The 56209-nt window shown below is 67.8% G+C and carries 58 protein-coding genes and 1 pseudogene (1 of these 59 cut by a window edge); 24 read left to right on the forward strand and 35 right to left on the reverse strand.

What is annotated here, in order from left to right; all coding sequences use genetic code 11:
- The 7 genes and pseudogenes from N536_RS42655 to N536_RS42320 all read left to right on the forward strand — a co-directional run.
- Nucleotides 1–240: pseudogene (locus N536_RS42655) on the forward strand (IS481 family transposase); the annotation flags it as partial.
- A gap of 25 nt (nucleotides 241–265) precedes the next feature.
- On the forward strand, nucleotides 266–598 hold the full coding sequence (locus N536_RS0124945) for a hypothetical protein (protein ID WP_051574772.1): 333 nt from the start codon (nucleotides 266–268) through the stop codon (nucleotides 596–598).
- A 21-nt stretch (nucleotides 599–619) separates the two neighbouring features.
- On the forward strand, nucleotides 620–1075 hold the full coding sequence (locus N536_RS0124950; protein ID WP_029116115.1) for a PPOX class F420-dependent oxidoreductase: 456 nt from the start codon (nucleotides 620–622) through the stop codon (nucleotides 1073–1075).
- Between the two features lie 140 nt (nucleotides 1076–1215).
- Nucleotides 1216–2451, forward strand: coding sequence for a glycosyltransferase family 4 protein (locus tag N536_RS0124955; protein WP_029116116.1), 1236 nt, complete (start codon nucleotides 1216–1218; stop codon nucleotides 2449–2451).
- The gene (locus tag N536_RS0124960) at nucleotides 2445–3173 is read left to right on the forward strand and encodes a class I SAM-dependent methyltransferase (RefSeq protein ID WP_029116117.1); all 729 of its coding nucleotides are present in this window, start codon (nucleotides 2445–2447) and stop codon (nucleotides 3171–3173) included. Before N536_RS0124955 ends, N536_RS0124960 begins: the two co-directional genes overlap by 7 nt.
- Before the next feature lie 2 nt (nucleotides 3174–3175).
- A complete protein-coding gene (locus N536_RS0124965) occupies nucleotides 3176–4246 on the forward strand; it encodes a prenyltransferase (RefSeq protein WP_029116118.1) in 1071 nt (356 codons plus the stop codon).
- A gap of 96 nt (nucleotides 4247–4342) precedes the next feature.
- Nucleotides 4343–5989 (forward strand): hypothetical protein, encoded by a 1647-nt coding sequence (locus N536_RS42320; RefSeq protein WP_155948712.1) that lies wholly within the window; start codon nucleotides 4343–4345, stop codon nucleotides 5987–5989.
- Nucleotides 5990–6077: 88 nt separating this feature from the next.
- Here the strand turns inward: N536_RS42320 and N536_RS0124975 are convergent, their stop codons facing one another.
- Nucleotides 6078–6734: a class I SAM-dependent methyltransferase gene (locus N536_RS0124975; protein WP_029116120.1), complete on the reverse strand. Its 657-nt coding sequence runs from the start codon at nucleotides 6732–6734 to the stop codon at nucleotides 6078–6080.
- A 53-nt stretch (nucleotides 6735–6787) separates the two neighbouring features.
- Here N536_RS0124975 and N536_RS0124980 point away from each other — a divergent pair, with 53 nt between their 5' ends.
- On the forward strand, nucleotides 6788–7357 hold the full coding sequence (locus N536_RS0124980; RefSeq protein WP_029116121.1) for a TetR/AcrR family transcriptional regulator: 570 nt from the start codon (nucleotides 6788–6790) through the stop codon (nucleotides 7355–7357).
- On the opposite strand, the gene N536_RS0124985 is transcribed toward N536_RS0124980, so the two are convergent.
- Nucleotides 7344–7955 carry a TetR/AcrR family transcriptional regulator gene (locus N536_RS0124985; RefSeq protein ID WP_231514631.1) on the reverse strand — a complete coding sequence of 204 codons (612 nt, stop codon included), beginning with the start codon at nucleotides 7953–7955 and terminating at the stop codon, nucleotides 7344–7346. The genes N536_RS0124980 and N536_RS0124985 overlap by 14 nt on opposite strands.
- Nucleotides 7956–8170: 215 nt before the next feature.
- Here N536_RS0124985 and N536_RS0124990 point away from each other — a divergent pair, with 215 nt between their 5' ends.
- Nucleotides 8171–9424, forward strand: coding sequence for a cytochrome P450 (locus tag N536_RS0124990; RefSeq protein WP_155948721.1), 1254 nt, complete (start codon nucleotides 8171–8173; stop codon nucleotides 9422–9424).
- Here the strand turns inward: N536_RS0124990 and msrA are convergent.
- Together msrA and msrB are read right to left on the reverse strand one after the other, a co-directional pair.
- Nucleotides 9414–9929 (reverse strand): peptide-methionine (S)-S-oxide reductase MsrA, encoded by a 516-nt coding sequence (gene msrA, locus N536_RS0124995; protein WP_029116124.1) that lies wholly within the window; start codon nucleotides 9927–9929, stop codon nucleotides 9414–9416. The genes N536_RS0124990 and msrA overlap by 11 nt on opposite strands.
- On the reverse strand, nucleotides 9926–10390 hold the full coding sequence (gene msrB, locus N536_RS0125000; RefSeq protein WP_029116125.1) for a peptide-methionine (R)-S-oxide reductase MsrB: 465 nt from the start codon (nucleotides 10388–10390) through the stop codon (nucleotides 9926–9928). Before msrB ends, msrA begins: the two co-directional genes overlap by 4 nt.
- Before the next feature lie 126 nt (nucleotides 10391–10516).
- Between msrB and N536_RS0125005 the strand changes: the two genes are divergently transcribed.
- The 4 genes from N536_RS0125005 (at nucleotide 10517) to N536_RS0125020 (ending at nucleotide 13298) form a co-directional block, all read left to right on the forward strand.
- Nucleotides 10517–11023 carry a nuclear transport factor 2 family protein gene (locus tag N536_RS0125005; RefSeq protein ID WP_029116126.1) on the forward strand — a complete coding sequence of 169 codons (507 nt, stop codon included), beginning with the start codon at nucleotides 10517–10519 and terminating at the stop codon, nucleotides 11021–11023.
- Nucleotides 11020–12027, forward strand: coding sequence for an NAD-dependent epimerase/dehydratase family protein (locus N536_RS0125010; RefSeq protein WP_029116127.1), 1008 nt, complete (start codon nucleotides 11020–11022; stop codon nucleotides 12025–12027). Before N536_RS0125005 ends, N536_RS0125010 begins: the two co-directional genes overlap by 4 nt.
- A gap of 63 nt (nucleotides 12028–12090) precedes the next feature.
- Complete coding sequence (locus N536_RS0125015; RefSeq protein ID WP_029116128.1) at nucleotides 12091–12933, forward strand: class I SAM-dependent methyltransferase; 843 nt, start codon at nucleotides 12091–12093, stop codon at nucleotides 12931–12933.
- A 119-nt stretch (nucleotides 12934–13052) separates the two neighbouring features.
- On the forward strand, nucleotides 13053–13298 hold the full coding sequence (locus N536_RS0125020; RefSeq protein ID WP_029116129.1) for a hypothetical protein: 246 nt from the start codon (nucleotides 13053–13055) through the stop codon (nucleotides 13296–13298).
- 96 nt (nucleotides 13299–13394) lie between these two features.
- On the opposite strand, the gene N536_RS0125025 is transcribed toward N536_RS0125020, so the two are convergent.
- Nucleotides 13395–13856, reverse strand: coding sequence for an SRPBCC family protein (locus tag N536_RS0125025; RefSeq protein ID WP_029116130.1), 462 nt, complete (start codon nucleotides 13854–13856; stop codon nucleotides 13395–13397).
- An 89-nt stretch (nucleotides 13857–13945) separates the two neighbouring features.
- On the opposite strand from N536_RS0125025, the gene N536_RS0125030 reads away from it, so the two are divergent.
- Together N536_RS0125030 and N536_RS0125035 are read left to right on the forward strand one after the other, a co-directional pair.
- Nucleotides 13946–14317, forward strand: a complete 372-nt coding sequence (locus N536_RS0125030) for a DUF427 domain-containing protein (RefSeq protein ID WP_029116131.1) — start codon at nucleotides 13946–13948, stop codon at nucleotides 14315–14317.
- A gap of 70 nt (nucleotides 14318–14387) precedes the next feature.
- Nucleotides 14388–15248, forward strand: coding sequence for a DNA-3-methyladenine glycosylase 2 family protein (locus N536_RS0125035; protein WP_051574752.1), 861 nt, complete (start codon nucleotides 14388–14390; stop codon nucleotides 15246–15248).
- On the opposite strand, the gene N536_RS0125040 is transcribed toward N536_RS0125035, so the two are convergent.
- On the reverse strand, nucleotides 15245–15892 hold the full coding sequence (locus N536_RS0125040) for a DUF2461 domain-containing protein (protein ID WP_029116133.1): 648 nt from the start codon (nucleotides 15890–15892) through the stop codon (nucleotides 15245–15247). The genes N536_RS0125035 and N536_RS0125040 overlap by 4 nt on opposite strands.
- Before the next feature lie 83 nt (nucleotides 15893–15975).
- Here N536_RS0125040 and N536_RS0125045 point away from each other — a divergent pair, with 83 nt between their 5' ends.
- The gene (locus N536_RS0125045) at nucleotides 15976–16533 is read left to right on the forward strand and encodes a Dps family protein (RefSeq protein ID WP_029116134.1); all 558 of its coding nucleotides are present in this window, start codon (nucleotides 15976–15978) and stop codon (nucleotides 16531–16533) included.
- Here N536_RS0125045 and aqpZ read toward each other — a convergent pair.
- Together aqpZ and N536_RS0125055 are read right to left on the reverse strand one after the other, a co-directional pair.
- Nucleotides 16526–17308, reverse strand: a complete 783-nt coding sequence (gene aqpZ / locus N536_RS0125050) for an aquaporin Z (RefSeq protein ID WP_029116135.1) — start codon at nucleotides 17306–17308, stop codon at nucleotides 16526–16528. The genes N536_RS0125045 and aqpZ overlap by 8 nt on opposite strands.
- 130 nt (nucleotides 17309–17438) lie before the next feature.
- Nucleotides 17439–18845, reverse strand: coding sequence for a chloride channel protein (locus N536_RS0125055; protein WP_029116136.1), 1407 nt, complete (start codon nucleotides 18843–18845; stop codon nucleotides 17439–17441).
- 93 nt (nucleotides 18846–18938) lie between these two features.
- Between N536_RS0125055 and N536_RS0125060 the strand changes: the two genes are divergently transcribed.
- From N536_RS0125060 to N536_RS0125070, 3 genes are all read left to right on the forward strand, one after another.
- Complete coding sequence (locus N536_RS0125060; RefSeq protein ID WP_036437606.1) at nucleotides 18939–21014, forward strand: heavy metal translocating P-type ATPase; 2076 nt, start codon at nucleotides 18939–18941, stop codon at nucleotides 21012–21014.
- 408 nt (nucleotides 21015–21422) lie between these two features.
- Nucleotides 21423–26015, forward strand: a complete 4593-nt coding sequence (gltB, locus tag N536_RS0125065) for a glutamate synthase large subunit (protein WP_155948713.1) — start codon at nucleotides 21423–21425, stop codon at nucleotides 26013–26015.
- Nucleotides 26008–27474: a glutamate synthase subunit beta gene (locus N536_RS0125070; RefSeq protein WP_029116139.1), complete on the forward strand. Its 1467-nt coding sequence runs from the start codon at nucleotides 26008–26010 to the stop codon at nucleotides 27472–27474. Before gltB ends, N536_RS0125070 begins: the two co-directional genes overlap by 8 nt.
- Nucleotides 27475–27887: 413 nt before the next feature.
- Here N536_RS0125070 and N536_RS0125080 read toward each other — a convergent pair whose 3' ends face one another.
- From N536_RS0125080 to N536_RS0125125, 10 genes are read right to left on the reverse strand one after another with little or no spacing between them, the layout of a single operon-like run.
- The gene (locus N536_RS0125080) at nucleotides 27888–28982 is read right to left on the reverse strand and encodes an ABC transporter ATP-binding protein (RefSeq protein ID WP_029116140.1); all 1095 of its coding nucleotides are present in this window, start codon (nucleotides 28980–28982) and stop codon (nucleotides 27888–27890) included.
- 26 nt (nucleotides 28983–29008) lie between these two features.
- Entirely contained in the window at nucleotides 29009–29917 is a 909-nt protein-coding gene (locus N536_RS0125085; RefSeq protein ID WP_051574753.1) for a carbohydrate ABC transporter permease, read from the reverse strand.
- Nucleotides 29914–30807, reverse strand: a complete 894-nt coding sequence (locus N536_RS39375) for a carbohydrate ABC transporter permease (RefSeq protein WP_036437580.1) — start codon at nucleotides 30805–30807, stop codon at nucleotides 29914–29916. The genes N536_RS0125085 and N536_RS39375 overlap by 4 nt, the downstream gene beginning before the upstream one ends.
- A 20-nt stretch (nucleotides 30808–30827) precedes the next feature.
- Nucleotides 30828–32120: an ABC transporter substrate-binding protein gene (locus tag N536_RS0125095; RefSeq protein WP_029116142.1), complete on the reverse strand. Its 1293-nt coding sequence runs from the start codon at nucleotides 32118–32120 to the stop codon at nucleotides 30828–30830.
- A 59-nt stretch (nucleotides 32121–32179) separates the two neighbouring features.
- Nucleotides 32180–33490 carry an alpha-galactosidase gene (gene melA, locus N536_RS0125100; protein ID WP_029116143.1) on the reverse strand — a complete coding sequence of 437 codons (1311 nt, stop codon included), beginning with the start codon at nucleotides 33488–33490 and terminating at the stop codon, nucleotides 32180–32182.
- A 1-nt stretch (nucleotide 33491) separates the two neighbouring features.
- Nucleotides 33492–34445 carry a DMT family transporter gene (locus tag N536_RS0125105; protein ID WP_029116144.1) on the reverse strand — a complete coding sequence of 318 codons (954 nt, stop codon included), beginning with the start codon at nucleotides 34443–34445 and terminating at the stop codon, nucleotides 33492–33494.
- A 20-nt stretch (nucleotides 34446–34465) separates the two neighbouring features.
- Nucleotides 34466–35437 (reverse strand): N-acetylglucosamine kinase, encoded by a 972-nt coding sequence (locus tag N536_RS0125110; protein ID WP_029116145.1) that lies wholly within the window; start codon nucleotides 35435–35437, stop codon nucleotides 34466–34468.
- Between the two features lie 6 nt (nucleotides 35438–35443).
- On the reverse strand, nucleotides 35444–36574 hold the full coding sequence (locus tag N536_RS0125115; RefSeq protein WP_036437582.1) for an SIS domain-containing protein: 1131 nt from the start codon (nucleotides 36572–36574) through the stop codon (nucleotides 35444–35446).
- Nucleotides 36564–37913 carry a D-tagatose-bisphosphate aldolase, class II, non-catalytic subunit gene (locus N536_RS0125120; RefSeq protein WP_051574755.1) on the reverse strand — a complete coding sequence of 450 codons (1350 nt, stop codon included), beginning with the start codon at nucleotides 37911–37913 and terminating at the stop codon, nucleotides 36564–36566. Before N536_RS0125120 ends, N536_RS0125115 begins: the two co-directional genes overlap by 11 nt.
- Nucleotides 37910–38773: a class II fructose-bisphosphate aldolase gene (locus tag N536_RS0125125; protein ID WP_029116148.1), complete on the reverse strand. Its 864-nt coding sequence runs from the start codon at nucleotides 38771–38773 to the stop codon at nucleotides 37910–37912. Before N536_RS0125125 ends, N536_RS0125120 begins: the two co-directional genes overlap by 4 nt.
- Nucleotides 38774–38911: 138 nt before the next feature.
- Between N536_RS0125125 and N536_RS0125130 the strand changes: the two genes are divergently transcribed.
- The gene (locus tag N536_RS0125130) at nucleotides 38912–39697 is read left to right on the forward strand and encodes a DeoR/GlpR family DNA-binding transcription regulator (protein WP_029116149.1); all 786 of its coding nucleotides are present in this window, start codon (nucleotides 38912–38914) and stop codon (nucleotides 39695–39697) included.
- Between the two features lies 1 nt (nucleotide 39698).
- Here the strand turns inward: N536_RS0125130 and N536_RS0125135 are convergent, their stop codons facing one another.
- Nucleotides 39699–40547 (reverse strand): LLM class F420-dependent oxidoreductase, encoded by an 849-nt coding sequence (locus N536_RS0125135; protein ID WP_029116150.1) that lies wholly within the window; start codon nucleotides 40545–40547, stop codon nucleotides 39699–39701.
- A gap of 71 nt (nucleotides 40548–40618) precedes the next feature.
- Between N536_RS0125135 and N536_RS0125140 the strand changes: the two genes are divergently transcribed.
- Nucleotides 40619–41191 (forward strand): TIGR03086 family metal-binding protein, encoded by a 573-nt coding sequence (locus tag N536_RS0125140; protein ID WP_029116151.1) that lies wholly within the window; start codon nucleotides 40619–40621, stop codon nucleotides 41189–41191.
- 21 nt (nucleotides 41192–41212) lie between these two features.
- Nucleotides 41213–42223: a PHP domain-containing protein gene (locus N536_RS0125145; protein WP_029116152.1), complete on the forward strand. Its 1011-nt coding sequence runs from the start codon at nucleotides 41213–41215 to the stop codon at nucleotides 42221–42223.
- A 3-nt stretch (nucleotides 42224–42226) separates the two neighbouring features.
- Here the strand turns inward: N536_RS0125145 and N536_RS0125150 are convergent, their stop codons facing one another.
- On the reverse strand, nucleotides 42227–42829 hold the full coding sequence (locus N536_RS0125150; protein ID WP_029116153.1) for a TetR/AcrR family transcriptional regulator: 603 nt from the start codon (nucleotides 42827–42829) through the stop codon (nucleotides 42227–42229).
- Between the two features lie 64 nt (nucleotides 42830–42893).
- On the opposite strand from N536_RS0125150, the gene N536_RS0125155 reads away from it, so the two are divergent.
- Nucleotides 42894–44018: an FAD-dependent oxidoreductase gene (locus N536_RS0125155; protein WP_029116154.1), complete on the forward strand. Its 1125-nt coding sequence runs from the start codon at nucleotides 42894–42896 to the stop codon at nucleotides 44016–44018.
- Here the strand turns inward: N536_RS0125155 and N536_RS0125160 are convergent.
- From N536_RS0125160 to N536_RS0125190, 7 genes are all read right to left on the reverse strand, one after another.
- Nucleotides 44015–44830 (reverse strand): TIGR03620 family F420-dependent LLM class oxidoreductase, encoded by an 816-nt coding sequence (locus N536_RS0125160; RefSeq protein WP_029116155.1) that lies wholly within the window; start codon nucleotides 44828–44830, stop codon nucleotides 44015–44017. The genes N536_RS0125155 and N536_RS0125160 overlap by 4 nt on opposite strands.
- Nucleotides 44831–44876: 46 nt before the next feature.
- Complete coding sequence (locus N536_RS0125165; RefSeq protein ID WP_051574756.1) at nucleotides 44877–46241, reverse strand: hypothetical protein; 1365 nt, start codon at nucleotides 46239–46241, stop codon at nucleotides 44877–44879.
- 5 nt (nucleotides 46242–46246) lie between these two features.
- The gene (locus N536_RS39380) at nucleotides 46247–46741 is read right to left on the reverse strand and encodes a hypothetical protein (RefSeq protein ID WP_051574757.1); all 495 of its coding nucleotides are present in this window, start codon (nucleotides 46739–46741) and stop codon (nucleotides 46247–46249) included.
- Nucleotides 46742–47065 carry an ESX-1 secretion-associated protein gene (locus N536_RS0125175; RefSeq protein WP_029116157.1) on the reverse strand — a complete coding sequence of 108 codons (324 nt, stop codon included), beginning with the start codon at nucleotides 47063–47065 and terminating at the stop codon, nucleotides 46742–46744.
- A gap of 16 nt (nucleotides 47066–47081) precedes the next feature.
- The gene (locus N536_RS39385) at nucleotides 47082–48104 is read right to left on the reverse strand and encodes an EspA/EspE family type VII secretion system effector (protein ID WP_036437613.1); all 1023 of its coding nucleotides are present in this window, start codon (nucleotides 48102–48104) and stop codon (nucleotides 47082–47084) included.
- 68 nt (nucleotides 48105–48172) lie between these two features.
- Entirely contained in the window at nucleotides 48173–49396 is a 1224-nt protein-coding gene (gene dinB, locus N536_RS0125185) for a DNA polymerase IV (RefSeq protein WP_029116158.1), read from the reverse strand.
- A 23-nt stretch (nucleotides 49397–49419) separates the two neighbouring features.
- Complete coding sequence (locus tag N536_RS0125190) at nucleotides 49420–50094, reverse strand: TetR/AcrR family transcriptional regulator (protein ID WP_155948715.1); 675 nt, start codon at nucleotides 50092–50094, stop codon at nucleotides 49420–49422.
- A 40-nt stretch (nucleotides 50095–50134) separates the two neighbouring features.
- Here N536_RS0125190 and N536_RS0125195 point away from each other — a divergent pair, with 40 nt between their 5' ends.
- Nucleotides 50135–51604, forward strand: coding sequence for an NAD(P)/FAD-dependent oxidoreductase (locus N536_RS0125195; protein ID WP_029116160.1), 1470 nt, complete (start codon nucleotides 50135–50137; stop codon nucleotides 51602–51604).
- On the opposite strand, the gene rraA is transcribed toward N536_RS0125195, so the two are convergent.
- The 8 genes from rraA to N536_RS0125235 all read right to left on the reverse strand — a co-directional run.
- The gene (gene rraA, locus N536_RS0125200; RefSeq protein ID WP_029116161.1) at nucleotides 51601–52074 is read right to left on the reverse strand and encodes a ribonuclease E activity regulator RraA; all 474 of its coding nucleotides are present in this window, start codon (nucleotides 52072–52074) and stop codon (nucleotides 51601–51603) included. The genes N536_RS0125195 and rraA overlap by 4 nt on opposite strands.
- Nucleotides 52071–52826: a MerR family transcriptional regulator gene (locus N536_RS0125205; RefSeq protein WP_029116162.1), complete on the reverse strand. Its 756-nt coding sequence runs from the start codon at nucleotides 52824–52826 to the stop codon at nucleotides 52071–52073. The genes rraA and N536_RS0125205 overlap by 4 nt, the downstream gene beginning before the upstream one ends.
- 48 nt (nucleotides 52827–52874) lie before the next feature.
- The gene (locus N536_RS43455; protein ID WP_029116163.1) at nucleotides 52875–53363 is read right to left on the reverse strand and encodes a hypothetical protein; all 489 of its coding nucleotides are present in this window, start codon (nucleotides 53361–53363) and stop codon (nucleotides 52875–52877) included.
- A 93-nt stretch (nucleotides 53364–53456) separates the two neighbouring features.
- Nucleotides 53457–54386 carry a CopD family protein gene (locus N536_RS0125215; protein ID WP_029116164.1) on the reverse strand — a complete coding sequence of 310 codons (930 nt, stop codon included), beginning with the start codon at nucleotides 54384–54386 and terminating at the stop codon, nucleotides 53457–53459.
- Nucleotides 54383–54886 carry a copper resistance CopC family protein gene (locus tag N536_RS0125220; protein WP_029116165.1) on the reverse strand — a complete coding sequence of 168 codons (504 nt, stop codon included), beginning with the start codon at nucleotides 54884–54886 and terminating at the stop codon, nucleotides 54383–54385. Before N536_RS0125220 ends, N536_RS0125215 begins: the two co-directional genes overlap by 4 nt.
- Nucleotides 54886–55578: a YcnI family protein gene (locus tag N536_RS0125225; RefSeq protein ID WP_029116166.1), complete on the reverse strand. Its 693-nt coding sequence runs from the start codon at nucleotides 55576–55578 to the stop codon at nucleotides 54886–54888. Before N536_RS0125225 ends, N536_RS0125220 begins: the two co-directional genes overlap by 1 nt.
- A 38-nt stretch (nucleotides 55579–55616) precedes the next feature.
- Nucleotides 55617–56150 carry a hypothetical protein gene (locus N536_RS0125230; RefSeq protein ID WP_029116167.1) on the reverse strand — a complete coding sequence of 178 codons (534 nt, stop codon included), beginning with the start codon at nucleotides 56148–56150 and terminating at the stop codon, nucleotides 55617–55619.
- 5 nt (nucleotides 56151–56155) lie between these two features.
- Nucleotides 56156–56209, reverse strand: the final stretch of a protein-coding gene (locus N536_RS0125235) for a DUF6474 family protein (RefSeq protein ID WP_029116168.1). The gene runs 603 nt beyond the window's last position; only the last 54 of its 657 coding nucleotides appear in the window; the start codon falls outside the window, past its right edge; the stop codon is at nucleotides 56156–56158.

A 56209-nucleotide genomic window follows, 5' to 3' on the forward strand; every position in this document is an offset into this window, starting at 1 on the left:
GCCCGAACGGTCAGCGCGGTGGGCAACATCGGACTGAACTCAGTCGCCTACAAGGTCGGTGCCCAATACGCCTTTCAACAGGTTCTCGTCGTCAGTGACGGCGACAACATCATCATCACCGATCTGGACGGCGAGGTCCTCGCCGAACGAACCCGACCCGCACCCGGCGTCAAATACGTCGGCAACGGCCGACCCCGCGGCCCACGCGCCAAAGACGACGAAGCGTCACCGAAGTCCTGACACACCTACTGTCACCAAAGTCCTGATACAGAACTGTCACCGATGTCCCGAGACATCACACCAGTCGATCGGCTACAACGGCCAGCCCGTGCAACGGGCCTTCCGCCGGGTCGACCCGCCGCTCGCCGTGCTCGTCGACCTGACCGCGGTGTTTCCCCGCGAACCGCACCGCGCCGGCGGATACAACCCCGAGGGGCTGCAGATGCACGCCGTCGTCGAGGGCCGGCTGACCTGCTGGGGGCTGTGTGAGCAGGGATTCTGGTGGGGATGGGTGACGTACGAGGTCGCGTACGGGGCGCAACGCCGGTCCGTCACGCACTGGATTCCGGCGTGGACGCTCAAGCGCAAGGCCGACTGAGCGCGTCACTACCGTGGAGCCATGGCCCGCAACTTCGCTACTGCCGACGCCGTTGGACTTCCCGAACTGCTGGACTTCGTCCGGCCACGCCACCACATGGTTCTGACCACCTACCGCGCCGACGGCTCACTGCAGAGTTCGCCGGTGACCGGCGGCGTCGACGATGCCGGCCGCATCGTGATCGCCAGCTATCCGCAGCGGGCGAAGTCGGCGAACCTGCGCCGTGATCCCCGCGCCAGCGTGACGGTGTTGTCCGACGAGTTCAACGGCGCCTATGTCCAGGTCGACGGCGACGCCGAGGTGGTGCTGTTGCCGGATGCCGTCGAACCGCTCGTGGACTACTTCCGTGCCGTTGCGGGCGAGCACTCCGACTGGGACGAGTACCGCCGCGCGATGGTGGACCAGGGAAAGTGCCTGATCAGGATCACTCCGACGCGATGGGGTCCGGTGGCCACCGGCGGATTCCCGCCGGCCTGACCCGGCGCGATATCGGGGACACGACGGTGCCGCTGTGGTAGTCACAGAGGGCGGCCGCGTTGCGGTGGCTAGACGGTCAAACTATAGTCTGGACACATGTCCAGAGCCCTGCCATCGCCTCTGGCCTCGGTGAGTTGACCATGCGGATCGCCCTGTTGTCGTACCGAAGCAAGACGCATTGCGGTGGGCAAGGCGTGTACGTCCGCCATCTCAGCCGCGGTCTGGTCGAGCTCGGTCACGACGTCGAGGTCTTCTCGGGTCAGCCCTATCCGGGCGGTCTGGACCCCCGGGTGCGGCTCACCAAGGTGCCCAGCCTCGACCTCTACCGCGAGCCCGATCCGTTCCGCATCCCGCGACCCAGCGAGATCCGCGACCGCATCGATCTGCTCGAACTGCTGACCACCTGGACGGCGGGCTTTCCCGAGCCGAAGACGTTCTGCATGCGGGTGGCCCGGATCCTCGCCGAACGCCGCGACGAGTTCGACGTCGTCCACGACAACCAGAGCCTGGGCACCGGGCTGCTGGACGTCGCCGCGCTGGGCCTGCCGGTGGTCGCCACCGTGCACCATCCCATCACCCGGGACCGCGTGCTCGACGTCGCGGCGGCCAAGTGGTGGCGAAAGCCGTTGGTGCGCAGGTGGTATGCCTTCGCCGAGATGCAGAAGCAAGTCGCCCGCCAGATCCCCGAACTGTTGACCGTGTCCACCACGTCGGGCATCGACATCGCCGACGACTTCGGGGTGTCGCCAAGCCAACTGCACGTGGTGCCGCTCGGCGTCGACACCGAACTGTTTCAGCCGTCCGAGAACCGGGTGCGCAACCGCATCATCGCCATCGCCAGCGCCGACGTGCCGTTGAAGGGCGTCAGCCACCTGCTGCACGCCGTCGCCCGGCTGCGCGTGGAGCGCGACCTCGACGTGCAGCTCGTTTCGAAGCTCGAACCCAACGGGCCCACCGAGAAGCTGATCGCCGAACTGGGCATCTCGGACATCGTGCACAGCTGCAGCGGCATCAGCGACGCCGAACTCGCCCGCCTGCTGGCGTCGGCCGAGGTCGCCTGCATCCCGTCGCTCTACGAGGGCTTCTCCCTGCCCGCCGTCGAGGCGATGGCCAGCGGCACACCCATCGTCGCCAGCCGCGCTGGTGCGCTGCCCGAGGTGGTCGGCACCGACGGCGAATGCGCCCGCCTCGTCCGCCCGGCCGACGTCGACGATCTGACCACAGTCCTGGGCGAGTTGCTCGACTCGCCGCTGGAGTTGCGCCGCCTCGGCGCGGCAGGCCGTCGCCGCGCACTCGAGGTGTTCAGCTGGGAATCCGTTGCGGCACAGACGGCCTCGGTGTACGAACTGGCGATGGAGCGGACCAAGACATGCTGACCGTTGACTTCGACCGGCTGGGTGTCGGCGTTGGCACTTCCGTGATCGACGTGGGATGCGGTGCGGGCAGGCACTCGTTCGAAGCGTTCCGGCGTGGCGCCGACGTGGTGGCGTTCGACCAGGACGGCGAGGAGCTCAACGACGTCGACGCGATCCTGCAGGCCATGCAGCAGCAGGGCGAGGCGCCGGCGTCGGCCAAGGCCGAGGCAGTCAAGGGTGACGCACTCGATTTGCCTTACGGCGACGCCAGTTTCGACTGCGTGATCGCGTCGGAGATCCTCGAACACGTTCCGCAGGACGACCGCGCGATCGACGAGCTGGTGCGGATCGTCAAGCCCGGCGGCTGGCTGGCCGTCACCGTGCCGCGGTGGCTGCCCGAGAAGATCTGCTGGGCGTTGTCCGACGAGTATCACGCCAACGAGGGCGGCCACATCCGGATCTACCGGGCCGACGAGTTGCACGCCAAGATCGCGGATCGTGGCATGCGCTTCGAACATCGCCACCACGCACACGCGCTGCACTCACCGTTCTGGTGGCTGAAATGCGCTGTAGGCGTTGACAAGCCGGACCATCCGCTGGTGGGTGCCTATCACAAGCTGTTGGTGTGGGACATGATGTCGCGGCCCTGGCTGACCCGCAACGCCGAGGCGGCGCTCAACCCGCTGATCGGTAAGAGCGTCGCCCTGTACTTCCAGAAGCCGGCGGATTTCGGGAGCCGGTGACGTTGCGGACGCATGAGATCCCCGGTGTCGCGGGCGTTCTGACGCCGCAGCAGTGCCTCCAGACCGCCAAGTCGATTGCCGCGACGCAGGAATCCAGCGGTGCGCTGCCCTGGTTCGACGGCGGCCACACGGATCCGTGGGATCACGTCGAGAACGCGATGGCCCTGACGGCTGCCGGGCTGTGGGAGCCCGCGCGCGCGGCGTTCGACTGGTGCCGGAACACGCAGCGCGCGGACGGCTCGTGGCCCATCCAGCTACGCAACGGCGTCGTCGAGGATGCGAACAGCGACAGCAACTTCTGTGCCTACGTCGCGACCGGCGTCTGGCACTACGTGCTCATCACCAAGGACCGCGCGTTCGCGGAGTTGATGTGGCCGGTGGTGAACCGTGCCATCGAATTCGTGCTGACCATGCAGCTCGACGGTGGCGAGATCGCTTGGGCCCGAAGCGATGCCGGAATCGTCGAGGAGGCGCTGCTGACCGGGTGTGCCAGCATCTATCACAGCATCCGGTGTGCGCTGGCGCTGGCGACCTACGTCGGCGAGTCGCAACCCGAGTGGGAAGTGGCCGTCGGCAGCCTCGGCCACGCCGTCGCGGAGCATCCGGAGTCGTTCCTGCTCAAGGACACTCACTCGATGGAGTGGTATTACCCGGTGCTCGGTGGCGCGGTTCGCGGCGACGCCGCCAGGGCACGCATCGACGCCCGCTGGGATGAGTTCGTGGTGCCGGGCCTCGGCATCCGGTGCATCGACCATCGGCCGTGGGTGACCGGCGCGGAGACGTGCGAACTGGTGATGGCGCTGGACGCCATCGGCGATGCGGCCCGCGCCCACGAGCAGTTCGCGAACATGCACCACCTACGCGAGACGGACGGCTCGTACTGGACCGGTCTGGTGTTCGCCGACGGCAAGCGGTGGCCGGTGGAGCGCACCACGTGGACCGGGGCGGCCATGATCCTGGCGGCCGACGCGCTGTCGCGCACCACGCGTGCGAGCGGCATCTTCCGCGGCCACGACCTGCCGCGCGGTCTCGAAGGCGAGTTCGACTGCGCCTGCGCGGCCAGCGAGCGCTAGCGGCGTCACGGATTGACGACGTTTTAGCGACGCCACCGTCCTTGGTGATGGATGATTTGGGCCTATTCGCATCGCCCCCCAAATGAAGGACCGCTGATGGCCGCTCTCGTCCGCCCATGTCTCGTCGCAGGGATTGCCGTTGCCGGTGCCAGTTTTTGGCTGGCGAGTGCTCCCGGCGAGCCTGCGCCCGAGGTGCGATTGGCGTCAGTGGAGTCGGTGCTGTCGACGGTACCGCTCTCGCCTGCGACGGGAACGTGTGGTGAGTTGTGGTGCAGCGAGCTGTTCGGGTCGGCCGTCTCGGCGCCCACTCCGCTGCGGCTGGCCGCGGCCCTCGATGTGCCTGCGGCTGCTCCGGGTACCGATCCGATCAGTGCGTTCATCCGGATCTTCGTCGGCAATGGGACCGCCGACAATCCGAATGCCGGGCTGCTGATCGGCAATGGCCTCGACGGGTTGCCGGGTCAGCACGGTGGCAACGGCGGGCTGCTGTTCGGCTTGGGTGGTGCAGGCGGCGTCGGGGTGGCCGGCGTCAATGGCGGGGCTGGCGGGAACGGCGGTAGCGCAGGACTGTTCGGCAACGGTGGCGCCGGCGGGGCGGGTGTGGCGGCGGACGCGAACAGTGGCGTCGCGGGCAACGGTGGTCGCGGCGGCAACGGTGGGTTGTTGATCGGCAACGGCGGCGCAGGCGGTCAGGGCGGGCAGGGCGCGACGGGCGCGGCCGGGGTCAATCCAGGCCCGAAACCGCCGACGACACCGGCTGGCGACGGGTCGCAAGGCACCCAGGCACCGTTCGGAGGTCAGGCTGGCGCCGGCACTCCGGGCCAGCCGGGCACCGCGGACGGGCAGGCCGGTGGCACGGGTGGCACCGGCGGCGACGCGGATGGCTCCGGGGGTGGCCCTCGTGACCCTCGCAGCGGCTTCGGCGGGGCGGGCGGCGCAGGTGGGGCCGGCGGGCCCGGCGCTCCCGGCGGCGCCGGCGGCAATGGCGGCGATGCCGCCGGTGATCCCGCCGACGGCGGTATCGGTGTCGGCGGTGTCGGTGGTGTGGGCGGCGATGGCGGATCCGGCGCTCCCGGCGGTAACGGTGGTAACGGTGGCGGGGGCGCAGGCGCACCCGGCACGGCGGCGGGTACGGGCGGTGCGGGCGGCACCGGAGGTACCGGCGCGGCAGGCGGCACCGGCGGTGACGGCGGCAGAATCAACGTTGGACCCAACCCGGCCGTTGCTGGCACCGGCGGGGCAGGAGGCACCGGCGGCACGGGGGCATCGGGCAGCGGCGGCGGAGCCGGCGGGGCGGGCGGCGCAGGTGGCTCGGGCGGCATCCTCGTCGGCACCGGCGGTGCAGGCGGCACGGGTGGTTCAGGCGGCACTGGAGGAACCGGCGCCACCGGTGGCCCTGGCGGTTTGGGTGGCAGCGGCGGCTTTGGTGGTAGCTCTGAGATCACGGGCGGAACCGGCGGTCAGGGCGGCGACGGCGGCACGGGCGGCACCGGTGGCGCTGGTGGCACCGGCGGCAACGGTGGTGCGGCAGGATCGGGCGGCTTCATCGGCGGCGGCGGCACCACGGGCTCTGGCGGCTCGGGCGGCACCGGGGGCCAAGGCGGCGCGGGAGGAGCGCTCGGATCCGGCAGGGCCGGCGGACAGGGTCAAGCGGGTTCGGGCAGCCCGGGCGCCGACGGCTCCACGGGCAGCACCGGATCGCAAGGCGCGACGGGCAGCGCCGGCGGTCCTGGCGACCGCTAACCGTCAGACGGGCTGCGCGCGCCCGCCGAGAGTGCAGAACATTGCGAAGAATCAGCGAAAGTTGGCCAACAACTTCACATTCGGCGAATCAGATCCGCTCAAGCAGCCGCAGCGAGCCGGTCGCGCCGACCTCGCGGAACTCGCCGCTGTCCAGTGCGCGCCGGTAGATGCGGTACGGCGCCTGCCCACCGTCGTCGGGGTTGGGAAACACATCGTGGATCACCAGTGCGCCACCGACGGCCACCCATTTGGCCCAGCCGTCGTAGTCCTTCTGCGCGGCCTCGTCGGTGTGGCCGCCGTCGATGAACAAGAACTGCAAGGGAGTTCGCCACGACCTGGCGACGAGCGCGGACTTGCCGACCACGGCGACCACCGTGTCGTCCAGTGCGGCGGCATCGAGCGTGTGCCGCAGGGTCGGTAACGTGTCGAACCGCCCGGTGACCGGGTCGACCATCGAGGTGTCGTGGTACTCCCAGCCGGGCTGGTGCTCCTCGGAGCCGTGGTGGTGGTCGATGGTGTACAGCACGCCGCCGGTCTGCTGGGCGGCGGCGCCGAGCAGCACCGTCGACTTGCCGCAGTAGGTGCCGATCTCGACGCCGACGCCGTCACCGAGGTAGCGCACCGCCGCGTCGTACAGCGCCCGGCCCTCGTCGGCCGGCATGAATCCGATGACCTCGTCGGCGAGTGCGAACAGGCGCGCCGCGGCGGGCGGCAGGGCGGTGTCGGTGGTGTCGGCAGAGCTCATGTGGGTCAACTTACCGTTGCCGGTACTACGCAGTTGTAGTAGCGTCCAGACACGTGTCCGATCCGACCCTAGAGTCGACTCGGCGCCGTCTGACCGCCAAGCAGGCCGACACCGTCGATCGCCTGGGCAAGGCCGCGGTCGAACTCCTGAATCGCGAGGGTTTCGCCGGTCTCACCGTGCGCCGCGTCGCCGCCGAAGCGGGGGTTGGCGCCGCCACCGCGTACACCTACTTCTCGTCCAAGGAGCACCTCGTCGCCGAGGTGTTCTGGCGCAGGCTCGCGGCCTCACCACCCGCCGGACACGACTCCGTCGATCCCGCCGCACGGGTCATCGACGTGCTGCACCACATCGCGCTGCTGGTCGCCGACGAGCCGGAATTCGCAGGGGCAGTGACCAGCGCGCTGTTGGGCCGCGACCCCGACGTCGAGGTGCTGCGCCAGCGCATCGGTCGCGACATCCGCGGCCGGCTGTCGGCGGCACTCGGCGCGGACGTCGACCCGGACGTGATCGACACGTTGGAGATGCTGTACTCCGGCGCCCTGGTCCGGGCCGGGATGGGGTACGCGTCCTACCCGGACATCGCCCGCCGACTGGAGAAGTCGGCGCGACTCATTCTGAGCTGACGCCGCGCGGACCAAGGATGGCGGTCGCCGCGATGATGGCGGGCTCCGTCATGTCGTGTGGGTCGGTTCCGCGTTCGACGATCTGCGCGGTCAGTTCGCGCAAGCCGCCAAGCAGGATCAGCGCCAGGGCTCGCGGGGCCGGTGGTAGCCCCGCGCGCCGGAATCCCGGGCTGTCGGTGAGGTCGACGAGCATGTCGGTGAGCTGCTCCATGGCCAGCCGGTGCAACGGCTGCGCCGCCAGGCCGAGCGCGGGCGCCTCGCGGATCCAGCTCAGCGTGATGGCCGGTCGCGCGGCGATGTGGTGGACGTAGGCGTCCGCCGCGGCGCGAATCTGGTCCTGCCACGGGGCTTCCCCGTCGACAGCCGCCTGGATCGTGGCGATCAGATGATCGTTGTTGGTGCGCAGTAGGTCGACGAAACACTCTTCCTTGCTTGGGAATTCGCCGTAGAAGGTCCGCTTGGAGGTCTTCGCGTTGCGCACGATGTCGGCGACCGTGGTCTCGCGGTAACCGCGTTCGGCGATGGAGTCGGCGAGTCCGTCGAGCAACCGCTGCCGAAAGGCGCCGGCTCCCGACGCGGTCGGGGCTGCGTCCGTCAAAGCGGCTTCCACGTCGTTGCCTCCGAACCCTTGCGCACGTGCGGTACTGAGATGTACCGTACAACACACACCGACGGTACACCGCAGTACCAGTACAGGGGTTGGAGAGTCTCGTGAGCCAAGCGATCATCGACGCCGCCGACACGGGCACCGCCCCGGCAATCAACCTTCCGCCCCGTCCGCGACTGCCCAGCTTCCTGCTGAGCGCCGCATTCATGTTGTCGCGCCCGCAGATGGTGGACCGCCTCGCCCGGCGCTACGGCGACGTGTTCACGCTGAACGTCCCGGTGTTCGGGCGCACCGTCATGGTGGCCGACCCGCAACTGGCCAAGCAACTGTTCGTCGCCAACACCGACGACGTCGGCAACATTCAGCCCAACCTCAGCAGAATCCTCGGTCCCGGTTCGGTTTTCGCGCTCGACGGTGCCGACCACCGACGCCGCCGCAAGCTGCTGACCCCGCCGTTTCACGGCAAGAGCATCAAGAACTACGAAAAGATCTTCGAAGAGGAGACGCTGCGCGAATCGGCCAACTGGCCACAGGGCAGTGAGTTCCAGACCCTCGAGCCGATGATGCGGATCACGCTGAACGCGATCCTGCGCGCGGTATTCGGCGCAGACGGTGAACAACTCGACGAACTGCGCCGGATCATCCCGCCGTGGGTCACCCTCGGCTCGAAGTTGGTCGTGGTGCCGACGCCGCCCCGGACCTACGGCCGGTTCAGCCCGTGGGGCAGGCTTGCCGCGTACCGACGCGAGTACGACCGCGTCATCGACCGGCTGATCGACCAGGTCACCGCCGACCCGAACTTCGAGACCCGCGACGACGTGCTGACGCTACTGCTGCGCAGCACCTACGAGGACGGCTCGGCGATGTCCCGGCGCGACATCGCCGATGAACTGCTGACCTTGCTGGCCGCCGGGCACGAGACGACGGCCTCGACGTTGGCCTGGGTATTCGAGCGGGTCGCCAGGCACCCGGACGTGCTGGCCAAACTCGAAGCCGAGGCTGCGACCGACGACAACGAATACCGCCAGGCCGCGATCCTCGAGGTGCAGCGCGTCCGCACGGTCATCGACTTCGCCGGACGCCACGTCTACGCCCCGACCTTCCAACTGGGTGACTGGGTAATACCGCGGGGCTACTCGGTCGTCGTCGCCATCGCGCACATCCACGAACACGAAAGCGACTACGCCGACCCAGAACGCTTCGATCCGCAGCGCTTCGTCGGCAACCGGCCGTCGACGTCGTCGTTCATCCCGTTCGGCGGCGGTACCCGGCGCTGCGTCGGCGCCGTGTTCGCCAACGTCGAGATGGACGTGGTGCTGCGAACGGTGTTGCGGCACTTCACGATCGAGACCACGACGGCGCCCGACGAGAAGGTGCACTCCCGAGGGGTTGCGTATACGCCGAAGGCCGGCGGACGCGTGGTGATGCGCCGCCGGCCGACGCCACTGATTACTGGCTAGCCGTTTGCCGCTTCGGCAGCTTCCATCCCGCGCGCGGGAAGTGGCAGGTGTACCCGTTCGGGTAGCGCTCCAGGTAGTCCTGGTGCTCCGGCTCGGCCTCCCAGAAATCGCTGGCCGGCGTCACCTCGGTGACCACCTTGCCTGGCCACAGGCCGGACGCCTCGACGTCGGCGATGGTGTCCAGCGCGACGCGCTTCTGCTCGTCGTCGAGGTAGAAGATCGCCGAGCGGTAGCTGCTCCCGACGTCGTTGCCCTGGCGGTCCTTCGTCGTCGGATCGTGGATCTGGAAGAAGAATTCGAGCAGCGCGCGGTAGTCGGTCTGCGCCGGGTCGTATTCGATCTCGATGGCCTCGGCGTGCCCCGGATGGTTGCGGTAGTTGGGGTGATCGTTCTTGCCGCCGGTGTAGCCGACGCGCGTCGACACCACGCCTGGCTGCTTGCGGATCAGATCCTGCATGCCCCAGAAGCAACCGCCCGCGAGGACCGCCCTCGAAGTGTTCGTCATGCCCGAGCCTCCTTGGTGCTCTCGAAAAGCGTCTTGAACTCCCCGTAGCCCTCGGTTTCGAGGTCATCGAGGTGGATGAATCTCAGCGAAGCGGAGTTGATGCAGTAGCGCAACCCTCCTGCCTCGCGGGGGCCGTCGTCGAAGACGTGACCGAGGTGGCTGTCACCGTTGGCCGACCGCACCTCGGTGCGCACCATGAACAGCGAGCGGTCGCGCTTCTCGACCACGTGGTCGGCATTGATCGGTTTGGTAAAGCTCGGCCAGCCGGATCCGCTCTCGAACTTGTCCGTCGAGGCGAACAGCGGTTCACCGGAGACCACGTCGACGTAAATGCCGGGTTCGTGGTTGTCCCAGTACTCACCGGTGAACGGCCGCTCGGTGCCGTTCTTCTGCGTGACCTGGTACTGCTCGGGAGACAAGGCCTCCACAGCTTCCGGGTTCTTGTTGTATTCCTTCGCCACTCGTCCTCCTAATGTTGGCACTCGTATAACCACGAGTGCGCTGGAGAAGTTCCTGCGTTACACCTGGCCGCCGACCGCCCCGGGCCCACTCGACAAAGCGCGGTAGAACGTGTTCTAGTTCTGGGTGTGACGAGCAAGACCTTCACCCGCGACGAGTTGACCGAGGCATTCGCCACCTTCGAGCAGACGGTGGCCCGCGCGGCCGAGACCCGCGACTGGGATCGCTGGGTCGAGCAGTACACACCCGACGTCACGTACGTCGAGCACGCGGCGGGAACCATGCGCGGCCGCGAGCAGGTCCGCGACTGGATCTGGAAGACCATGGAGAGCTTCCCGGGCAACTACATGACGTCGTTCCCGTCGCTGTGGACGGTCATCGACGAGCCGACCGGCCGGGTGCTGTGCGAGCTCGACAACCCACTGCGCGACCCCGGCGACGGCACCGTCATCAGTGCCACGAACATCTCGATCGTCACCTATGCCGGCGACGGGCAGTGGTCCCGCCAGGAGGACGTCTACAACCCGTTGCGGTTCGTATCGGCGGCGATGAAGTGGTGCAAGAAGGCCAAGGAACTCGGCACGCTGCCCGACGAAGCGGAGCGTTGGATGCGTCAGGTTGGGGGCGCGGCATGACGGCTCTGGTGATCGGCGCGAACGGATACCTGGGCTCGCACGTCACCCGCCAACTCGTCGCCGACGGGCAGGACGTGCGGGTCATGGTGCGGCCCGAGGCCAACACCATCGGCATCGACGATCTGAAGGTCACCCGGTTCCTCGGTGACATCTGGAACGACGACGTGCTGCGCGACGCGATGGCTGGCGTCGACGACGTCTACTACTGCGTCGTCGACACCCGTGGCTGGCTGCGCGACCCTGCCCCGCTGTTCCACACGAACGTCGAGGGCACCCGAAACGTGCTTGAGGTCGCCACTGCTGCCGACCTCAAGCGCTTCATCTTCACCAGCAGCTACGTGACGGTGGGTCGTCGGCGCGGCCGTCGCGCCACGGAGGACGACGCCATCGTCGATCGCGGACTGACGCCGTACGTGCGGTCGCGCGTGCAGGCCGAGAACCTGGTGCTGGAGTACGCCCGTGAGCGCGGGCTGCCCGCCGTGGCGATGTGCGTGTCGACGACGTACGGCGGCCGAGACTGGGGTCGCACCCCGCACGGCGCGATCATCGCGGGCGCTGCGTTCGGCAAGCTGCCCTTCACGATGAGCGGAATCTCCTTGGAGGCCGTCGGAATCGACGACGCCGCCAGGGCGATGATCCTGGCCGCGGAGAAGGGCCGCGTCGGTGAGCGCTACCTGATCTCGGAGAAGATGATCACCAACGCCGACGTCGCGCGCATCGCGGCCGAAGCGGCAGGGGTACCGCCGCCGTCGAAGTCGATTCCGCTGCCCGTGTCGTACGCGATGGCGGCGCTCGGCAGCGCCAAGGCCCGGCTGAAGGGCTCCGACGAACGGCTGTCGCTGGGTTCGCTGCGGCTGATGCGCGCCGAGGCGCCGGTGGACTGCAGCAAGGCCAAGCGCGAATTGGGTTGGCAGCCAGCGCCCGTCGAGGAGTCGATCCGCGAAGCCGCCAAGTTCTGGGTCGGCCTGCGCGAGGCCAAGCGCAAGAGCAAACAGGCGGGCTGAACACCACGCCGGACGCCGTTCAGTACGCTGCGGGACGTCACGTCACGGGGCTAGCGTCGAAGCATGACCGATACCGACAAGGTGCACGTCGACCTCAGCGGAGCGCCGCAGACCATGCTCGCGACGTTCTACGCCAAGGCGCTGGACGCCGGCCTCCCCGAGCCCATCCTCGGTGACCGACTGGCCAAGGAGATCGCCGACCGCATCGACTACGACTGGTCGAAAACCGCGATCACACCGGGCAATTCGCCGTCGGTGACCACCCGCAGCGCCCACTTCGACGACTGGGCCCGCCAGTTCCTCGCGGTCAACCCGGATGCCGTCGTCCTGCACCTCGGCTGCGGGCTCGACGGACGGTTCTTCCGGCTGGACCCGGGGCCCGGCGTCGAGTGGTACGACATCGACTATCCCGAAGTCGCGACGCTGCGCCAGCAGCTCTACCCGACGCACGACCGCTACCACGTCATCGCAGCCTCGGTCACCGACCCGGCGTGGTTCGCCGACATCCCGCGCGACCGCCCGACGCTGATGATCGGCGAGGGCCTGACGATGTACCTGACGCGTGAGGACGGCACCGCGCTGCTGCGCCGCGTCGTCGAACATGCGCCGTCGGGGGAGTTGCAGTTCGACGCCTTCAACCGACTGGGCATCAAGTCGCAATGGATGAACGCCGTGGTGCGACGGTCGGGCGCGACGCTCTACTGGGGGATCGACGGGCCCGACGACATCGTCGACGCCGTGCCTGGCGTGCGGCTGCTGGCCTGGGTCTCGGCCCTCGAGACGGACACCTTCAAGAGGCTGGCTTGGTACTACCGGGCGATGACCAAGGTGATGACGGCGGTGCCGGCGCTGCGCTACATGGCGCAGTACCACCGCTACGCGTTCGGTCCGGTCTCGCCGCGATGAGATCCCAGTCGAGCGCCGAAAACGAGTAGCGAACTACTCACTCTTTGCTGTAATGCCCCGGCGTAATGTCCCAAATTGGACGGCGCCAACGACGGCGCCACCGAACATGGGGGAAGAACATGCTCAAGAAGGTATTGGTCACCGTGATTGCCGCAGGCGCCCTGGCCGTTCCGTTCGCCGCAGTCGCAGGGGCGGACCCCACCTCCGAAAACCCCGGCCTGCCGGGGACTTTCGGAGGTCTGCCCCCAGGAGCCGGAGTTACGATCGTCGCGCATCAGGGGCCCGGCGCGGTCTCCGACGCGATCGGAGTGTACGGCACGCCGGGGAGCACGTTCAAGCAATTCACGCCTGGGCATACGAAGTAGCCGGCTGCGCCAACGGTTCACGCCGCCCGCATCCCGGTTGGGGTGCGGGCGGCGTCGTATGGTTGCCAGTACATAGGCGGGCGAAGCAGTTTGGCGCTAGCCGGCTTCGGCCCTGGCCTTGAGCCGCTGCAACGTCCGGTCGATGTTCTCGGCGTTCGCGGCGGTGCGGTCCTTCACGCCGGTCCCGATCCGCGCGGGTAGCAGGAACCATCCCGGTCGGCGGTCCCAGGTGCGCTCGGTGACGCGACAGCCACCGTCGACCGGTTCGATGTCGTAACGCCAGTGCGAGACGGGGACGACGACGCTCTTGACGTCGAAGCCGAACACCCGTCCCGGCTCGGCATCGGTAACGGTGCAGGTGGTGGACCAGGACTTCGAGCCACGACAATTCGCACCCTTGAACTTCGCCCCCCGCACCGCGGCGTCACCCGTCACCCACTGCATCGACGTGGTCTCCTCGGCGACTTCGGCCAGGGTGGCCAGATCGGTGATCATCCGGTACACGCTGTCGGCATCGGCGGCGATCTCCACGGTCGCCGCAACGTCGGCGTCAGGCAGGTCGGTCATGCGGCGAAGCGTAATCAGGGGACGCGGAATCCGGGGCGGGTCGCGCACGTTGCCCTAAGAACCGTCGTCAGGAGAGCGCCATGACCGAACGCCCCGTTCTGCAGCCCACCGCCGAACATCCCATCACCGTCACCCCGACCGGCCGGCACGTCACCGTCCGGGTCAACGGCGAAGTCGTCGCCGAGACCGACGCCGCGCTGACGCTGCAGGAGTCGACGTATCCGGCGGTCCAGTACGTGCCGCTGGCCGACGTCGTCGGCACCGCGTTGCGCCGCAGCGACACCACCACCTACTGCCCGTACAAGGGCAACGCGAACTACTACGACGTGACCGTCGGCGGCGCCACCGTCGGCGACGCCATCTGGACCTACGAGCAGCCGTACCCGGCCGTGGGCGCGATCGCCGGGCACGTGGCGTTCTACGCGGACAAGGCTGACGTCACCGTCGGGTAACCCGTGCGCCTAACCTGAGGCCGTGAGCAGTTCGGCCAGCGTGGTGTTCGACGGGCCCGCAAGCCCCGCGATGACGCTGTCGCCGCTGCGCCGCGGGCCCGGCGACCCGTGCTACCAAGTCGTCGACGGAGTCATCTGGAAGACCACGTCGATGCCGACCGGACCCGTGACCGCCCGGATCGAGAAGAGCGCGCCCAACGTCGTCGACTGCGAGGTATGGGGAAGCGGCGCAAGCGAATTCGTCGAGAAGCTGCCCGCCTGGCTCGGTGTCGAGGACGACAGGAGCGGCTTCGAACCCACTGAACCGACCATCGCCGCGGCGCACCGCAAGGTGCCGCACCTCCGGCTCGGGCGCACCGACCGTGTCATGGAGGCCCTCATCCCCGCCGTCCTCGAACAGCGGGTCTCGGGCAAGGACGCGTTCCGCGCGTGGCGCCTGCTCGTCACGAAGTTCGGCGCACCGGCACCCGGCCCGGCACCCGCCAGGATGCGGGTACCACCGTCGGCCGACGTCTGGCGGCGCATCCCGTCGTGGGAGTTCCACCTCGCCAACGTCGATCCCGGCCGGGCCCGCACGCTGGTCGGATGTGCGCAGCGGGCGGACGCCCTGGAGCGGCTGTCGAGCCGTCCGGCCGCCGAGGCACGCGCGGCGATGATGTCACTGCCCGGCGTCGGCGAGTGGACGGCGGCCGAGACCGCGCAGCGGGCGTTCGGCGACGCCGACGCACTCTCGGTCGGGGACTACCACCTCGCCAACGTGGTCGGGTGCACGCTGCTCGGCCATCGGATCGACGACCCGGAGATGCTCGAACTGCTGGAACCGCTTCGGCCGCACCGGCACCGCGCCGTGCGGCTACTGGAAGTCAGCGGGCTCGCCACCAATCCCCGGTTCGGGGCACGGCAGGCGATTCCGAACCTGCGCGCGCTCTAATGCCCGAGGCGGGTCGTCACCCAGTCGACCAGCGGCCGGGTGGCCTTCCAGTCCTTGCGCACCGCGGCGAGCAGATCGGAGGTGTGGATGACCGGTTCGAAGCCGTAGTCCTTCGTGACCGTGAGGGAACGGTGCCGCAGTAGATCGATGCGCGGATGGTCGGCGTCGTGTCCGCGCGGTGCGGTCTTGAGCCGGTCTCCGCCGACCTCGAAGCCGGCCCGTTCCAACTTGGCCAGGATCCGTTGCAGCTCTTTGCCTTTGGCGTCGTCGACGATCGCTGCCCTGATGGCGGCGAGGTCGGCGGCGCTGGCGTCGTAGAAACCGGCACCCGTACGGAAGCCGCGGGCGGCGATCTCGACGTACCACCCGCAGGCGGGACCGGCTCCGACGAAGGCGCCCTGGTGTGTCTTGTACGGCGTCTTGTCCTTCGCGAACCGGACGTCGCGGTACGGCCGGAAGACCTTGGCCGTGCCGAACTCCCGCTCCAGCGCAGTCACCAGCGCGATCGTCGGCGCCTTGACGGCCGCTTCGTAGACGTCCTTATGCGCGTCCCAGAACGACTTGGTGTTGTCGATCTCCAGGTCGTCGTAGAAGTCGAGCGCGGCCTCGGGAAAGCCGGTGAACGGGGGCGTCGACTCCGTCATGCCGCGAGCGTAGCGACCGGTGTGTAGCCCGCCGCGCAGCCGGGTAGGTCTCCTAGGAAGCCAAGCCACGAGGAGGCAAGACGATGCCAGAATTCACCATCCCGGGCATGTCCGCGAAGGACGGCCGCGAGGTCGCCGATCTGCTGCAGAAGCAGCTCAGCACCTACAACGACCTGCACCTGACGCTCAAGCACGTGCACTGGAACGTCGTCGGACCCAACTTCATCGGCGTCCACGAGATGATCGACCCCCAGGTCGAACTGGTCCGCGGCTACGCCGACGAGGTGGCCGAGCGGGCCGCGGCGTTGGGGGCATCACCGCAGGGCACTCCCGGCGCCATCATCAAGGACCGCACCTGGGACGACTACTCGGTGGGGCGCGACACCGTGCAGGCGCATCTCGCAGCCCTGGACCTGGTGTACACCGGCGTCATCGAGGACACCCGGAAGGCCATTGAGCGTATGGAGGACCTCGATCTGGTGTCGCAGGACATGCTGATCGACCACGCTGCCGAGCTGGAGAAGTTCCAGTGGTTCGTGCGCGCGCACCTCGAGAACGCAGGTGGTCAGTTGGCGACTCGAGGTGCCAGGACCGAGAAGCAGGCCGCGCAGAACGCCAAGAAGAAGGCGCCGGTCAAGTAGCGGCCGGTCCCGCGGCTTCTTCGAGGGCGTCGTCGTGTACCGGCCGGTCGGCGAGTTCCTCGTTGCGCCCGAACAGGAACGGGTAGGCAGCGCCTGCGATGGCCGCGCCGATCAGCGGTGCCAGCCAGAACACCCAGAGCTGCGCGGGCGCGTCATTGCCGTTGAAGAAGGCGACGGCGGTGGTGCGGGCCGGGTTGACCGACGTGTTGGAGATGGGGATCGAGATCAGGTGGATCAGCGTGAGCGTCAGCCCGATTGCCAAGCCCGCGAAGCCCTTCGGCGCGCGGTCGTCGGTGGCGCCCAGGATGACGAGTAGGAACACGCCGGTGAGGACGATCTCCGCGATCACCACCGCCACGAGCGAATAGCCGCCGGGGGAGTGGGCGCCGTAACCGTTGGCGGCCATGTTTCCGGTGGCGGTCCAGCCGTCCTGTCCCTTGGCGATCACGTAGATCACCAATCCGCCGATCAGGCCGCCTATGACTTGGACAATCCAGTAGGCGGGTAGCGCCTTCCACTCGACGCGGCGGGCGAGCGCGGCGCCAAGGGTGACTGCCGGGTTGAAGTGGCCGCCCGAGATGGTGCCGAAGGCGTACACGCCGGTAAGCACGGTCAGGCCGAATGCCAGTGACACGCCAAGGAATCCGATGCCGACGGACACGCCGTCGGAGATCGACTTCGCGGCGAACACGGCGCTGCCGCAGCCACCGAGAACCAGCCAGAACGTCCCGATGAACTCCGCCGCCAGGCGATGAAACATCGTCGGTGCAGTCATGACCCCAACCCTCCCTTGGCATCTCGACACTGGGACGCCAATGCGACGAGCGTGGCATGTGCTCGGCGTAGGCGGGGTGATCGTGGCCGAATCATTGTCCGATCGTGATACACCGCGATCGGCGCGTTACCTACGGCTCGGTGGCCTCGTCCCGGCGGCGCTCGGCTTCGGCGGTCTCCCGGTTGAGCCGCTGCGAGCGGTAGATCGACACGTCGGTGCGGGTGATGATCAGGTAGGCCAAACCGACGGCGACCATCGCGCACGGGATGACCGAGAACGACCCCGTCATCTCGGCCACCATGATCATCACTGCGAGCGGGGCGTGGGCGACGCTGCCGAAGCACGCCATCATGCCGACCACGACGAACACCGCCGGTCCATCGGGGAGGCCGGGCGCGCCCAATTCGTGGCCGACGCGCCACAATGCGGCACCAACGAATGCGCCGATCACGACGCCGGGCCCGAAGATGCCGCCCGAACCGCCGGTGCCAATCGACAGCGAGGTGGCCACGATCTTGGCGAGAGGCAGGATCAGCACGATCCACAGCGGCATCGCCAGCAAGGTGTCGGTGTCGGCGGCCTTCTGTGCCCAGCCGTAGCCGCTGGCCAGAATCTGCGGGATGAGCAACGCGAGCAGGCCCACCGCCAAGCCGCCCAACGCCGGCTTGATCACCTTGTTGCCTGGCAGCTTTGCGGTCAAGGCGACGGTGCCGTAGAAGATGCGCGCATAGAGATATCCGACGGCCGCCGCGAGGACTCCGAGCGGGACGTACCACGCCAGATCCAGCGGATGGTCGAAGCGGAAATCGGTGGCGAGGAAGCCGAAGAGGGGCTCGAAGCCGAGGATCGAGCCCAGCACCGCGTACGCCGTCGCCGAGGTGATGAAGCCGGGAATCAGCGCCCGGTAATCGAAGTCCTCGCGGTAGACGATGGACGCCGCGAGCACCGCACCACCCAGCGGGGCACCGAAGATGGCGCCGATGCCCGAGCCGATGCCCAGCGACACCGCGACGCGGCCGTCCTCGTCGGACAGATCGAGGCGGCGGGCGAGCAACGAGCCGAACCCCGCCGAGATCTGGGCGGCGGGACCCTCGCGTCCGCCCGACCCGCCCGATCCGATGGTCAGCGCGCTGGCGATCGTCTTCACCACGATGGCCCGGACCCGGATGGCGCGCGGATCGGTGTGCACCGCTTCGATGGCGCTGTCGGTGCCGTGACCCTCCGCCTCGGGGGCGAACTTGTTCACCAGGAACGCCGACATCAGCGCGCCGCCGAACACCACGAGCGGGATGGCCCACGGCCGCTCGAATCCGCTCGATCCCGCATCGCCGCCGTCGCCCAACGGTTTTGGGATGTGGTAGCCGGCGAGGTAGCCGAGGAAGAACTGCCCGGCGTAGTCCAGGGCGAGATAGAAGACCACCGCTCCGAGCCCGGCGATGACGCCGATGGTCACGCCGAGGATCAACCACTTGCGCAGATATCCGGAGCGCCGGATGAAGCCGCCGAGAGCCGCGCTGACGTCACGCGCCTGGGGCATGGCCGGATGCTAGCAGCGGTAGGCCGTCACCCGGGCTCGAGCTTGTCGACTGGAATCTGGCAGCATACCCCCAGGGGGTATATAGTGAACGCCATGACTCACGCTCATACCGTCGAAACCGAGGCGCACGCCGAGCACACCGACCACGGCCACTCCGGTCACTCCGGCCACGCTGACCACGTAGCCGCCTTCCGGCGGCTGTTCTGGATCATGTTGGCGTTGTCGATCCCGACGGTCGCGCTGTCGGGCATGTTCGCGATGATCCTGGGCTACGCCGTGCCGGACCTGCCGGGCGTCACGTGGGTCTCGCCCGTGCTCGGCACGGTGATGTACCTGTGGGGCGGCCGGCCGTTCCTCACCGGAGCGGTCAGCGAGGTCCGCTCCCGCGCGCCCGGAATGATGCTGCTCATCGGGTTGGCCATCACCGTGGCGTTCGTGTCGTCGTGGGGCGCCTCCCTCGGCGTGCTGCACCACGAGCTGGACTTCTGGTGGGAACTCGCGCTGCTCATCGTGATCATGCTGCTGGGCCACTGGATCGAGATGCGGTCCCTGGCACAGACCACGTCGGCTCTCGATTCGTTGGCCGCGCTGCTGCCCGACGAAGCCGAACGCGTCGAGTCCGGCCCCGACGGCGACGTGCTGACCACCGTCGCGCCAGCCGACCTGCGATTGGGTGACGTCGTGGTCGTACGACCCGGCGGCAGCATCCCCGCCGACGGGCGCATCACGCAGGGGAGCGCCGAGATCGACGAGTCCATGGTCACCGGCGAGTCCCGTCCCGTCCGGCGCGCCGTGGGCGACACCGTCGTTGCAGGCACGGTCGCGACCGATTCGGGCCTGCGCATCGAGGTGACCGCCGTCGGCACCGACACCGCACTGGCGGGCATCCAGCGCCTCGTCACCGAGGCGCAGAACTCGTCGTCGCGGGCCCAGCGCCTCGCCGACCGGGCGGCCGGTTGGCTGTTCTGGTTCGCGCTCGGATCGGCCGCCATCACCGCCGTGGTGTGGGGCTTCGCCGGACAACCCGAGGACGCCGTCATCCGCACCATCACCGTTTTGGTGATCGCCTGCCCGCACGCACTCGGTCTGGCCATTCCGCTGGTGGTGTCCATCGCCACCGAGCGCGCAGCGCGGGGCGGTGTGCTGGTCAAGGACCGGCTGGCCCTGGAGAGCATGCGCACGGTCGGGGCGGTGCTGTTCGACAAGACCGGCACCCTCACCAAGGGTGAACCCGCCGTCACCGCCGTGGTCGCAGTCGGCGGTCGCTCCGAGGACGAGGTGTTGGCGCTGGCCGCGGCCGCCGAATCCGATTCCGAGCACCCGCTGGCGCGGGCCATCGTCGCTGCCGCAGGCAGGCGGAACGTCCCGGTGCGCGGATCGGCCGACTTCACGTCGTCACCGGCCGTCGGGGTCACGGCCACCGTGGACGGCCAAGAGGTGCGGGTCGGTGGGCCGCGCCTGCTCGACGAGGCAGGGCAGCCCGCGTTGGAGGCGACGCTGGCCTGGCACGACGAGGGTGCCATCGTCCTGCATGTCCTGGTCGACGGCACGGCGGCCGGGGCGCTCGCCCTGGCGGACGAGATCCGCGAGGAATCCCGCCAGACGGTCGACGCGCTGCGGCGGATGGGCGTCGAAGTCGTCATGATCACCGGCGATGCGGAATCCGTAGCCAGGTCAGTCGCCGCGGAACTGGGGATCGGGCGGGTCTTCGCCGGGGTGCGACCGGAGGACAAGGCCGCCAAGGTGGCCGAGTTGCAGGCCGAGGGCCTCGTGGTGGCGATGGTCGGCGACGGCGTCAACGATGCGCCCGCGTTGGCCCGTGCCGACGTCGGCATCGCGATCGGCGCGGGCACCGACGTCGCCATCGGTTCGGCGGGCGTGATCCTCGCCAGCTCGGACCCGCGCTCGGTGCTCTCGACCATCCTGCTGTCCTGCGCCTCGTACCGGAAGATGAAGCAAAACCTTTGGTGGGCAGCGGGTTACAACCTGATCTCCGTTCCGCTGGCCGCCGGGGTGCTTGCGCCCGTCGGCTTCGTCATGCCGATGTCGGTGGGTGCACTGCTGATGTCGATGTCGACCGTCGTGGTCGCACTGAATGCCCAACTGTTGCGTCGACTGGACCTCAGTCCCGCCGCCAGCGTCCGTGCGCTCGATCGTCAGCGTCTCTAAGAATCCGGAAAGGCTTTTAAGCAAAGCGGGTTTGGCAAGTCGCTCCAGTACAGAGTCATGATCAAGTCAACCAGCAAACATAGCCCCGCGCAGGGACAGTGAGATGGGTCGCACCCGGAACCGGGGCCAGCGCTCGCGCGTCGGCGAAAGTTCCAGGGCGACAACGGCTTAACCGCGAAAACGCCCGGCTGCACCTGATGTTGAATCGGCCACCGAACGGCGATAGTTAGGCTTGACTAAGTTGGCATGTCAGGCGGTGTTTGTCATATCGTTTCAACACTTGTGGCGAGTGGGACAAAGCCCGCCGTTCAGTGCTGCACGCAGGCACCCCATCGCCAAGCCAGGCATACGCCGTCGTCGACGGCTGCCATACACACAGCTTTCGTGACGGTGAAGGGTTAGGTGGGAATGCCCAGTAAGGCCGGGCTGTACAACCCCGCATACGAGCACGACTCCTGCGGTGTCGCGATGATCGCCGACATGCACGGACGTCGCAGCCGCGACATCGTCGACAAGGCCATCACGGCCCTGCTGAACCTGGAACACCGCGGCGCGGCAGGCGCCGAGCAGCACAGCGGCGACGGCGCAGGCATCCTGCTGCAGGTGCCCGACGAGTTCCTCCGGGCGGTCGTCGCCGAACAGGGCGACTTCGAGCTCCCCGCGCCGGGCAGCTATGCCACGGGCATCGCCTTCCTCCCGCAGTCCGCCAAGGACGCCGCGGCTGCCTGCGAGGCCGTCGGCAAGATCGTCGAGGCCGAGGGCCTGACCCTGCTCGGCTGGCGCGACGTGCCGACCGACGATTCCTCGCTCGGCGCACTGGCCCGCGACGCGATGCCGACCTTCCGCCAGGTCTTCATCGGCGGAGCCGAGGGCATGGACCTGGAGCGACGCGCCTACGTGGTGCGCAAGCGTGCCGAGCACGAGCTCGGCACCAAGGGTCCCGGCCAGGACGGCCCCGGACGTGAAACCGTCTACTTCCCAAGCCTTTCCGGCCAGACCTTCGTCTACAAGGGCATGCTCACCACGCCCCAGCTGAAGGCGTTCTACCTGGACCTGCAGGACGAACGGCTGACCAGCGCGCTCGGCATCGTGCACTCGCGCTTCTCGACCAACACGTTCCCGTCGTGGCCGCTGGCGCACCCGTTCCGCCGGGTCGCCCACAACGGCGAGATCAACACCGTCACCGGCAACGAGAACTGGATGCGGGCCCGTGAGGCACTGATCCGCAGCGACGTCTTCGGCTCGTACGACGACATCGACAAGATCGTGCCGATCTGCACGCCGGGCGCCTCGGACACCGCGCGCTTCGACGAGGCGCTCGAACTGCTGCACCTCGGCGGACGCTCGCTGCCGCACGCCGTGCTGATGATGATCCCGGAGGCGTGGGAACGCCACGAGTCGATGGACCCGGCCCGGCGCGCGTTCTACGAGTACCACGCGTCGCTGATGGAGCCGTGGGACGGCCCGGCGTCGGTGTGCTTCACCGACGGCACCGTGGTCGGCGCGGTGCTCGACCGCAACGGCCTGCGTCCGTCCCGGATCTGGGTGACGAACGACGGCCTGGTGGTCATGGCGTCCGAGGCGGGCGTGCTGAACCTCGACCCGTCGACCGTGGTCAAGAAGCTGCGCCTGCAGCCCGGCCGCATGTTCCTGGTCGACACGTCGAAGGGCCGCATCGTCGACGACGAGGAGATCAAGGCCGAACTGGCCGCCGAGCTCCCGTACCAGGAATGGCTCGACGCCGGCCTGTTCCACGTCGACGACCTTCCCCCCGGCGACTACGTCCGCATGCCGCACCACCGCGTCGTCCTGCGGCAGCAGATCTTCGGTTTCACCTACGAGGAGCTGAACCTCCTGGTGGGACCGATGGCGCGCACCGGCGTCGAAGCGCTGGGTTCGATGGGCACCGACACGCCCGTAGCCGTCCTCTCGGACCGGCCGCGGATGCTCTACGACTACTTCCAGCAGCTGTTCGCCCAGGTGACGAACCCGCCGTTGGACGCCATCCGCGAAGAGGTGGTGACCAGCCTGTCGGGCACCGTCGGCCCGGAAGGCGACCTGCTCAACCCGACGGCCGAGTCGTGCCGCCAGATCGTGCTGCCCCAGCCGATCCTGCGCAACGCCGAACTGTCGAAGCTGATCTGCGTCGATCCCGACCACGAGATCCGTGGGCACAAGCACGGCATGCGGGCCGCGGTGATTCGCTGCCTGTATCCGGTGAACCGCGGCGGACAGGGCCTCAAGGAGGCCCTCGACAACGTCCGGGCCAAGGTTTCGGCCGCCATCCGCGACGGCGCGCGCATCATCGTGCTGTCCGACCGCGAGTCGGACGAATCGATGGCGCCGATCCCGTCGCTGCTGAGCGTTTCGGCCGTGCACCACCACCTCGTCCGCGACCGCACCCGCACCAAGGTCGGGCTCGTCGTGGAGGCAGGCGATGCCCGCGAGGTGCACCACATGGCGTGCCTGGTCGGTTTCGGCGCCGCCGCGATCAACCCGTACATGGCGTTCGAGTCCATCGAGGACATGGTCGACCGCGGCGCCATCGAGGGCATCAGCAGCGACCAGGCCAAGGCCAACTACGTCAAGGCGGCCGGCAAGGGCGTGTTGAAGGTGATGTCCAAGATGGGCATCTCGACGCTGGCGTCCTACACCGGCGCCCAGCTGTTCCAGGCGGTCGGCATCAGCCAGTCGGTGCTCGACGAGTACTTCACCGGGCTGCACTGCCCGGTCGGCGGCATCGACCTCGACGACATCGCCGACGACGTCGCCTCCCGGCACGCGCTGGCGTACCTGGACCGCCCCGACGAGCGCGCGCACCGCGAGCTCGAGGTCGGCGGCGAGTACCAGTGGCGCCGAGAGGGCGAGTACCACCTGTTCAACCCGGACACCGTCTTCAAGCTGCAACACTCGACCCGCACCGGTCAGTACTCGATCTTCAAGGAGTACACCAAGCTGGTCGACGACCAGAGCAAGCGGATGGCATCGCTGCGCGGGCTGTTGAAGTTCAAGGAGCTTGGCCGGCAGCCAGTGCCGATCGACGAGGTCGAGCCTGCCAGTGAGATCGTCAAGCGCTTCTCCACCGGGGCGATGAGCTACGGCTCGATCTCCGCCGAGGCGCACGAGACGCTCGCCATCGCCATGAACCGCCTTGGTGGACGGTCGAATTCGGGTGAGGGCGGCGAGCACGTCAGCCGCTTCGACCCCGACGAGAACGGCGACTGGCGGCGCAGCGCCATCAAGCAGGTGGCGTCCGCGCGGTTCGGCGTCACGTCGCACTACCTGACCAACTGCACCGACATCCAGATCAAGATGGCCCAGGGCGCGAAACCCGGTGAGGGTGGCCAGCTTCCGGGCAACAAGGTGTACCCGTGGGTGGCCGAGGTACGGCACTCGACCCCGGGCGTCGGGCTGATCTCGCCGCCGCCGCACCACGACATCTATTCGATCGAGGATCTGGCGCAGCTGATCCACGACCTGAAGAACGCCAATCCGCAGGCACGCGTGCACGTCAAGCTGGTCAGCGAGAACGGCGTCGGCACCGTTGCCGCGGGCGTCTCGAAGGCGCACGCCGACGTCGTGCTCATCTCCGGGCACGACGGTGGCACGGGCGCCACGCCGCTGACGTCACAGAAGCATGCGGGTGCGCCGTGGGAGCTCGGCCTGGCCGAGACGCAGCAGACGTTGCTGCTCAACGGACTTCGCGACCGGATCGTGGTGCAGGTCGACGGCCAGCTCAAGACCGGGCGCGACGTGGTGATCGCCGCGCTGCTCGGCGCCGAGGAGTTCGGCTTCGCCACAGCACCTTTGGTGGTGTCGGGCTGCATCATGATGCGGGTGTGTCATCTCGACACCTGCCCCGTCGGTGTGGCGACCCAGAATCCGGTGCTGCGCCAGCGGTTCAACGGCAAGCCCGAGTTCGTCGAGAACTTCTTCATGTTCATCGCCCAGGAAGTCCGGGAACTGATGGCGCAGTTGGGCTTCCGCACCGTCAACGAGATGGTCGGCCAGGTCGGTGCGCTGGACACGACGAAGGCCGCCGAGCACTGGAAGGCCCGCAAGCTGGACCTGGCGCCGGTGCTGCACGAGCCCGAGTCGGCGTTCATGAACCAGGACCTGTACTGCAGCTCGCGCCAGGACCACGGTCTGGACAAGGCTCTGGATCAGCAGCTGATCGTCATGAGTCGCGAGGCCATCGACTCGGCCACCCCGGTGCGGTTCTCCACCACGATCGCCAACGTCAACCGCACCGTCGGCACGATGCTGGGCCACGAGGTGACCAAGGCCCATGGCGGTCAAGGACTTCCGGACGGCACCATCGACATCACGTTCGAGGGCTCCGCGGGCAACAGCTTCGGCGCCTTCGTGCCACGCGGCATCACGCTGCGGGTGTATGGCGACGCCAACGACTACGTGGGCAAGGGCCTGTCCGGTGGACGGCTCGTGGTGCGACCGTCGGACGGCGCGCCCGCTGACTTCGTCGCCGAGGAGAACATCATCGGAGGCAACGTGATCCTGTTCGGCGCCACCAGCGGGCAGGCCTTCCTGCGCGGTGTGGTGGGTGAGCGGTTCGCGGTACGCAACTCCGGCGCCCACGCGGTCGTCGAGGGTGTCGGCGACCACGGCTGTGAGTACATGACCGGCGGCAAGGTCGTCATCCTCGGGTCTACCGGCCGCAACTTCGCGGCGGGAATGTCGGGCGGCATCGCCTACGTGTACGACCCGCAGGGTGCACTCCCGGACAATCTGAACACCGGGATGGTGGAACTCGATGCGCTCGACGGCGAGGACGTCGAGTGGCTGCGGGGCATGCTCGTTGCGCACGTCGATGCCACGGATTCGGCTGTCGGCCAACGCGTCCTGTCCGACTGGGAGGCCGAGGTCAAGCACTTCGTGAAGGTCATGCCGCGCGACTACAAGCGGGTGCTGGTGGCGATCGCGGAGGCCGAGCGCACGGGCGAGGACGTCGACACGGCGATCATGGCGGCGGCCAATGCCTGATCCACGCGGCTTCCTGAAGATCACCCACCGCGAGACCCCGCAGCGGCGGCCCGTCCCACTGCGCCTTCGCGACTGGAAAGAGGTCTACGAGGACTTCTCCCACGACACGCTGCGGGAGCAGGCCTCCCGTTGCATGGATTGCGGAATCCCGTTCTGCCACAACGGCTGCCCGCTGGGCAACCTCATTCCCGAGTGGAATGACCTGGTGCGCACCGACCGTTGGCGCGACGCCATCGAGCGGTTGCACGCCACCAACAACTTCCCGGAGTTCACCGGGCGGCTGTGCCCCGCGCCATGCGAGGCGTCCTGCGTGCTCGGCATCAATCAGGATCCGGTGACCATCAAGCAGGTCGAGGTCGAGATCATCGACAACGCCTTCGACGAGGGCTGGGTAGTTCCGCTGCCGCCGGACCGGCTCACCGGCAAGACCGTCGCCGTCGTGGGGTCGGGGCCCGCGGGGCTCGCGGCCGCGCAGCAGCTGACCCGGGCGGGGCACGCCGTGACGGTGTTCGAGCGCGCCGACCGCATCGGCGGCCTGCTGCGCTACGGCATCCCCGAGTTCAAGATGGAGAAGCGCCACATCGACCGCCGCCTCGAGCAGATGGAGGCCGAGGGCACGCAGTTCCGGACCGGCGTCAACGTCGGCGTCGACATCACCGCCGAGCAGCTGCGGGCCGACTTCGACGCCGTGGTGCTCACCGGCGGCGCGACCGCATGGCGTGACCTGCCGATCCCCGGGCGCGACCTCGAGGGCATCTACCAGGCGATGGAGTACCTGCCCTGGGCCAACCGCGTGCAGAACGGCGATCCGGTGCTCGGCGTCGACGGCGAGCCGCCGATCACCGCCAAGGGCAAGCGCGTCGTCATCATCGGCGGTGGCGACACCGGCGCCGACTGCCTCGGCACCGCACATCGTCAAGGTGCCGCCAGCGTGCACCAGTTCGAGATCATGCCGCGGCCGCCGGAGACCCGGGCCGAGTCGACGCCGTGGCCGACCTATCCGCTGATGTACCGGGTGGCGTCCGCGCACGAAGAGGGCGGCGAGCGCGTCTTCTCCGTCAACACCGAGGAGTTCGTCGGCACCGATGGCCGTGTCACCGCGCTGCGGGTGCACGAGGTGACGATGCAGGACGGCAAGTTCGTCAAGACCGAGGGCAGCGACTTCGACCTCGAGGCCGACCTGGTGCTGCTGGCGATGGGCTTCGTCGGCCCGGAGAAGGCGGGGCTGATCGACGACCTCCGCGTCGAACTGTCCGACCGCGGAAACGTGGCGCGCAACGACGACTTCCAGACGTCGGTGCCCGGTGTCTTCGTTGCCGGCGACATGGGTCGCGGGCAATCGTTGATCGTGTGGGCGATTGCCGAGGGTCGCGCCGCGGCCGCGGGCGTCGACCGCTACCTGATGGGCCAGACCGCGCTTCCGGCGCCGATCGCGCCGACCGCCGCGCCCCAGCGATGAGCGCTTGCGCGAAGAGCGGACTGCACCGCTAAGCCCCATTAGTCACAGTAGTCACACCAGAAACATCAGATTATTTGTTCGGCGCGCCTTGTGGTGTTAGCCAGTTCACAGGTATCTAATGAAGGCGCGGGGGTCTTGCGTTAGTCTGACCCCACGGTGTAGACAACCGACGCAGGAGTGAAAACGGTGTATATCAACCCGCTGTCCCAATCGCGGATCACGCGAATCGCCTGGTCATATCTTCGTCACCCGGTGAAGTGTCGCGAATTCCCTGCCAAGCAAGAGCGCCTCATCACCGCGGCCGAACTCGTCCGCTACGGCGTCTGACCTCGACCCTTCGGCGGTTGCGCCGGACCGGCGGTTGTTTGCTTAGCCGCTATATCTACTTGATCGTCAGTAACCATCCCTGAACCTCACAGCGAGATGCGCTCGCGGCTGCGGCGCGCGTCGCCGGTCTCGGCGTCGAAGAAGTACGTCCGCTCGCGCGCCATGGCGAGGCCGATGCGGGTGCCGGACTCCAGCACCAGGCCGGCGGGCGCTTGCACGATTACCCGCGTCTCCCCGGATCCGTCCCCGTTGTCGACGAGCGCGGTCACCAGCACGTGGCTGCCGAGCGGCTCCACGAAGTCGACCCGTGCGGGCACCATCCCGTCGACCCAGCTGGTGTGTAACTGCAGATGCTCCGGGCGTGCCCCGACCGTGACCGGGCCGTCGGGTTCGGCGACCGTCGCCAGCGGCGCACCGCCGACGTGCAGGATTCCGCCGCGGATGACGCCAGGCACCAGGTTCATCGGCGGGCTGCCCATGAACGCCGCGACGAACGTGTTGGCCGGCCGGTTGTAGATGTCGTCGGTCGAACCGATCTGCTGCACTTCGCCATTCGACATCACGCACAGCCGGTCACCCAGCGTCATGGCCTCGACCTGGTCGTGGGTGACGTAGATGGAGGTCACCGGCAGCTCGCGGTGCAGCCGCTTGAGGTCGCCGCGGACCTGGTTGCGTAACTTCGCGTCGAGATTCGACAGGGGCTCGTCGAGCAGGAAGGCCTGCGGCTTGCGCACCAGCGCGCGGCCCATCGCGACCCGTTGCCGCTGTCCGCCGGAGAGTTGGCCGGGCTTGCGGTCGAGCAGTTCGCCGATCTGCAGCAGATCGGCCGTCTCGCGGACCCGCTGCTCGATCTCGCGCCGTGGCGTCTTGCGCTGCCGCAGGCCGTAGGCGAGATTGCGATACACCGTCATGTGCGGATACAGCGCGTAGTTCTGAAACACCATCGCGATGTCGCGCTGCCCGGGCGCAAGCCCGTTCACCACCGTGCCGCCGATCCGCAGCTCGCCGGACGTCGGCTTGTCCAGACCGGCCAGCAGGCGCAGGGCGGTGCTCTTGCCGCATCCCGACGGTCCGACCAGGATCAGGAACTCCCCGTCGGCGACCGTCAGATTGAGGCCCTTGAGGGCGGACACACCTCCGGCGTAACGCCGCGTGACATCGCGGAACTCTACCTCTGCCAACGTCGTTCCTCTCTCGCTGTCACCGGTCAGCCCTTGACACCGGTACTGGCCACCGACTGGACGAAGTACCGCTGCGCGCCGATGAACACCAGCAGCATGGGCAGCAGGCTCATCACGTTGGCCGCCATCAGCAGCGGCCACTTGACCCGGTGCGCGCCCTGGAAGTAGCTGAGCCCCAACGGAATCGTCATCTGGTCCTGCGACGTGATGACGATCAACGGCCACAGGAAGTCATTCCACGAGGTGAGGACCGTCAGGGCGGCCAACGTCGACATCGCCGGCAGGGACAGCGGCAACACGATCTTGAACAGCACGCCCAGCCGTGACGTGCCGTCGACCCTGGCGGCTTCCTCGAGCTCGACGGGAACCGTCTGAAAGAACTGGCGCAGGAAGAAGATGCCGAACGCCGTCGCGAGGTTCGGCAGCATCAACGCGCCGATGTGGTCGATGCCCAGCACCTCCCACACGTTGTCGCCGAACCACTTCACGATCAGGAACACCGGAATCATCGTGACCTGAAACGGCACCATCAGCGTTGCCATCAGGGTGACGAAAAGCGCTCCGCGGCCGAGGAATCGGATGCGCGCGAATGCGTATCCCGCGAGGCTGCACACGATGAGGTTGCTGACGAGAACCACCAACGTGACCAGGGCGCTGTTGAGGAAGAAGTGCCCGAACGGCGCCGCGGCCCATGCCTCCGAGTAGTTCTCGAAGCGCGGCCGTGCCGGCAAGAGCACCGGCGGGAAGTGGTTGGCCTCGCCCTCCGTCTCCAACGACGTGACGAGCATCCACAGCAGCGGGACGATCAGCAGGAACGTCAGCGGGATGAGGACCAGGTGCCACGGGCTGAACGGCAGCCTCAGCCTCGGTCGTCGCGTCGGCGAAGGGGTCTGCGGCGCAGGCGCTTCGGTGGGAGGAATTCGTAGCGTCGTCACGAGTGGTGCACGTGCTTCCTGGCAAGCCGGAACTGCACGGCGGTGATCAGCAGGATGACGACGAACAGCGCGTAGGCCATCGCCGCGGCGTATCCGGCGTCGAAGTGCACGAAGGCCCTGTCCCAGAGGTAGTAGACGATCACGGTCGTCGCGCGCAGCGGTCCGCCGCGCGTGGTGGCGTAGACCTCGTCGAACAGTTGCAGCGCATTGATCGTCAGCCAGACGAGCAGGAACAGGTTCGCCGGACCCAGCATCGGCACGGTGATGGTGCGGAACCGGGTGAACGCGGTGGCACCGTCGATCGCGGCCGCCTCGTGCAGCTCGGGCGGAACTCCTTGGAGTGCAGCGAGATAGACGATCACCGAGAATCCGGTCCACCCCCAGATCGTCGTTGCCACGATCACGAACAGTGCCTGCGACGGCGAGGCCAGGAACGGCTGGGACGGCACCCCGACCACGTTGAGCGCCGCATTCACCAGGCCGTAGTCACGGTCGGTCAGCCAGAGGAAGATGATGCCCTGCGAGATCGTCGAGACCGCCATCGTGACGTACGCGGCCGTCCGGTACACCGAGATGAACCGCAGCGACCTGTTCATCGCCGCGGCGACGAACAGGCCCACCAGCATGGTGCCGGGGACGAAGAGGGCCGTGTAGACGATCGTGTGCTTGATCGCCTCCACGAACACCGGGTCGTCGGCCAGCTTCCGGTAGTTGTCGAAACCGACCCAGGGCGTCTCCGGGGTGAGCAGGTCGGAGTGCTGAAACGACAGCTGCAGGGACATGACGACCGGCAGCAGCCCGAAGATGCCGATGAGCACCGCCGCCGGACTCACCAGCGCCCACCCGTTCACGCTGTCCGAGCGGCCGAGACGCCCCAGGAACGAAGCCATCTACCCATCCTCCGCCACGGCTATTTCGCGGCCAGTGCCGCGTCCGCGGCCTTCGCCGCGGCGTTCAGTGCGTCGGCCGGCTGGTCCTTGCCGAGCATGACGGACACGATCGCCTGACCCAGCGCCTCGGAGACCGCGGGGTACTGCTCGACGGTGGGCCTGGCCTTCTTCACGTTGGACAGGTTCTCCACGAAGATGCCGCTACCCGGCAGCTGGTCGTTGAGCTTGGTGACGAACGCCTGGTCCTGGCCCACCGAGGCGCGGGTCGGCAGATCGCCGGTAGCCAGCGAGAACGACTTGACCTGATCGGCAGCGGTCAGCCACTTGACGAAGTCGACCGCCGCTTGCTTCTTCTTGTCGCCGTTGTCGAAGACCACCCAGTTGTCGGGGCCGGAGATCGTCTGATGGCCACCCGTCGAACCGGCGAAGGTGGGCAGCACCTGCACGCCGTACTCGATGTCGGACAACGAGCTGAGGTCCCACGGACCGGTGACGAGCATCGCCACCTTGCCGCTGTTCATCAGCTTGGGGCCGTTCTCGTTCGTGGTGTCCAGATAGAGCGACTTGTCGGTGACGGCCATCTGCTGCAACACCGTCAGCGCCTTGACGCCCGCCTGGGAATTGAACGCGGCGTGCTGCTCGTCCGGCGTCAGGATGTCACCGCCGGCTTCCCAGAGCATCGGAACGTAGTGCCAGACGGTGTCCTCGCTGCCGTCGGCGGGGATGAGCCAGCCGTACTGCCCCTTGGCGGGATCGGTGAGTTTGGCTGCAGCGGTGCGGAAGTCGTCCCACGTCCAGTTCGCGGTCGGCGGTTCGATCCCGGCGTCGGCGAACAGCTTCTTGTTGTAGACGATCGCGAGGTTGTCGACCAGCGCCGGCACGCCGACGACCTTGTCGCCGACCGTCGCCGCCTCGCGTTCGGCGGGGTAGAAGTCGTCCCACTTCCAGTCCGGCGCCGAAACGTATTGGGACATGTCGACGAGTTGCGGGATCTGCGCGATGTTCGGCGACCACGACCCGAACATGTAGGCCACGTCGGGCGCGCTGTTGCCGCGCACTGCGGTCAGAACCTTCTGCAACACCAGGTCGTTGCTGGAGTACAGCTCGCTGACCTCGATGTCGGGGTGGGTTTTGTTGAACTGGTCGATGAGGGACTTGAACGCGTCGCCCTCGGTGTCCTGGTACCCGTGCCAGACGACGATCTTGGTGGGCCCGGAGGAGGACGACGATCCGCCTCCACCGCAGGCACTGAGGAGCAGGGCAAGCACCGCGACCAGGGCGATGCAGAGTCGTTGGCGTCGTTGGCGATTCACGGTTGGTACTCCTTCGTTGGCGGCGGCTGAGCGGTTTGGAGCATGTCGGATGGCACCTCTCACAGCGTCAATGGCGCGCGTAGCGCCTCGGGCAGCAGCGTCCCGTGCGCCGCCGTCAGTTCGTCGCACAGATTCCAGATCTGGTCGACGGTCAACGTGGCTGCCGTGTTCGGGTCGACCATGGCCGCGGCCCGCACCAGGCGCGGATCCCCGTCGACGGCCGCCCGGACTGCCAGCTCGACGGGGCCGAGGAATCCGCGGTTCAGTGCGGCGCACTGCGGTGGGAGGTCGCCCACCTTCATGGGGTGCGCACCCAGCGCGTCGAGCACCGTGGGGACTTCGACGGCCAGGCCGTCGGGCAGGTTGGTGATCAGCCCCTCGTTGGCGACGTTGGCGGAGATCACGCGCACCGTGCCGGTCTCGAGCGAGTGGATCACCTGGGGTGCGTACTCCGTCGACCCGGTGTCGATGCCGAGTGTCTCGGTGTTGGCCAATTCCGCACGGACCCGGGCGTATTCGGCCAGGTTGGCCTCGCTGATCGAGACGTACTCGCCGACGTTGATCCGCAGCCGGTCGATCTCGTCGGCGTGGCGCAGATACCACGAAACGTACTCACTGGAGTGTTCGCTCGTCTCGGTGGGGTAGTAGCCGAGCCTGCGGTACATGTCGACCCGCACCCGTCGGCGCAACTCGGGATCCGCAGCGATCCGCCGGTCCAGCAGCGGATACAGGTCCTGGCCCTCACGCTCCCAACGCAGCACCCACGCTTGATGATTGACGCCTGCGGACCAGTACGACACCTCGTCGAACGGGACGTCCACGAGCTCGCACAGGCCCACCATCGTCCAGTACACCGAATGGCACAGCCCCAGCACCTTCAGCCGCGGAGCGACGTGGCGCAGGAACGTGACGTTCATGGCCATCGGGTTGGTGTAGTTGAGCAACCACGCGTCGGGGCACACCTGCTCCATGTCGCGGGCGATCGCCGCGAGGACGGGGAAGGTGCGCAGCCCGCGGAAGATGCCGCCGATCCCGATGGTGTCGCCGATCGTCTGGCGCACACCGTACTTCGCGGGAATCTCGAAATCCCGCACCGTGGCCTCGTGCATGCCGACCTGGATGACGTTGATGACGTAGTCGGCGCCGTCGAGGGCGCGGCGGCGATCGGTGGTGGCGACGATCTCGGGCTGCGCGCCGGCTGCACGCGCCGTCGCGCGCGCGATGGCCTCCGCGGTCTCGAGACGTTCGGTGTCGATGTCGTGCAACACGACTCGCACGGCCCCGAGTTCCGGAAACGAGAAGACGTCGCCGAGCAGCTCGCGGGTGAACTCGACGCTGCCTGCGCCGATGATGACGATCGTGGGTTTCATGTCACTTCCTCGGTTGCGCGCGCTCGGCCGGCTGGTCCAGCACGGCGTCGGTGAGTGCTTCGCCGCGTTTCTCGTCGCTGTAGACCATCAGCGTGGAACCGACGAGTGCCAGCACGATCCCGATGGCGCCGTAGGGAGTGGGCAACGTCTGGTAGGCGACGAGCGAGATGACGATGGTGAGCGCCGGGGCGAGCGCGTTGGTCGTTGGTGCGACGATGGCGGCCTTCCCTCGGCTGAGCGCCATCACCAGGAACAGCGCGCCGACGGCGTTGAGCAGCTGAGTGGCTGCCGTGAGTGCCGGTGCCTGCCAGGGGAAGTCGAGGGGCAGGCCGCCGAGGGTGAACAGGGCTACCGGAATCAGGGCGAGAGCGCTGATCGCCATCCAGCCGAAGGTGGTGGCGTCGTTGACCCCGATCGTCGCGGTCTTGCGCATGAAGTACGCCTGCACGCCCCACGCCACGCAGATCAGGATCGCCAGCGGCAACCATGGGCCCGACGAGTCGTCGGGCGAGGCACTGGTGATGCTGAACAGGACGATCGCGGCGAGGGCCGCGACGAGCCCGACGGCCGCTAGCGTGCTGATGCGTTCGCGCAGCAGGACCATGGCCATCACGACCGTGATCGCAGGCGAGATCGAGACGATCGGGAAGATCAGGTAGGCGGGGCCCATGGTCAACGCCTGAAACAGCAGCAGCTGGCCGCCGGCGCCGGTCAGTCCGATGAGCAGGCCGTAGACCGCGGCGCTGCGCCGCCGGTCGAAGCGTTGCCCGCGCAGCGCGAAGGCGGCGGGGATGATCATCGTCACGGCCCAGATGACGTAGATCATCTCGTTGGGGTAGCCGTATTTGGTGGCGGGAAGCGCGGAGAACGCTCCCCATACGCCCCAGAACAAGACCAGTAGGGCGGCGTAGAACATCCAACTGCGGGTGTTCTTGGTCGTCGGTGTATCGGTCATCGTGACTTCACCACGTCGAATCATGGTCGGGTGGTGCTGAGTTGGTGGACGGCGCCGGGGGACAGCGGATGACCGCTGTGCTTGGCGGCGTACAGGGCGGCGCCGACGGCCGGATCGAGCAGCGGACGCTGCAGGTCGTACTTCGCCGGTAGCGTCTGCAGGGCGGTGCGGAACAGCGCCAAGAAGCCGTCGTCGGAGAACATGCCGCCCGAGTAGGACACCGGCACCGGTTCGTGATCGCCGAAACCGACCAGCACGCGGGTCGTTTCGATCAGCGTCACCAGTTCCTCGGCAGCGGCGGCCAGAATGCCCGCGGCCACGTCGTCGTGGCGGGCGGCCTCGCACACCGTGGTCGCCAGCGCGGCAATCGAGCCGCGGTTGCCGCCCCACTCGTCGATGACCAGGCTCACGACGTCGAGGTCTCCGGCGATCTGCAGGCGCTCCCTCAGTAGCTCGTAGAGCGGCCCGCGCGGCAGCCTGCCGTCACTCATCCGGCTGAACGCGTTGAGGCCCTGCGTGGCAATCCAATACGCCGAACCCTCGTCGCCGAACAGCTCGCCCCAGCCGCCGACCCGGTGCCCCTTGCCTTGGCGTTCGCCGTAGGTCATCGATCCCGTGCCGCAGATGACGTTGATGCCGTCTTCGCCGGCCAACGATCCGGCCCACCCGCACACCATGTCGTTGTTGCAGCTGTACCGGTCGTGGCCGAGGACGGTGCGCGGCACGGCATCGAGCCGTTCGATGTCACCGCTTGCCTCGCCATAGCCGGGGATGCCGAAGAACGCCGCGGCGATGTCCGCGGTGTCGATGCCCGCCTGCGCGCAGATGTCGGCGACGCCTTGGGCGAGTACGCGTTCGACGACCTGAAAGCCCTCGCTGAAGTAATAGGAACTCGGCGCGGTGGTGCGGGCGACGACATGGCCATCGGCGTCGATGAGCGCGAACGCCGTCTTGGACCCTCCGCCGTCAGCCCCGAGGTAGTAGGCGCTCATGGTCGATCACTTCTCCGTCGGGTAGATGGTCACGCCGCGCACGACACGGCTGACTTCGCCGTCCGGAAAGGGATTGTCCGGTGTCTTGCCGCATTCCAGGGCGGTGAACAGTGCGAGGTATTGCGCGAACACCAGATAGGCCAGTGCCGCCGCCGAGTCGTCCATGCCGTGCAGCCCGGGCAGGACGACGGCATCGCCCAACTCCGCGGGGATCGGTTCGGTGCTGAGTACCGTGACGGCGTCCGGGCCGAGTTGCTCTCGGATCTCGCGAACGATGTCGAGGTCGTAGCGGCGGGTGTATGGGTCGGTCGAGACGTACACGACGACGAGCGTGTCCGCGTCGAGTACCGACTTGGGTCCGTGGCGAAATCCGAGCGGTGAATCGAAGTAGGTCACCACTTCACCGGCGGTCAATTCCAGGAGCTTGAGGGCTGATTCGCGGGCGAGGCCCTCCAGGGGTCCGGCACCGAGATACACGAAGCGTTGCTTCTTGGTCTGGGCGAGCGTGCGGATCTCGGGCTGCAGGCCGATGACGTGCTCGGCGGCCCGGGCTAGGGCCTCGGCGTCTTTGCGTTCGGCCGGTCCCAGCATCAGCAGGCAGGACAACAACATCGACGTCAGGCTGGAGGTCATTGCGAAGCCGACGTCGTTGGTGCGTTCCGGCATGTAGACGACCAGCGAGTTCTCCCGGCCTGCGTGCGCGCGGCCCAGTTGCCCGTCGCGGTCGCAGGTGAGGACGAGATGCCAGACGTCGTCGATGAATTCGTCGGCGAGTGCGGTGGTCGCCAGGCTCTCGGGGCTGTTGCCGGACCGGCCGAACGAGACCATCAGCGTCGGCGTGTGACGCTCGAGGTGGTCGAGGGGGCTGGCGACGATGCTGGTGGTCGGGACGGCCTCGACGCGCCGGTTGAGGTGGCGGCGCAGCGCGGGTGCGGCGATCTCGCCGGCGAACGCGGAGCTGCCCGCACCCGTGAGGATGATCCGAAGGTCGGGTCGGCTCAGGACACCACGCAGGAAAGCGGCCGCGTGCTCATCGGTGCTGCCCGCGACTTCACGCCATGCGTCGGGTTGCTGCCCGATCTCGAGAATCGTTGCGCCACCGTCTTCTTGGGTGGGAATGGGAGAGTTAGGCGTCATCGGCTGCTCCAGTGCTGTGGTCTTGGGGATCGGCTGCCCTGCACGCGAGGGCGTAGGGGCGTAGGGCATCGCGGATTCGATCGATCACGATGGCCTGCGCGGTGGTTTCGAGGCGGCCGGCGCGAATCCGGTCGTATTGCAGGGGTAGGAACTGACTGAGCAGCGGCAACGGAATGCCGATGCGGTCCAGGTTGGTCAGCAGAGTACTTCGCGCCGAGTCGATTTCGGCGTCGGCCCAGTAGTAGCGCAGCCGATCGCTGTAGCTGTAGCGCCGCGCGGTGCGCTGGACGAGTGGGTCACCTTCGTAGTAGCCCTGCCAGTGCGTGGGATCGGCGAGCATGCGTCGTTCGATGACCTCGATGAGGTTCGACCGTGACGGACGTGCGAGCAGCTCGGACTCGATCCGGGCCAGCGCGAACAGCGCTTCGCGCATCGCGAAAGTCAGTGCGGGACCGACCTTCAGGATGGCCCAGTGGTCCTCGACGAGCTCCCGCAGCTGCGCCGGCCGCTGATAGTCGGTGGAGTGTGCTTCGAAGACCAAGTTGGGCTCGGGGTCGAGCACGCGTCGCAGCTCGCCGGTGGCGCCGTGCGCGTAGTCGATGACGTTGAGGTGGTCGAACTCGACACCGGGTTGCACCACCAGCGCCACCACGCGGGGCCACACGTCGTCCAGATCCAGTTCGGCGAAGGCCGTCCGGTGGGCGTCGATGGTCCGCCGGGCCCGGTCGGCAGGCGTCGGCGTGAGGTGGCTCAGCGTTTCGTGTGCCCCGCCGGGAACCGGCACCTCGGTGCCGATGACGTAGACGGGGCCGTCGGAGCCGACGCGGCGCGCCGCTTCTTCGGCGATCCGCAACAGCCGAGCGGTGCGGGCCGCGACCACCTCGTCGGGAAGCACGGCAGGGTCGTCGGCGCAGGACATGCTGCAATCGAGGTGGATCTTGGCGTATCCCGCCTCGACGTAGCTCGTGATCAGCACCTCGGCGTTGGCCATTGCGGCACTGGCGGATTCGTGCTGCCAACGGTTGGGTCCGAGATGGTCGCCGCCCAGAACGATGCGACCGCGGTCGAATCCGCACTCGTCGGCGATGCCGAACACCAGGTCGCGGAACTGCGCCGGACGCAGACCGGTATAGCCGCCGAACTGGTCGACCTGATTGGAGGTGGCTTCGATGAGTACGTAACTGCCGTCAGTGGCGGCCTGCGCGATGGCGGCTTGCACGACGGTCGGATGCGCCGAACACACCGAGTAGACGCCGACGGGTTCGCCGGCCTTGTGTCGCTTGATCGTCTCGGTCAGGAGACTGACCGGACCCGCGAACGTAGCTGCAGATCGGCTCATCGCGCCACCCGCTCCCCGACGACAGCGCGGCACAGATCGGCGACGGTGTCGCCGATGGCCCGGCGGCCGGCGGCGAGAAAGTTGCGTGGGTCGGTTGAGCCGGCATTGGCGGCCAGCTCGTCGCGGATGGCCGCGGTGAAGGCGACGTTGAGTGCCGTTCCGACGTTCACCTTTCGGATCCCCGCCTCGACGGCGCGGCGGAGTTGATCGTCGGGCACGCCCGAGGATCCGTGCAGCACCAGGGGTATCGCCACGTCGGCGGCCAGCGCGGCGATCAGCCCCAGGTCGAGTTGGGCGTTGCGGGTCGTCATCGCGTGGCTGCTGCCGACGGCGACGGCCAGACCGTCCACGGCGGTGTCACCGGCGAAGGCCGCGGCCTCGGCCGGATCGGTGCGGGTTCCCGGGGCATGGGCGTTGGCCTTGCCGCCGATTTCGCCCAGTTCGGCTTCCACCCACAGCCCTGCGGCGTGGGCGTCGCGCGTGAACGAGCGGGTTCGCTCGACGTTGTCCCGATACGACAAGTGTGCGGCGTCGACCATGATCGACGTGACTCCGAGGTCAGTGGCTGACTGGACCGCTTCGGTCAGGAGCGCCACGTCCTGCAGATGGTCGAGATGGATCGACAGGTTGGCCGACGACTGGGCGGCGATCTGCGCGCAGGCCGCGATGAGCGGAGCCATCCGACCGCCGTGGAAGCGAATCGTGTTCTCGCTGAGCTGGATTACCGCGGCTGCCCCGACACGCTCAACGCCGTCGGCGATGCCCTCGGCGTGCTCGATGGTGATCGCGTTGAACGCCAGGACCGCGGTGCCTGCGGTCGATGCCGCGGTGACGAGGTCGGCGGTGGCGGCCAGAGTCACGTCGTCACCTGCTGTTTCGGTCCGGACGTCGGGTGCATTCGTCGATCATGGGAAGATCGCTCAAAACGCGCAATGCCAAACGGCAAAACGATCAGGAAAACTGATTGCGCCCACCGTCGTCCCAAGGAGACGTCAGCGATGTCGATCAAGCGCACGGACCGCATGCGCGAAGTGCTCGCACTGCTTCGCGACCGTGGTGAAGTCGCTTCCCAGGTGCTGTGCACCGAGCTGCGCGTGTCGGCGGCGACGTTGCGCCGCGATCTCAGCGAGCTGGAGGAGCAGGGTCTGCTGGTGCGGACACATGGCGGCGCCCGCGCCCTCGACCCCAGCGGCAGCGAGATACCGGTGCGCCTACGCGACCACCGGATGGTCGCCATCAAACGACGGATCGCCCAGCACGCCGCCGCGCTGGTGCCCGCCGGACCGCAGGCCGTCGCGCTGACGGGGGGCGTCACGACCGGCGAGGTGGCCAGGTCGCTGAAGGGCAGGCCGAACATGACGATCGTGACGAACTCGCTGACGATCGCCGCCGACTGCGCGGTCGATGCGCACCTGAAGGTCATCGCGACGGGCGGGCTGGTGAGGGCGAATTCCCTTGAGGCCGTTGGTCCGATGTCCGAGCATGCGTTTCAGGTGATCACCGTCGGCACCGCGATTCTGGGCGCCGACGGGATGTCCGCGGAGATCGGGGCGACGACGTTCGACGAAGCGGAGGCGCGCACGGCGATCGCCATGGCCACCAATGCTCAGCGCGTCGTCGTCGCCGTCGATGGCTCCAAGATCGGCAAGATCACGTTCGCGAAAATGGTCACCCCGAGCCAGATCGATCACCTGGTGACCGATTCCACCGCCGATCCCGAACAGCTGGAGCGGATCGCGGCGGCCGGTGTGCAGGTCCACGTCGTGGACGTCGGAGATACCTGAGCTACGTGGCCAGCCCCGAATCCCTGATCGTCTCGGCGAGCGGTTCCAGCACGGCTGGATCGTACGGCGGCGGCAGATAGATGATCGCGAGATCCAGACCTTCCTTGCCGAGCGCCCCGGCCTCGCCCACCACCTTCGCGTAGTCGCGGTCCTCGCCGAGCCGGACGTGCGCGGACAGCGTGATCTCCTTGGGGTCGCGGCCGATGTCGCCGCAGTGGGACGCGAGAACGTCGCGCTTGTGGGCGAATTCCTCCGGGGTCCCGCCGACGAAGTTCCAGTGGTCGGCGTACTTCGCGGTGATCCGCAAGGTGCGCTTCTCGCCGCTGCCGCCGATGCAGATGGGCGGGTGCGGCTGTTGCGGGCCCTTGGGTTCGTTACGTGCGTCCTTGAGCTGGTAGTACTTGCCGTCGAACGTCGTGGTGTCCTTGGTGAGCAGGCCGGTCAGCACCTCGCAGGCCTCCTCGAAGCGGTCGAAGCGCTCCTTGATGGTGCCGAGTTCGATGCCGTAAGCGCCGGACTCCTCCTCGTTCCAGCCGGCGCCGATGCCGAGCTCGAGCCGGCCGTTGGAAACGATGTCGAGCGCCGAGGCCATGTTGGCCAGGACGGCGGGGTGGCGGTAGTGGATGCCGGTGACGAGGACGCCGACGCGCAGCCGGGTGGTGGCCTGGGCCAACGCCGTCAGCGTGATCCAGCCCTCCAGACACGGGCCGGTGGAGTCGGAGAAGATCGGATAGAAGTGGTCGAACGTCCAGCCTGACTCGAAGACGTCGATGTCGTCGGCGGTCTGCCAGATCGGCAGCATCTCGGACCATGTGGTGTTTTGGGGGGATGTCTTGAACGCGAATCGCACTCGATCAAGCGTAGACCTCTCGCACCGAGACTTCCCGATGAGTTTCCTGTGTGACGCTGGTCGGTATGGACATGATCGATATGACCTCGGCATGTATCCGCACGGCGAAGCTCCTCGATGGCGTCCGTGATGACCAGCTCGGCGGACGGACACCGTGCGAGAAGTTGTCCTTGGGCGAAGTGGTCGCGCATGTCGGCGGGCTCGCGGCGGCGTTCGCGGCAGGCGCTCGCCGGAACTTCGGGGAGCTCACCGACACGCCCCCTGGTCACGGCGGCTACCCCCTGGCCGATGACTGGCGCAGCGGGTATCCGCCCGCGCTGGCGGATCTGGCGCAGGCGTGGCAGGACCCGGCGGCGTGGGACGGCATGACCCGCGTCGGCGGCGTCGACATGCCCGGCGACATGGCGGGAGCGGTCGCGCTCGGGGAGGTGGTGATCCATGGCTGGGACATCGCGCGATCCACCGGGCAGGACTACGAGGTGGACGACGACGTGGCGCAGGCGGTGTACGACCAAGTCGCCTCGTTCGCCGCCGACGGCCCCGTCGAGGGGTTGTTCGGCCCCGCCGTCCCAGTTCCGGACGACGCGCCCGTCTTCGAGCGGGCGCTGGGGCTGAGTGGCCGCGATCCCGGGTGGCGGCCCTAGCCAACGGGGCACACTGGATGCATGGATCCCGTAGCCGCGCTGCGTGAAATCGCCTTCTACAAGGACCGTGCCCGCGAGGAGCCCCGCCGGGTGATGGCGTACCGCAACGCCGCCGACACCGTCGAGCGGCTCGATGACGCTCAACGCGAGAAGCACGGTCAGGCCAACAGCTGGCAGTCACTGCCGGGCATCGGGCCGAAGACCGCGAAGGTCATCGCCCAGGCGTGGGCCGGACGGGAACCCGACGTGTTGGTCGAATTACGGGCAGCCGCAGTCGATCTCGGTGGCGGTGAGATCCGCGCCGCACTGAAGGGCGATCTGCACCTGCACTCCAACTGGTCGGACGGGTCGGCGCCGATCCCCGAGATGATGGCCGCGGCCCAGGCTCTCGGGCACGAGTACTGCGCGTTGACCGATCACTCGCCGAGGCTGACGATCGCGAATGGGCTGTCGCCGGAACGGCTTCGGCAGCAACTCGACGTGATCGACGAGCTGCGCGACCAGTTCGCACCGATGCGGATTCTGACCGGCATCGAGGTCGACATCCTCGACGACGGCAGCCTCGACCAGGAGCCCGAACTGCTGGACCGCCTCGACGTCGTCGTCGCCAGCGTGCACTCGAAACTGAAGATGGACGAAGCGTCGATGACGCGCCGCATGGTGCGTGCGGTGTCGGGAGGCCAGGCCGACGTGCTCGGTCATTGCACCGGCCGGCTGGTGACGGGGACCCGCGGCCAGCGACCGGAGTCGAAGTTCGACGCCGAGAAGGTGTTCACCGCATGCCGAGATCACGGCACCGCCGTGGAGATCAACTCGCGACCGGAACGACGGGATCCGCCGACCCGGTTGCTGAAGCTGGCGCTGGAGATTGGGTGCGACTTCTCCATCGACACTGACGCGCACGCGCCGGGCCAGCTGGACTTCCTCGGTTACGGTGCCCAACGCGCCGTTGACAACGGCGTGCCGGCCGAGCGGATCGTCAACACGTGGCCGGTGGAGAAGCTGCTGGAGTGGACGTCGTCGAGCGGTTGAGGCTCAGCCGTCACGCCACGGGCGCAGCGCGATGTCAGTGGCGCGTCGGATCGCATCCGACCTCGCTTCCGGAGCGCTAAACCCTCCGGCGTCGACCATGGCCTGGACCGCACCAGCGACGGACCCGACGAACGCGCCCACGATGGCCCCGGCCGTGATCTCGTCGAGGTCGTCGGGGTAGGCCGCACGCAAGTGGCGAGCGATCTCACGTTGCGCGTCGAGCTGTAGTTGCAGGGCACGTCCCCGCACCGCCGGCACCGTCTGGATGAGCCGGAACCGCAGCGCACCCTCCGGGTCGGCGAAGTCATGGCCGGCGTCCATCACCGTGCCCAGCGCACGCAGCAGGACGTCGCTCGGTCGCTCGTCCGGTCCGCGTGTCGCGATCGCGTCGAGTGCCGCACGGACCCGATTGTCTGCGCCGGGGAACAGCAGTTCTTCCTTGCTGGCGAAGTAGGTGAAGAAGGTTCGGGTGCCAATGTCGGCGGCGGCAGCGATGTCGGCCACGGTGGTTCCGTCGTAGCCGCGGGCTTCGAACAGCTGCATTGCGGCCGTGATGATCGCCGCTCGCGTCCGCTCGCGCTTGCGTTCGCGCAGCGTATTGGGCATGCCAGCACGGTAACAGAAATTGCACTCATGGCAGAATTGCATCGAGTGCAGGTATGGTCGAGTGATGGCGGTTCGGACGGTACTGATCGTCGGCGCAGGCATCGCCGGCTCGACGGCGGCCCATTGGCTGGCGCGGCATGGGCTGGCAGTGACCGTCGTGGAGCGCGCCGACGGTGCGCGTTCCAGTGGAAATCCGGTCGACGTACGCGGCCCAGCGGTCGACGTGGTTGAACGGATGGGAGTGCTCCCACGGCTGCGGGCTGCGGCGACACAGGCGACCAGGTGCTACGCGGTCGACCGCAACGGCCGCAGGCTCGGGTGGATTCCGATGCAACTGGGCGACGGTATCGAGATCCCCCGCAGCGACCTCGCGACCATCCTGGCCGACGCGGGCGGCGTTGCGGCGGAGTTCCTGTACGGCGACACGGTTACTTCGCTGGTGGATGACGGCGACGGTGTCGACGTCACCTTCGAGCACGCCCCGCCGCGCCGGTTCGACATCGTCATCGGAGCCGACGGATTGCATTCGCGGGTAAGGGAACTCGTATTCGGGACGGGTTTCATCGAACACCTCGGCCTGTACGTCGCCACGGTAGAGCTCAACGGCGCGGTCGAGGACGAGCATGCCGTCCTCATTCACAACGCGCCCGCGCGATCCGTGACCATCCATCCGGTAACCGGTTGCGGCGGTGCGGCCTTCATCTTCCGCAGTCCGGAAGTTCCGGGGCTCGACCGCGGCGACACTGCGTGGCAGCGGGAGGTGGTCGCCTCCGCGTATGCCGGTATGGGCTGGCGGGTACCCGAGCTGCTCGAACTGCTCCGCACTGCCGACGACGTCTACTTCGATTCCGTCAGCCGGGTTCGGCTCGATCAGTGGTCGAAGAGTCGAATCGTGTTACTCGGCGACGCAGCGTCGTGCGTATCCCTGTTCGGGGAGGGCTCGAGCCTCGCGATCGCTGGCGGTGCGACACTGGCCGACGCCATCACCGCGCACCGCAACGACCCGGCGACCGCCCTACGCAGCTACGAACGGCACCACCGCAGGCTGGTCACACCTCGGCAGCGGTGGATGGGATCGAGTTCCCGACTCATCGTGCCGGCCTCGGCGCCGGGGATTCTCGCGCGCAACGCCGCCATGCGGCTGTGGCCGTTGGTCGACGCGGGACGGCGGGTGTTCGGTAGGCGCTAGGCGATACCCAGTGCCGGGGCCAGCAGGCCGGCCGCGGTGAGACCCGCAGGCTGGTCCCCGTCGGTCAGCACCGTGAGATGGACGTGATCCGCACCCGCGGCGTGGAACTCGCGGGCCCGTTCGGCGATGTCGTCGGGACCGCCCCAGGCGACGAGGGCGTCGACCATCCCGTCCCGCAAACCAGCGATGTCGTCATCGGTAAAACCTTGGCGGCGTAGCGATTTGACGTAGGCGGGCAGGCCGGTGAGGAAGCCAAGCGGCTGGCGCCCGGTCACCCTGGCGGCGTCGGCGTCGCGGTCCAACACCACGTAGAGCCCGACCGACAGGATGCGGTCAGGGCCCAGTCGATCGCGCGCCGTCGCTACGTAGTCGGGCGTCACCAGTCCCGGCATCGCCCCTACGAACCGCTCCCGTGCCACGTCCAGCGCCCGAGGCCCGAACGCGGCTAACACGCGCCGATCCACCGGAACGCCGTCGGCGTCCAACCGGTCGACGTAGGCAGCCAGCTTCGTCAACGGCCTCGCGGAATGCGGCGAACCCACGCCGACGAGCAGGCGCCCCGGTGTGACGTCCTCGACCCGGTGGTAGAACGCCGACACAGACCCGGCGTCGTACACCTCCGGAGGGATGATCGCGGAGCCGACCACGGCGCGCTCGGTGGCATGGATCAGGTCGCTGAGCCGGTCCAGCCGGTCGAGTTGACCGCCGACGATCCACAGCGTCGTAAACCCAAGGCGCTCGAGTTCGGCAGCGGAGCCAAACCCATCGGGATCGACCGTCAGACCAAAGCGTCCCAGTTGCATTGCGACCATGCACCGAACGGTATGACCTCAATAACCGTTGAGGTCAAGCGTCGTTCTAGCTCGGCGCCACCAGCGACATCAATTCAGTCCCATCGTCGGACAATCGGACCAAGGTGTCGCCGATCCTGGTCACCTCGCCTGAGGATCCAACGGTTCTCGGGATCGACCAGACCTTGTCGCACGTGGTGAGGTCGTAGGCCTGCGCAAGGTCGTCGGATTTCTTGTTCCACGACGAGCGTACGAACACCGAACCGTCGGTGCCGAGATAGCCGTTGATCAAGTCGAATGCGCACGGCTTGCCCTTGTCGCCGGTCCGAAGATCGTACGGCTGGAAGTGGGATTCGTCGACGAGACTCTTCTCCCCGATCCACAGCGTGGTTCCGATGAGCTGCATGCCGTTTGGCGGGTCGCCGGACACGTCGAGCAGTTCGTCGCCACGGGGACCGTAAATCCCGAAGCCGTCGCTCTGCACGATCGCCGTGACGTTTCCTGTGGTGCCACCGACTCGTCGGCCGTCGATGCGCTCCCTGTTGGTGAGTCTGCCCATGCCGTCGAAGAATTGGATGAACGACTCACCTGGGCGCTCGCTGAATTCGGCTGCGAACCCGCCGTCGAAGGCGCCCGACGACCGCATGTCGGCACCTTCGGGAAACTCAGGAGTGAGAACTCGGCCGTCTTGAAGAGAGAACATCGTTACCAAGCCCTCCCTGCCTGATCCTTCGAATCCGACGTCGCCGACGTGATCCGCGACGACGCCAGCGCCGGGTACGAACCACGTGGTCTCTCCATGGGGTCCCACGCCGTAGAGGCCCTCGCCCTTCGTCGCAGCGACCAAGTAGTTGCCGAACTGCGAAGCCTTGAGCTTGCCGGTAATGACGCGGACGTTTGTCGGCCCGCTGTATGTCAGTTCGCCGGTTTGCCCGTCGATGACCCACGCGGTGGCTGAGGTGTGGTCTTCGGAAATGCATGTCACCGCAGGCCCGTTGAGAAAACAGGCCGGTGCTGCCACCGCAGCGTTGAGCGCGACAGGCCGAAACAACGGACGTCCGTCGCGGACGTCGACACCCGTCAGCCACCACTGTGGTGCGTTCGGGCCGGGACTCCTGGCCAAAAGCAGGGCGCGATGATCCGGGGTCTTGATGATGGGGCCAGGTCGCCAGGGGGTGTCGTCCGTGGTGACTTTCGACCCAGGCGGTAATCCCAAGGCGGTGGCATCGGCCGTCCATCCCGGAACGGGGTGCACCTCCATGGACGACAGCAGTTCTTGCTTGGGCGGCTGCCAGCGAGAGCGTGCCCAGTTTTCGGCGCCACCGGTAAACCACCATCCAATGGCACCGGTGACCGCGACGACTACGACAACGACGAGTGCGCCGACGATGAGCAGCCAGCGCCGCCGCTTACGGTGCGCTTGTTCGATCAAAGGGGTCAGTCCTCGTGTGCATAGCGAGTAGCGAAGATCTGCGCCTTGTCGGCGAGCACCGTCTGAGCGGATGGGAGCCCCAGCTCATACTCCACGTAGCTACGCGCACTGACGGGATCTTGCCCCATCTGTTGAAGCATTCCCGAGGCGAGCAGGTGTTGACCGGCACGGGCGTTCTGGCTGGCTAGCCTGGCAATCAGTGAAATCTCTTCCGCCAGTTCGCTTTCAGTCATATCAGCCACCTGGGGCGCCAGAGTGACCTGGACGGGTCGACCATCCAGCAGTGCCGTTGCCGAGACCGTGCCCGGTGGGTTGGTGACGGTGAAGAACATCGTCTGAGGCCCACTGTCCGTGTAATCCGGCGCTGTAGCGTCCAGGCCAACGTCGGCGTAGTCGGCGGCCACCGGCGGGGAGAAGTCGAGCGCGTTCAGCACCGACTCGGCGGGGCCGTGGTCGTCCTCGTCGTCGTCCCACGAATCGTCGCACCAGTCGCCATTCATTCAGGCCTCGCACGCGTTGATGTCATTGGCTCCTGCGGCGTCGGTGTGCTCATACCGTGCGGCGGCTGCATTGAGTTTCTCGCCCAACTCCGTCGAGACCCTGGACAGTGCGCCTCCAGCCGCCCGGCGTGCTTCCTCAGCCGCGGATACGGCGAGATGGGTTGCCTCGCAGACCATTCCATGTGTGTCCTGCACGTTGCGCGCTGGGTCGACGATCGACCGGTTGGCACCGGTGATCTTATTGACCGCTTCCTGCTGTTTGGCTGCCAGATGCAGAATGTGATCGGTAAGGACCTGAAGGTTCTTCGCTTGATCAGTCGACACGATGTTCCGTTCGTCGTCAGCGGGGAGCGGCTGGGGCTGGCGAACCGTATGGCGTCGCCGGTGCCTGCACGGGAGGGTCCTCAGGTTCGGGCACCGTGTATTGCGTGTCGGGCAATGAACGCGATGGCGGATTGTCTTCGCCCGGTGCGGGTAGCGGCGTCTCATTGTTGGGACGAGGAAGTTGATGCTCTGGGTCTGGTACGGAGAAGATCTCGCCGGTGCCGCAGGCGTCCAAGGGGGTGCCGGACGTGTCTTTCGCAGCGTCCTCGTAGAGCTTCGACGCCTTGCTGATGCGATCCGCGTTCTCGATGGAATTCTTGACCAGAACTGCCATCGTGGCGCCGGACACGTTCAATGCTCCTGCCGCAGCGGTGCAGTCGAGCGCGAACTTGAGGGCGCGGGTGGGCGGAGTCGCATTCATCCACATCGTCGTCAAGTCGTAGTTGGTGAGGCTTTCCGATGTGTCGTCGAGCGTCTTTCGGGTGCGGGTGACTTGACCGGCTTCGGTATCGATGTGGCCGGCGATCTCGGCGTCTGCGGTCTGCACGTCCGAGGCGAGCCGTCGGTGCGATGCATTCGTCGCGTCGTAAACCTGCGAACCGGTGCCATCCCACCGATCGGCGTGAGGCTCAGCATGAATGAGGGTCTCGACGACGTCTGCCAGGCGCGTGCTCGAATCTCGGAACTCCTGGCCGGTGCACGGAGTTCCGGAGCCCGTCGTCTTCTTCATGCCATCGATCAATAGCTGTGCAGCCGCCAGCACCTTGGATTCGGTGAACTTGGTTGCCGTGTTGTTCTCGAGAAAGCTTGGGATGGGGCCCAAGTTGGCGCCGAGGCTACTCAGGCCGAGAACAATGTCCGTGCCGTCGCCGAGGACCTTGCGGCCGTCGACGAAGGCTTGTCCGAAGTTGCCCTGAGCGACGTCACCCACCAGATTGGGCACGTCGGTTACAGCGCCCGTGATACCGGTGATGATGTCGATCGGGGTGGCGGTCTCGACGGTGTCGAGCACCTTTCCCACTTCATCCAGAAAACCCATGGGCGCCCCCTTCCGTGCCGTCAAAAAAGCCTAACAGCGCTCCTCGGTGAGATCGGACGGTAGCTAATTCAGTCGGGCAGCATCGGCATCTCCAGCCCGGGATCGCGGCCCAGCAGCACGCCTCGCATCACCGACGCGTTGCCGAAGCGCTGCCGCACCTCGTCCATCGCGGCGTCGATGGCCACCACGTCGGGAGCCCTCTCGAACGGTAGCTCCAGCTGCTGGGCGCCGTCCCGGTCGATGTTCGACACCGCGAAGCCGACCAGCGTCAGTCCCCGTTCGGCGATCAGCGGGGCCGCGCCGGCCACCAGGTCCCTGGCCGCGGCGAGGATGGCCTCGGTCGATGCCGTGGCCCGAGGCATGGTGTGGGATCGCGTCGCCCGGCCGAAGTCGTCGAACCGAAGCCGCAGCACCACGGTTCTGCCGGTGCGGTCCGCCTTGCGCATCCGGCGGGTGATGCGGTCGACCAGGTTGACGACGACGGCGTCGATCTCGCTGGGGGACATGGTGTTTCCGGCCCGACCGAGCGCCCGTTGCGCACCGACCGAGCGGCGCCGCACGCCGGTGACGACTCTTCGCCGGTCGACGTTGTGCGACAGCGCGAAGAGTTGCCGTCCCATGCCGCCACCGACCATCGAACCGAGCGTGGCCTCGCTGAGCTCCGCGACGTCGGCCACGGTGTGGATGCCGTGGGCGTGCAACTTGTCCGCCGTCTTGGCTCCGACGCCCCACAGCCTGCGCACCGGGAGCGGATGCAGGAACGCCAACTCGCGGTCGGGCGGCACCAGGAGCAGACCGTCGGGCTTGGCCTCCTGGCTGGCCACCTTGGCGAGGAACTTGGTGCGCGCGATGCCGACGGTGATGGGCAGCCCGACGCGCTCGCGGACGGCCGCCCGCAGTTGCGCCGCGATCTGCACCGGAGTGCCGGACACCCTGGCGAGGCCGCCGACGTCCAGGAACGCCTCGTCGACCGATACCGGCTCGACCAGGGGAGTGGTGTCGCGGAACACCTCGAACACCGCCGAGCTGGCTTGCGAGTATGCCGACATGCGCGGCGGGACGACGACGGCGTGCGGGCACAGCTGACGTGCCTGACGGCCACCCATGGCGGTGCGCACGCCGTAGGCCTTGGCCTCGTAGCTGGCGGCCAGCACCACGCCGCCGCCGACGATCACCGGCAGGCCGCGCAGCGACGGGTCATCCCGCTGCTCGACCGATGCGTAGAAGGAATCCAGGTCGGCATGCAGGATCGACGCCTCGTTCCGCGACGCCGAACTCCTGGACACGAACATATGTTCGCATCAGGGTGAGACGTTTAGGGCGTCCTGCCGTAAATGCTGGTCACCCAGATGTGCGTGAGGGTGTCCACGATGCGGTCTTGCGGCACGGCGCCGTCCTCGGCGACCAGCGTGGCGGTCATCGCCCGCTCGTTCATCAGATTCAGCGACGTCGCAAGGTCGAGGACCGGAATGGTGTCGGGTGCCGCACCGCGCTCGCGTTCCGCGACGATCATCTCCGCGGTTTGGTTGATCCACTTCTGCATGAAGGCCGACCACACGGCTCGCACGTCAGGACTGGTGGCGATGGCCTCGCTGCCTGCGCGCGCGACCACGCTGTGGGAGCCGAACGAGCTGAAGAATGCGTCGATGCCGTTGCGCCAGACCCGCCGCGGATCCGCCGGAAGCCGTTGCGCCGCACCGTCGAACTCCTTGTCTGCCTGTTGAATCAACGGCTCCAGCAGCGACAGGAGTACGGCGTCCTTGGAGGCGAAGTAGAAGTAGAACGTCGGGCGGGACAGGCCGGCGCCGCGGGCAAGGTCGTCGACGGAGATGTCGGCGAACTTCTTGTGCTCGAGCAGGCGCACTGCGGTGGCGAGGATGGCAGCTTCGCGTTCGTCACCGGACGGGCGCGTGCGACGGCCACGGCCGGTTCGCGCTGGGCTGGTGGTTGTCACGCACAGAACTTTACACAGTGTCGAGAATCTCAACATACCGTTGACCTATTCAACACCGTGTTGATAACGTGTCGCCATGACCGAACACCTCGACGTTCTGATCGTCGGCGCAGGCATCTCAGGAATCAGCGCCGCATGGCACCTGCAGGACCGGTGCCCCACGAAGACCTACGCGATCCTGGAGCGCCGCGAGAACCTCGGCGGCACCTGGGACCTGTTCAAGTACCCCGGCATCCGCTCGGACTCCGACATGTTCACCCTCGGCTTCCGGTTCAAGCCGTGGACGTCGGCCAAGGCCATCGCCGAAGGTCCTGACATCTGGAACTACATCAACGAGGCCGCCGCCGAGAACGGCATCGACAAGAACATCCGCTACAACCACCAGGTCGTAGCCGCCGACTGGTCCGACGCCGACAACCGCTGGACCGTCACCGTGGACCGCGACGGTCAGGAAAGCACCATCACGTGCTCGTTCCTCTTCGCGTGCAGCGGTTACTACAACTACGACGAGGGCTACTCGCCGAAGTTCGAGGGTGCCGAGGACTTCAACGGAACCATCGTGCACCCCCAGCACTGGCCCGAGGACCTCGACTACGCAGGCAAGAAGATCGTCGTCATCGGCAGTGGCGCCACCGCGGTGACGTTGATTCCCGCGCTGGTGAACTCCGGCGCTGGTCACGTCACGATGCTGCAGCGGTCACCGTCCTACATCGGCGCACTGCCCGACGTGGACCCGATTGCGGTGCAGGCCAACAAGTATCTGCCGCAGAAGACCGCCCACGTCGTCAACCGGTGGAAGGCGATCGTCTTCAGCACCGCCCAGTACCAACTGGCGCGCAAGTTCCCGCAGTACATGCGCAAGACGTTGATGACCATGGCGCAGCGCCGACTGCCCGAGGGCTTCGACGTCGAGAAGCACTTCGGCCCCAGCTACAACCCGTGGGATCAGCGGCTCTGCCTGGCGCCCAACGGCGACATCTTCAAGGCCATTCGCCACGGCAAGGCCGATGTCGTCACCGACACCATCGAGCGGTTCACCGAGACCGGCATCAAGCTGAACTCCGGTGACGAGCTGCAGGCCGACATCATCATCACCGCAACGGGTCTCAACCTCCGGCTGTTCGGCGGCGCCGCGATTCGCCGCAACGGCGAGCCGGTCGACCTGACGAAGTCGATGTCCTACAAGGGCATGATGCTGTCCGGCATGCCGAACATGGCGTTCACCATCGGATACACCAACGCGTCGTGGACGCTGAAGGCCGACCTGGTATCGGAATTCGTCTGCCGCGTATTGAATTACATGGACGCCAACGGTTTCGACACCATGGTGCCCGAGCATCCCGGCGATTCCGTCGACGAACGCCCACTGATGGACTTCACCCCGGGCTACGTGCTGCGTGCGCTGGACAGCCTGCCCAAGGCAGGCTCGAAGGAGCCCTGGAAACTCAAGCAGAACTACCTGCTCGACGTCCGGACGATCCGTCAGGGCAAGGTCGACGACGAGGCCCTGCACTTCACCAAACACCGTGCAGCGGTGACGGTTTAGATGACGACGATCCCGTCCTCGTCGCAATAGACGACCTCGCCGGGGACGAACGTAACGCCGCCGAAGGTGACCGCCACGTCGCGGTCACCTTCGCCGGTCTTCGTGCTCTTGCGTGGGTTCGTGCCAAGCGCCTTGATCCCGATGTCGAGGGTGCGCAGTACCGCCGCGTCACGCACCGCGCCGTTGATGATCAAGCCCGCCCAGCCGCTGTCACGTCCCAGCGCCGCGATGACGTCGCCGACCAGTGCGGTGTGCAGCGAGCCAGCACCGTCGATCACCAGCACGCCGCCGTTACCCGGTTCGGAAAGCACCGACTTGAGCAGCGCGTTGTCCTGAAAGCAGCGCACCGTGCTGACCGGCCCCGCGAACTGCGACCGGCCGCCGTACTGGCCGAATTGCAGGTCGCAGCTGCGAACGTCCGGGCCGATGTCGTCGACGAGGTCAGCGGTGGCGCGCGGTTCGATGGTCACGCCAAGATGCTAGCGATGACGACGTCGCGCACGAACTGGGCCAACCCCGGCTCGACGTCGTCGTAGTACGCCGTGAACCGCTCGTCGGCCAGGTACATCTCCACCAGGCCGCGGTGCATCTCACCACCGCACTCGTAGAACCGTTCGATCGCCGCGCGGTGTCGCGCCGCGAGCTCGTCGGCCTCCGGTGAGCCTGGCTTGACGCCGGCCCGCTTTGCGGTCGCGAGGTCGGCCAGCAGCGCGTCACCCTCGGCCTTGATGTCAATCCAGTCCTGCTTGCTCAACTTCGAAACCCGTTGCTGGGATTGCTTCCAGGCGTCGGTGTCACCCCAGCGCTGTTCGGCCTCGGCCGCGTAGTCGTCGCCGAACGCCGTGGTTCCGAAGATCTCGATCTGTTCCTCGGCCGAGAGTTGGATTCCGTCGTGGTGTGCGTTCATCAGTTCCTCCACTGCCTTGATGGTGTGCTGCAGCCGCTCGGATTGCTCGAGGAGCAGCTGATGCTGCCGCTGCAGGTGGGCCACCACGTCGACGTTCGGGTCGTCGAGCAGGGTGCGGATCTCGTCGAGCCGCAGGCCGACCGCCCGGTAGACCAGCACCAGATGCAGTCGTTCGACGTCGGCGTCGGTGTACATGCGGTACCCGGCTACCGTCCGCACGCTCGGCACGACCAGACCGATGTGGTCGTAGTGGTGCAGCGTGCGGACCGAGATCCCGGTCAAGTCGGCAACCGTGCCGACGGTGTTGGCGTCCACGGATTCGACTATGGCCCCTGACGTCACGTCAGGGTCAAGTCCGATTCGTCAGTCTCCGGAGTTCCGTCGCGCGAGAAGCACCGCGACGATCGCCAGCAGGCCGGCCACGACGGCGGCGGCAATGGGGAGGCGGGACTGCGCAGGCCCCGGTGCAGGGGCGACGACGGCGTTGCTCGCCTGCGCCACCGTCGACTTTGCCTGGGCGGCAGCCTCCTTGGCGGCCGTGCTGGCTGGTCCCGCGCCGTTGGTGTCGGCGACCGCCGGTGCGGGCCGCGGAGGTGCGGGCGTCGTCGGCGGTACGGGCGGCATCGGTGTGGGCGGCGTCGGTTCGACCGGGGCCTTCTTCGCGGGGGCGGCCTTCTTGGCGGCCTTGGCGGGAGCCTTCTTCGCCGCAACCTTCTTGGCGGGGGCCTTCTTCACCGGAGCCTTCTTCGCCGCCTTGGCGGGAGCCTTCTTCACCGGTGGCGGCGGAGTCTGATCCGGCGCCTGCGGCTGTTCGGCGGGCTGCTCGTCCGGTCGACCCTGCTGGTCTGCCATCTGGCTGCTCCTTTGCAGTTCTCATCCAAAGCGCGATCGGCGTGCGGTGTGGGGCCGGGCAGTGCCCCCATCATGCCAGTTCGGCTTCGGTGCCTATCCCGTGACCGCCAGCGCGGCGGCCAAGGTCAGCGCCACGGCCATGCCCGCGACCTCGATCCGCGACCGCAGGCGTGACACCCTCGCATCGGCACGGTGTGCGCGGGCGGCGGGCAGCCACCAAGTGCGGTTGCGCCACGCCAGGAACGTCAGCGCCCCGGTCAACACGATCTTCGCCGAGAGCAGCCGGCCGTACCCGGTAGTGACGAGGTCGGCGGGTGAGCGCAGTGTCACCACCGTGGCCGCGACGCCGCACACCACCAGCGCCACCACGCATACCAGCGACACTTGCGAGAACCGCGGCAACACCCGCGCCCACTGCCCACGGTGCTCGATGACCAGCACCAACGCGGCCAGGGCGCCGCACCAGACCGCCGCGGCCAAGGCGTGCACGGCCACGGCAAGGCCGCCGCCGGGGCTCTCCGACAGATGCCCGACCAGGGTGCGTCCGGTCAGACCGACCGCCGCCGCACCGGCCACCACGACGCCGACAGCCGGCTTCCACCCGCCGCGGGACGCCGCCGCCACCACACCGCCCGTGACGGCGGCCGCCAGACACACCAATGCGGACCGCCCGGAGGCGGTGGCGACGGCGAACTCCACCGTGGTCCGCACGCCCACCCGCACGGCGGAAAGCCCGGCCGCCTGGGCGGCCGCCACGACGAGCCGAAGCACTTCCGCGACCGCCCAGATCGCCGCAGCGACCACCAAGGGACTGGCGGCGCGCTCGGCGACCTCGCGGCGATACCGAGCGATGTCGAACATCGGGACCACCGCGAGGCCCAGCGTGACGACCGCCGAACAGTCGGCGATCGCGCGAATCAGCGTGCCGCTCAACGAGTTCTGCGGAAACGCCAGCGCCCACGCCGCCACGGCCGCGGCGACGACGACGGCGACGCCCACCGCCACGGGCCGCAGCCGCGTCATGGCCGCCGTCGTACCGCCCACCACGCGCCGACGCCCACGATGACGACCGCCACCGCCACGAACGGCCACACCGGAACGGCCCCGTCCCCGGAACCGCTCGCCGCCGCAGGACCAGGCGTACCGGTTCCCGCGGACGTCAGCCGAAACGACCACGACCCCGACACGACGTGACCGTCGGCCGACGTCACCCGGTAGTTCGCCGTGTAGGTACCCGCGGGCCCCAGCGGACGCAGCGCGACACTGGCCACCGCGCCCCGAACCTCGGCGGGACCGGTCGACCACAGATTGCCGTCGGGCCCCACCACCGTCATCGCCGCGAAGCTGGTCTGCAGCTGTTCGTTGAACGTCGCACTGACGCGGTCCGGTCCCTGGCTGAGCGCCGCGTCGGGAGCCGGATCCGTGGAGATGCGGGCGGCGTGGGCAGAGGCCGCCCCGGCGCCGGTGAGCGCCAGGACGGCCAGGAGTGCGGCAACCACCGCGGTGCCCGCCAACCTGCGGATCACGTTCGCCGCCTGCCGAGGAGGGCGACCAGGACGCTCACCGCCGCCAGGATCAGCGCACCTCCGGCCAGCCAGCGGGCGGTGTCGTCGCCGGACGCGGCCGGCTGCGCGACGGCCGGCTGCGCGGCGGCCTGTTCGGCGGCCGTCGGTGGCGGAGTGTGCTCCTCGGGTGCGGGCGCTCCGGACAGCTCCAACACCGGCGCGGGATGTTCGGGTTCACCTCCGTCGGGAAGTGGCGGTTGGTCCCAGCGGACGACCGTGCCGTCCGAGTACGTCTGGGTGGCCGGCAGGCTCACCGACGGCTGGTCGGGCAGTTTCACCGAAATCCGGAACAACGCGAACTGGTCCGGTGATATCCCGACCGACGGTGCCGCCGTCCACGTCACCGACCGCACGGTGCCCGCGGCGGCGTCCCGGTCCAGGCGGCTGGTCCAGCCGGGCATGACCTCGGCGCGTGCCGAAGCCACGCTCGGCAGCGTCACGCTGAATTGTGTTGTCAGAGCACCGGTATCGGATTCTCCGGGCACCCGGAAGGTCAGCACCGCCGAGCTTCCCGGTGCGGGGTCGTCGGCGTCGACGTGGACGTGCGCCCACGCAGGCGCGGCACCGGTGAGCATGGCGATGGACATGGCCGCACCGGTGGTGGCGGTCGTGAGGAGGGCGCGCGAGAACGCCCGGTGAATGGATCGCATTCGAGTTGTTGCCTTCTGTGTGTCGGGGAGGGGAGAGGTCAGCGCACGGCGCTGACCGGCGGCCCTCGATGCGACATCGACGCGGCGAGAAGGAGTGCCGAACGCAACGGCTGATCGGCGAATCCGAAAGCGGCTGCGGGCACGGCGATCAGCGGGGCGGGGGCGGGCGCATCCGCCGCTCGCACCACCCGCGACACCACGGTGCACAGGTATCCGGCGGCCGCGATGAGCGCGGCACCGCACGTGACGGCTACGACGTGTGCGGCGACCATCACCACGGCCGACGGACTTGCTCCCGTCGCATGGTGGTGGCCGACGGTGCCCAGCAGGAGATGGCCGAGCAGTTGGCCGCCCGCCATCAGGGCGAACTGGACGCGGAACCGGTCGCCGCCGCCGATCGTCGCGGCGAGCCCGCCGACGACCATGGCCAGCAGGACGAGCTGTGCAGACGTGGCGCCCGACGGTGTTCCGCCCCCCGCCGCGGCGTGCGCGGGAATGGACAGCGCGACCGTCAACGCACCAGCGGCCAGCCCACGCAGTGGGGCCGCGGGTGACGTCGAGCCGGCCGTCACGTCGCTCAGATCACGCCGAGGCGCGCCATCAGGTCCGCCTCGATGCCGTTCAACTGCTC

Origin of the sequence: Mycobacterium sp. URHB0044 (genome assembly GCF_000620625.1) — a bacterium.
GTDB lineage: Bacteria > Actinomycetota > Actinomycetes > Mycobacteriales > Mycobacteriaceae > Mycobacterium.

Bases quoted from the DNA above. Each gene is read 5' to 3' on its own strand.
- N536_RS0124950 (WP_029116115.1), top strand. From the start codon at position 620: ATGGCCCGCAACTTCGCTACTGCCGACGCCGTTGGACTTCCCGAACTG.
- N536_RS0124955 (WP_029116116.1), top strand. From the start codon at position 1,216: ATGCGGATCGCCCTGTTGTCGTACCGAAGCAAGACGCATTGCGGTGGG.
- N536_RS0124960 (WP_029116117.1), top strand. From the start codon at position 2,445: ATGCTGACCGTTGACTTCGACCGGCTGGGTGTCGGCGTTGGCACTTCC.
- N536_RS42320 (WP_155948712.1), top strand. From the start codon at position 4,343: ATGGCCGCTCTCGTCCGCCCATGTCTCGTCGCAGGGATTGCCGTTGCC.
- N536_RS0124975 (WP_029116120.1), bottom strand. From the start codon at position 6,734: ATGAGCTCTGCCGACACCACCGACACCGCCCTGCCGCCCGCCGCGGCG.
- N536_RS0124990 (WP_155948721.1), top strand. From the start codon at position 8,171: ATGTTGTCGCGCCCGCAGATGGTGGACCGCCTCGCCCGGCGCTACGGC.
- msrA (WP_029116124.1), bottom strand. From the start codon at position 9,929: ATGACGAACACTTCGAGGGCGGTCCTCGCGGGCGGTTGCTTCTGGGGC.
- N536_RS0125010 (WP_029116127.1), top strand. From the start codon at position 11,020: ATGACGGCTCTGGTGATCGGCGCGAACGGATACCTGGGCTCGCACGTC.
- N536_RS0125015 (WP_029116128.1), top strand. From the start codon at position 12,091: ATGACCGATACCGACAAGGTGCACGTCGACCTCAGCGGAGCGCCGCAG.
- N536_RS0125020 (WP_029116129.1), top strand. From the start codon at position 13,053: ATGCTCAAGAAGGTATTGGTCACCGTGATTGCCGCAGGCGCCCTGGCC.
- N536_RS0125030 (WP_029116131.1), top strand. From the start codon at position 13,946: ATGACCGAACGCCCCGTTCTGCAGCCCACCGCCGAACATCCCATCACC.
- N536_RS0125035 (WP_051574752.1), top strand. From the start codon at position 14,388: ATGACGCTGTCGCCGCTGCGCCGCGGGCCCGGCGACCCGTGCTACCAA.
- N536_RS0125040 (WP_029116133.1), bottom strand. From the start codon at position 15,892: ATGACGGAGTCGACGCCCCCGTTCACCGGCTTTCCCGAGGCCGCGCTC.
- N536_RS0125045 (WP_029116134.1), top strand. From the start codon at position 15,976: ATGCCAGAATTCACCATCCCGGGCATGTCCGCGAAGGACGGCCGCGAG.
- aqpZ (WP_029116135.1), bottom strand. From the start codon at position 17,308: ATGACTGCACCGACGATGTTTCATCGCCTGGCGGCGGAGTTCATCGGG.
- N536_RS0125055 (WP_029116136.1), bottom strand. From the start codon at position 18,845: ATGCCCCAGGCGCGTGACGTCAGCGCGGCTCTCGGCGGCTTCATCCGG.
- N536_RS0125060 (WP_036437606.1), top strand. From the start codon at position 18,939: ATGACTCACGCTCATACCGTCGAAACCGAGGCGCACGCCGAGCACACC.
- gltB (WP_155948713.1), top strand. From the start codon at position 21,423: ATGCCCAGTAAGGCCGGGCTGTACAACCCCGCATACGAGCACGACTCC.
- N536_RS0125070 (WP_029116139.1), top strand. From the start codon at position 26,008: ATGCCTGATCCACGCGGCTTCCTGAAGATCACCCACCGCGAGACCCCG.
- N536_RS39375 (WP_036437580.1), bottom strand. From the start codon at position 30,807: ATGGCTTCGTTCCTGGGGCGTCTCGGCCGCTCGGACAGCGTGAACGGG.
- melA (WP_029116143.1), bottom strand. From the start codon at position 33,490: ATGAAACCCACGATCGTCATCATCGGCGCAGGCAGCGTCGAGTTCACC.
- N536_RS0125105 (WP_029116144.1), bottom strand. From the start codon at position 34,445: ATGACCGATACACCGACGACCAAGAACACCCGCAGTTGGATGTTCTAC.
- N536_RS0125110 (WP_029116145.1), bottom strand. From the start codon at position 35,437: ATGAGCGCCTACTACCTCGGGGCTGACGGCGGAGGGTCCAAGACGGCG.
- N536_RS0125115 (WP_036437582.1), bottom strand. From the start codon at position 36,574: ATGACGCCTAACTCTCCCATTCCCACCCAAGAAGACGGTGGCGCAACG.
- N536_RS0125120 (WP_051574755.1), bottom strand. From the start codon at position 37,913: ATGAGCCGATCTGCAGCTACGTTCGCGGGTCCGGTCAGTCTCCTGACC.
- N536_RS0125130 (WP_029116149.1), top strand. From the start codon at position 38,912: ATGTCGATCAAGCGCACGGACCGCATGCGCGAAGTGCTCGCACTGCTT.
- N536_RS0125140 (WP_029116151.1), top strand. From the start codon at position 40,619: ATGATCGATATGACCTCGGCATGTATCCGCACGGCGAAGCTCCTCGAT.
- N536_RS0125145 (WP_029116152.1), top strand. From the start codon at position 41,213: ATGGATCCCGTAGCCGCGCTGCGTGAAATCGCCTTCTACAAGGACCGT.
- N536_RS0125150 (WP_029116153.1), bottom strand. From the start codon at position 42,829: ATGCCCAATACGCTGCGCGAACGCAAGCGCGAGCGGACGCGAGCGGCG.
- N536_RS0125155 (WP_029116154.1), top strand. From the start codon at position 42,894: ATGGCGGTTCGGACGGTACTGATCGTCGGCGCAGGCATCGCCGGCTCG.
- N536_RS0125160 (WP_029116155.1), bottom strand. From the start codon at position 44,830: ATGGTCGCAATGCAACTGGGACGCTTTGGTCTGACGGTCGATCCCGAT.
- N536_RS39380 (WP_051574757.1), bottom strand. From the start codon at position 46,741: ATGAATGGCGACTGGTGCGACGATTCGTGGGACGACGACGAGGACGAC.
- N536_RS39385 (WP_036437613.1), bottom strand. From the start codon at position 48,104: ATGGGTTTTCTGGATGAAGTGGGAAAGGTGCTCGACACCGTCGAGACC.
- dinB (WP_029116158.1), bottom strand. From the start codon at position 49,396: ATGTTCGTGTCCAGGAGTTCGGCGTCGCGGAACGAGGCGTCGATCCTG.
- N536_RS0125190 (WP_155948715.1), bottom strand. From the start codon at position 50,094: ATGTTGAGATTCTCGACACTGTGTAAAGTTCTGTGCGTGACAACCACC.
- N536_RS0125195 (WP_029116160.1), top strand. From the start codon at position 50,135: ATGACCGAACACCTCGACGTTCTGATCGTCGGCGCAGGCATCTCAGGA.
- N536_RS43455 (WP_029116163.1), bottom strand. From the start codon at position 53,363: ATGGCAGACCAGCAGGGTCGACCGGACGAGCAGCCCGCCGAACAGCCG.
- N536_RS0125215 (WP_029116164.1), bottom strand. From the start codon at position 54,386: ATGACGCGGCTGCGGCCCGTGGCGGTGGGCGTCGCCGTCGTCGTCGCC.
- N536_RS0125225 (WP_029116166.1), bottom strand. From the start codon at position 55,578: ATGCGATCCATTCACCGGGCGTTCTCGCGCGCCCTCCTCACGACCGCC.